Here is a 55,853-nt window from a genome sequence, read left to right as displayed (position 1 = left end):
GGCACCGCGGGTCTGCCCGGCCTCCTGGTAGGCGCGTACGGTCTCGCGGTTGAAGTAGTAGTAGTGCAGGTACTCGTTGGGGATCGCGCCGAGGGAGCGCAGCCACTCGGGGCCGAACAGCCGCCCCTCCTCGAAGGAGCCGAGCCGGTCCGGGTCCGCCAGCAGGCGCGGCAGTTCGTCGCGCCCGGCGATACGCAGGCCGCGTACCCAGCCGAGATGGTTGAGGCCGACGTAGTCGACGAACGCCTCGCCGGGGTCGGCGCCGAGGGCACGGGCGACACGGCGGCCGAGGCCGACCGGGGAGTCGCAGATGCCGATGACCCGGTCGCCGAGGTACCGGGCCATGGCCTCGGTGACCAGTCCGGCCGGGTTGGTGAAGTTGATGACCCAGGCGTCGGGCGCGAGCCGGGCCACCCGCCGGGCGATGTCGACGGCGACGGGCACGGTCCGCAGCCCGTACGCGATACCCCCCGCGCCCACCGTCTCCTGCCCGAGCACCCCCTCGGCCAGCGCCACCCGCTCGTCCTCGGCCCGCCCGCGCAGCCCGCCGACCCGGATCGCGGAGAACACGAAGCCGGCCCCGCGCAGCGCGTCGTCGAGATCGGTGGTCGCCCGCACGGCGGGCGCGTCCGGCACCCCGTCCGCCTGCTCGGCCAGCACCCGCGTCACCGCGTCCAGCCGCCCGGCGTCGACGTCGTGCAGGACGACCTCGGTCACCCGCCCCTCGCCCCGGTCGCCCAGCAGCGCGCCGTACACGAGCGGCACCCGGAACCCGCCGCCCCCCAGAATCGTCAGCCTCATGTCCCACCCTTTCGGCACGCCTGCTCCGATCATGGCACGCGGGGCCGGGGGCCGGCCGGTTGCCGTGATCCAGCCTCCCGCTGATGACGGTCGGACGACATGCGCTGTTCCTCGGCGTGGGTGAGACGCCGGAAGGCCGGCGCAGGTCGGCCTCCCTCACCGACGTGGTGACGAAGGACCTCGACGCCCCGACCGAGCAGTTGCACGCCTTCAGACCATGAACTCCCGTACCCAGTAAGGAGTTTCCCTGCTTCAACCCTTGACGCCCGCAGCAGCGGGGAGCACATTGTGCGCACCCTGAGAGCGCTCTCAAGAGGCTCGCGGGGTCCCCGCACCCCTCATCCCGTACCCCGGAAGGCACCCCCATGAGTGAAACCTCCGGCACCTCCCCGGCCGGCGGCAGACGCCGGCGTTCTGTACGGCGGGCGCTGGTCGCCGCCCTCGGCACGCTGGGGCTCGCGGCCGCGGCCGCGGTGGCCGGCGTCGCGCCCGCCGACGCCTCGGCCCCGGCGCCGCCGTCCGGCTGGACCCAGGTGTTCCTGGACGACTTCAACGGCTCGGCGGGCTCCGGTGTCAACACCGCCAACTGGCAGTACGACACCGGGACCTCTTATCCGGGCGGCGCCGCCAACTGGGGCACCGGCGAGGTCGAGACGATGACCAGCAGCACCAGCAACGTCGCGCTCGACGGCAACGGCAACCTGCAGATCACCCCGCGCCGCGACTCCTCCGGCCGCTGGACCTCGGGCCGTATCGAGACCAACCGCACCGACTTCCAGCCTCCGGCGGGCGGCAAACTGAGGGTGCAGGCGCGCATCCAGATGCCGAACGTCACGGGCGCGGCGGCCAAGGGCTACTGGCCGGCGTTCTGGGCCCTGGGGGCGCCTTACCGGGGCAACTACCAGAACTGGCCGGGCGTCGGCGAGCTGGACATCATGGAGAACGTCCAGGGCCTGAACACCGTCTGGTCGACCTTCCACTGCGGCACCAACCCCGGCGGCCCGTGCAACGAGACCACGGGCGTCGGCAACTCCACGGCCTGCCCCGGCAGCACCTGCCAGTCCGCGTTCCACACCTACGCGATGGAGTGGGACCGCTCGGCCTCCGTCGAGGAGATCCGCTTCTATGTCGACGGGGTCAACCTGCACACCGTGCGGGCCAACCAATTCGACGCCACGACCTGGAACAACGCGACGAAGCACGGCTACTTCCTCATCCTCAACGTGGCGATGGGCGGCGGCTTCCCGGGTGCCTTCGGCGGCGGCCCCTACGCCGACACCGAACCGGGCCACCCGATGACCGTCGACTACGTCCAGGTGCTCCAGTCCGGCAGCGGCGGCGGCACCACTCCCCCGCCCACCGGCAACCGCGACGCCTACGGCACCATCCAGGCCGAGTCCTTCGACAGCCAGTCCGGCGTGAACACCGAGACCACCACGGACACCGGCGGCGGCCAGAACCTCAGCTACGTCTCGAACGGTGACTGGGCGCAGTACAAGGGCGTCGACTTCGGCTCGACGCCCGCCACCCAGTTCAAGGCCCGCGTCGCCAGCGGGGCCGCGTCCGGCGTGGGCGGGCTGGTCGAGGTACGGCTCGACAGCCGCTCCAACGCCCCCATCGGCAGCTTCGCCCTGTCCGGCACCGGCGGCTGGCAGAACTGGCAGACCGTCCCGGCCAACATCAGCGGGGTCACCGGCACCCACGACGTCTATCTCACCTTCACCAGCGGCCAGCCGGCCGACTTCGTGAACGTGAACTGGTTCACCTTCACCCACTGACGAAAGCGGGCGGCGCCGGGCACGAGGTCCGGCGCCGCCGGCCGTCAGTAGTTCCAGCGGTTTCGGCTGCCGTCGCTGCGGCAGTGGATCAGCCGGCCGTTCCCCGCGTGGGTGGAGCGGCCTACGTCCGCGTTGCGGCAGAACTGGCCCGCGTTGTAGCAATTGCCGGCGTTCGACGTGATCTCGCAGGTGGTGCCGACGCTGCCGCCGCCGCTGGAGGAGCCGGCCGAGGAGGACCCGCCGGAGGAACCGGAAGACCCACCGCTACCGCTGCCGGCCGCGACCGGCGGCGTGTAATTCGGGTCGTTGGTCTTGTCCTTGTACGTCCCCGTCGCCGACGGGCACCCACTCTTCGTCAGCCACAGCGTGACATCGCGGTCCCCCACGACCTTCGTTCCGGCGTCCGGCGACTGGAAGCACACCTTCCAGCCGTCGTGTTCCCCGGCGACCCGCTCGTCCTTGTAGGACGCCTTGACGGTGATCTCGCCCCTCGTCACCCCGTCGACGGCCGTGGCGGCGGCCGAGTAGGTACGGCCGATCACACCCGGCATCGTCGGCCACGGGATCGGGCGGCCGTCCGCCTTGGGACACGGCGCCCCGGACGCGACCGCACCGAAGTCGACGCTGTCCCGCCCGAACTTCTCGAAGCACACCGTCCAGTCGTCCGCCGGAGACGCGTCCTTCTCGCTCGCGTCGTGCGCGGCGACGCGGTAGCCGCGCTCCTCGGCTGCCCCGGTCGCGTCGGCGACCGTGCTGTCCACCTGGCTCTCCAGCAGGGCCGGGGTCGCCGTGACGGTCGCGGTGACCGTCACCGTGGGCCGCGGCTTGACGGTCGCGGCCGCCTTCTCATCGTTCCCGCCGCCACATCCGGTGACGAGGGCGCATATCAGCGCCCCGGCCCCGACGCCCTTGAGCCATGCCTTACGCGCGCCCCGAACCGGCGCCTGCGATCGTCCCGGACGATTCATGAGTCCCCCCTTGAGCATCTCTCACACTGTGCGTGTGCGAGACCTGTGAAGAACTGGAGAAGTTGCCCTCACAACCAAAGCGAGACCGGAGCGTGACACAGGGGGTGAAGACGAGGCGTCAGCTCAGCTCCGCCCGGAATCCGACCGGTGTGACTCCCGTGTGCAGATGGAAGAACTTCGAGAAGTTGGCCGCGTCCGGGAAACCGATCGCGGCGCCGACCCGGCCGATGGGCATGTCGGTGTGGGCGAGGAGGCGCTTGGCCTCCAGGATGACGCGTTTGTCGATGAAGCCCTTGGGGGTCTGGCCGGTGGCGGCGCGGACCGCGCGGACGAGGGTGCGGCGGGAGTAACCGAGCGCGTCGGCATAGGCGTTGACGCTGTGGTTGGAGTGGAAACCGCGCTCCACCGCGTCCCGGAACAGCGTGAAGGTGGTGTCCGCCTGGCTCCGGTTGGCCTCGGCGGAGCTGGCCGCGAGGTGGGCGAGGCGGAGCAGGAACGCGGTGAGGCTGTGCCGCAGGACGGCCGTGTGCAGGCTGAGCGGCAGGGTCTCGGTGTCCTCGTACTCGCGGCCGAGCTGGGCGAGGGAGTCCCGCAGCGCGGTGCGCTGCGCCGGGTCGGGGTGCAGCAGCGGAGGCAGGTCGTACCGGTAGAGGCCGGTCGCCTCGACGGTGGAGCGGGGCAGGAAGCCGGGCTGCATGGTCAGCACGGTGCCCCGGTACCGGCTGGTGCGGGAGAAGCGGTGCACCTGGCCGGGACGAATCCACAGCACGTCGCCCGCGCCGGCCTCGTACTCGGCGAAGTCGATCATGTGCCGGACCGGCCCCTCGGTGAACAGCATCACCACGTGGAAGTCGATGCGATGGACCCGGTCCAGCGGGGCATCCGCATGCCAGGTGCGGTCCTCACCCATCGGGCCGACCTGCATGCCGACACCGCCCACGGCCAGCTCGGTCGGGAAGGGAAAGGTCCTGATCCCGTCACCGTCCGTGCCGCGACCCACACCCTGAGGCGATCTGTCCGCCATGTTCGATTTGCCGTTCCTGTCAAGCGATCGGTGTCCCAGATTCACCACAGGCTGACACACCCCGACCTATCCGCGAAAAAGTCAGACTTTTAAGTTTGAACGCGTTTGATCAGCATCCCTGCTTCTGAAGAGGACTTCTTGAAGATGAGCACCCAGACACCCGAGAACTTCGAGTGGACCGATCTCGACCGCCGCGCCGTCGACACGGCCCGGCTTCTCGCGGCCGATGCGGTGCAGAAGGTCGGCAACGGCCACCCCGGCACCGCGATGAGCCTCGCGCCTGCCGCGTACACGATCTTTCAGAAGGTGATGAAGCACGACCCGGCCGACCCCGAGTGGACCGGCCGTGACCGCTTCGTACTCTCTCCCGGTCACACCTCGCTGACCCTCTACACCCAGCTCTTCCTCGCCGGGTACGAGCTGGAGCTGGACGACCTCAAGGCGTTCCGCACCCAGGGCTCCAAGACGCCCGGCCACCCCGAGTACGGGCACACCGCCGGTGTGGAGACCACCACCGGCCCGCTCGGCCAGGGTGCCGCCAACGCGGTGGGCATGGCGATGGCCGCCCGCTACGAGCGCGGTCTCTTCGACCCGGAGGCCCCCGAGGGCACCTCCCCCTTCGACCACATGATCTGGGCGATCGTCTCCGACGGCGACCTGGAGGAGGGCGTCTCCGCCGAGGCGTCCTCGCTCGCCGGCCACCAGAAGCTCGGCAACCTCGTCTTCCTCTACGACGACAACCACATCTCCATCGAGGGCGACACCGAGACCGCCTTCTCCGAGGACGTCCTGAAGCGGTACGAGGCGTACGGCTGGCACACCCAGCGCATCGAGCCCACCGCCGACGGCGACGTGGACGTCCCGGCGCTGCACGCCGCGCTGGAGGCCGCCAGGGCCGAGACCGGCCGCCCCTCCATCATCGCCATGCGCACGATCATCGCCTGGCCCGCGCCCACCGCGCAGAACACCGAGGCGTCCCACGGCTCCGCCCTGGGCGACGAGGAGATCGCGGCCACCAAGCGCGTCCTCGGCTTCGACCCGGAGCAGAGCTTCGAGGTCTCCGACGAGGTGCTGCGCCACGCCCGCCGCGCCCTGGACCGGGGTGCCGAGGCGCACGCCGCCTGGGACAAGCAGATCGCCGAGTGGCGCACCGCCCAGCCCGAGCGCGCGGAGCTGTTCGACCGCGTCTCCAAGGGCGAGCTGCCCGAGGGCTGGCAGGACGCGCTCCCGGTGTTCGAGGAGGGCAAGTCCGTCGCCACCCGTGCCGCCTCCGGCAAGATCCTCCAGGCGCTCGGCCCGGTGCTGCCCGAGCTGTGGGGCGGCTCGGCCGACCTCGCCGGCTCCAACAACACCACGATCGACAAGACCAGCTCCTTCCTGCCGAAGGGCAACCCGCTGCCCGAGGCGAACCCGTACGGCCGTACCGTCCACTTCGGTATCCGCGAGTTCTCCATGGCCGCGGAGATGAACGGCATCGCCCTGCACGGCAACACCCGCATCTACGGCGGCACCTTCCTGGTGTTCTCCGACTACATGCGCAACGCCGTCCGTATGTCGGCCCTGATGCAGCTCCCGGTCACCTATGTGTGGACCCACGACTCCATCGGCCTCGGCGAGGACGGCCCGACCCACCAGCCGGTGGAGCACCTGGCCTCGCTGCGCGCGATCCCGGGCCTGAACGTGGTCCGCCCGGCGGACGCCAACGAGACCGCCATCGCCTGGGCCGAGATCCTGAAGCGGCACGCCACCGACCCGGCCCCGCACGGTCTCGCCCTCACCCGTCAGGGCGTACCGACGTACGCTCCGAACAAGGACGCCGCCAAGGGCGGCTACGTCCTCGCCGACTCCTCGACCGAGGTCCCGGAGGTGATCATCATGGCGACCGGCTCCGAGGTCCAGCTCGCCATGGCCGCCCGTGACGCCCTGGAGGCCGAGGGCACCGGCACGCGCGTGGTGTCCATGCCCTGCGTGGAGTGGTTCGACCAGCAGCCGGCCGCCTACCGCGAGAGTGTCCTGCCGGCCGCCGTGAAGGCGCGTGTCGCCGTCGAGGCGGGCATCGGCCTGACCTGGTACCGCTATGTGGGTGACGCCGGCCGCATCGTCTCCCTGGAGCACTTCGGCGCCTCCGCCGACGCGAACGCCCTGTTCGCCGAGTACGGCTTCACCCCTGAGAACGTCGCCGCCGCCGCCCGCGCCTCGCTGGCCGCCGCGCGCGCCTGATCCCCCGCGACACAGAATTACGCGACGAAGAAAGATGAGCACTGTGACCGAAGCAATCAGCACCCCCGGAGCCCTCAAGCGTCTCGCCGACGAGGGCGTGTCGGTGTGGCTGGACGACCTGTCGCGCAAGCGGATCACCTCGGGCGACCTGGCCGCCCTCGTGACGGACGGCGGCGTCGTCGGCGTCACCACCAACCCGTCGATCTTCCAGGCCGCCATCGGCTCCGGCGAGGGGTACGAGGAGCAGCTCACCGACCTGGCGGAGCGCGGTGTCACGGTCGACGAGGCCGTGCGCATGATGACGACCGCCGACGTGCGCGACGCGGCCGACGTGCTGCGCGGTGTGTACGACGCCACCGAGGGCCGGGACGGCCGGGTCTCCATCGAGGTCGACCCCCGTCTGGCCCACAACACCCTCGCCACGGTCGCCGAGGCCAAGCAGCTCTTCTGGCTGGTCGACCGCCCCAACGTGATGATCAAGATCCCGGCCACCGAGGCGGGCCTCCCGGCGATCACCGAGGTCATCGGCCTGGGCATCAGCGTCAATGTGACCCTGATCTTCTCCCTGGAGCGCTACCGCGCCGTCATGGACGCCTACCTGGCGGGCCTGGAGAAGGCCCGGGAGCGCGGCCTGGACCTCTCGCGGATCCACTCGGTGGCGTCCTTCTTCGTGTCCCGCGTGGACTCCGAGATCGACAAGCGCCTGACCGCCCTCGGCACCGACGAGGCCCTCGGCCTGAAGGGCCGTGCGGCCCTCGCCAACGCCCGTCTGGCCTACGAGGCGTACGAGGATGTCTTCGCCTCCGCCCGCTGGCAGGCGCTGACCGGCACCGGTGCCAACAAGCAGCGCCCGCTGTGGGCCTCCACCGGTGTGAAGGACCCGGCGTACAAGGACACCCTGTACGTGGACGAGCTGGTCGCCCCCGGCACCGTCAACACCATGCCCGAGGGCACGCTCAAGGCCACCGCCGACCACGGTGACATCACCGGCGACACGGTGACCGGCCGCTACGAGCAGGCCCGTGCCGACCTCGCCGCCGTGGAGAAGCTGGGCATCTCCTACGACGAGGTCGTCCAGCAGCTCGAGGACGAGGCCGTCGCCAAGTTCGAGGCGGCCTGGCTGGAGCTGCTGGACGCCGTGACCGAGTCCCTGAAGAGCAAGGGAGTGGACGCGTAATGACGAGCAAGTCAGGCGAGCCGAAGGCGGCGGCCCCCAAGGCCGAGCCCGAGGCCGAGCCGAAGGCGGAGCCGAAGCCGGCCGCCGCCGAGGCGGAGCCCAAGGCGCGCAGGACGCGGACCAAGGCGAAGCCCGCCGCGGTCCGCGAGGCCGAGGACATCCGGGTCCCGGTCACGCCGGCCGCCGAGTGGGACAACCCGCTGCGCGACCCCCAGGACCGCCGGCTGCCTCGCATCGCGGGGCCGTCGGGCCTGGTGATCTTCGGTGTCACGGGCGACCTGTCCCGCAAGAAGCTGATGCCGGCCGTCTACGACCTGGCCAACCGCGGTCTGCTGCCGCCGGGCTTCTCCCTGGTGGGCTTCGCCCGCCGCGACTGGGAGGACCAGGACTTCGCGCAGGTCGTGCACGACGCGGTCAAGGAGCACGCGCGTACGCCGTTCCGCGAGGAGGTCTGGCAGCAGCTCGCCGAGGGCATGCGCTTCATCCCCGGCGACTTCGACGACGACGCCGCCTTCGACCAGCTCAGGGAGGCCGTCGAGGAGCTGGACGCCTCCCGCGGCACCGGCGGCAACTTCGCGTACTACCTCTCGGTGCCGCCGAAGTTCTTCCCCAAGGTCGTCCGGCAGCTCAAGAAGCACGGGCTGGCGGACGCCCCCGAGGGCTCCTGGCGCCGTGCGGTCATCGAGAAGCCGTTCGGCCACGACCTGGAGAGCGCGCACGAGCTGAACAAGGTCGTGCACGAGGTGTTCGAGCCGGACCAGGTGTTCCGGATCGACCACTACCTGGGCAAGGAGACCGTCCAGAACATCATGGCGCTGCGGTTCGCCAACCAGATGTACGAGCCCATCTGGAACCGCTCCTACGTGGACCACGTGCAGATCACGATGGCCGAGGACATCGGCATCGGCGGCCGCGCGGGCTACTACGACGGCATCGGCGCCGCCCGTGACGTGATCCAGAACCACCTGCTCCAGCTCATGGCGCTCACCGCCATGGAGGAGCCGATCGCCTTCGACGCGGACGCGCTGCTCACCGAGAAGCTGAAGGTCCTGAAGTCGGTCCGTCTCCCGGACGACCTGGGCGAGCACACCGTGCGCGGCCAGTACGCGGCCGGCTGGCAGGGCGGCGAGAAGGTCGTCGGCTACCTCGACGAGGAGGGCATCGACCCCAAGTCGAAGACCGACACGTACGCGGCGATCAAGCTGGAGATCGACAACCGCCGCTGGGCGGGCGTGCCGTTCTACCTGCGCACCGGCAAGCGGCTGGCGCGTCGCGTCACCGAGATCGCGGTCGTGTTCACGCGCGCCCCGCACTCGCCGTTCGACTCCACCGCCACGGAGGAGCTGGGCCAGAACGCGATCGTCATCCGCGTCCAGCCGGACGAGGGCATGACCGTCCGCTTCGGCTCCAAGGTGCCCGGCACCTCCATGGAGATCCGGGACGTGTCGATGGACTTCGCCTACGGCGAGTCCTTCACCGAGTCCAGCCCCGAGGCGTACGAGCGGCTGATCCTCGATGTGCTGCTCGGCGACGCCAACCTGTTCCCGCGCACCCAGGAAGTGGAAGAGTCCTGGAAGATCCTCGACCCGATCGAGCGCTACTGGAGCGAGCACGGCACGCCGGCGCAGTACGCGTCCGGAAGCTGGGGACCCGAGGAAGCGAACGAGATGCTCGCACGAGACGGACGGAGCTGGCGCAGGCCATGAAGATCGACCTGACCGACACCACGGCAAGCAAGATCAACAAGGCGTTGGTGGAGGGCCGCCGCGCCATCGGCACCCCGGCTGTGGGCATGGTCCTGACGATGGTCATCGTCACGGACGAGGAGAACGCCTACGACGCCCTCAAGGCGGCCGGGGAAGCCTCGCACGAGCACCCCTCCCGCACCCTGGTCGTCATCAAGCGCCACCGGCGCAACCTGCGCGAACGGACCACCTCCCGGCTCGACGCCGAGGTCCGGGTCGGCTCCGACGCCGGCGCCGGTGAGACGGTCGTGCTGCGCACCTACGGCGAGGTGTCCGACCACGCCGACTCGGTGGTCCTGCCGCTGCTGCTCCCGGACGCGCCGGTGGTGGTCTGGTGGCCGGTGGAGGCCCCCGAGGCTCCCGCGAAGGACGCCCTCGGCGTGCTCGCCCAGCGCCGGATCACCGACCTGTACGCGGTGGACAACCCGCTGGAGGTGCTGGACACCCGTGCCCGCACCTACGCGCCGGGCGACACCGACCTGGCCTGGACCCGGCTCACCCCGTGGCGCTCGATGCTCGCGGCCGCGCTGGACCAGGCGCGGGTCAAGGTGACCGCGGCCGCCGTGGAGGCGGAGGCGGACAACCCCAGCGCCGAGCTCCTCGCGCGCTGGCTGGAGGCCCGTCTGCACGTCAAGGTGGACCGCGTCGTCTCCGATGGCCCGGTGGTCACCGCCGTGCGTCTCGGCACCGACGAGGGCGACATCGTCATCGACCGCCCCGAAGGCCCCCTCGCCACGCTGACCCTGCCGGGCCAGCCGCCGCGCACCCTGGCACTGAAGGTCCGCCCGACCTCGGAGCTGATCGCCGAGGAGCTGCGCCGCCTCGACGCGGACGAGATGTACGCCATCGCCCTGACCGGCGAGGCACCCAAGGAGAACGCCTGATGTCCGACGCATCGTCAGACACCCCCAAGCTCACCCGGCGCCCCGAGTGGACGGCCCTGGCCGACCACCGCGCCGGCGGTCAGCCGCACCTGCGCGAGCTGTTCACCGCCGACCCCGGACGGGCCGAGCGCTACGTCGTCCGGGTGGGCGACCTGCACATCGACTACAGCAAGCATCAGGTCACCGACGAGACCCTGGCCCTGCTCCAGGAACTAGCCGTCGCCACGGATGTGTTCGGGCAGCGGGACGCGATGTTCCGTGGCGAGCGGATCAACACGACCGAGAACCGTGCGGTGCTGCACACCGCGCTGCGCACCCCTCGGGACGCGGTGATCGAGGTCGACGGGGAGAACGTGGTCCCGGCCGTGCACGCGGTGCTGGACAAGATGAGCGGCTTCGCCGACCGGGTCCGCTCGGGTGAGTGGACCGGTCACACCGGCAAGCGGATCAAGAACATCGTCAACATCGGCATCGGCGGTTCCGACCTCGGTCCGGCGATGGCGTTCGAGGCCCTGCGCCCCTTCACCGCCCGCGACCTCACCGTCCGGTTCGTGTCGAACGTGGACGGCGCGGATCTGCATGAGGCGTTGCGGGACCTGGACCCGGCGGAGACGCTGTTCATCGTGGCGTCGAAGACGTTCACGACGATCGAGACGATCACCAACGCGACCTCGGCCCGTACCTGGCTGCTGGACGCGCTCGGTGACGACAAGGCCGTGGCGAAGCACTTCGTGGCGCTCTCCACGAACGCGGAGAAGGTCACCGCGTTCGGTATCGACGTCGACAACATGTTCGAGTTCTGGGACTGGGTCGGCGGCCGGTACTCCTTCGACTCCGCGATCGGCCTGTCGCTGATGATCGCGATCGGTCCGGAGCGTTTCCGGGAGATGCTGGACGGTTTCCACACCGTGGACGAGCACTTCCGTACCGCTCCGGCCGAGGAGAACGCGCCGCTGCTGCTGGGCCTGCTGGGGATCTGGTACAACAACTTCTTCGACGCCCAGTCGCACGCGGTCCTGCCGTACAGCCACTACCTGTCGAAGTTCACCGCCTACCTCCAGCAGTTGGACATGGAGTCCAACGGCAAGTCCGTCCAGAAGGACGGCACCCCGGTGGAGTGGCAGACCGGACCCGTGGTGTGGGGCACGCCCGGTACCAACGGGCAGCACGCGTACTACCAGTTGATCCACCAGGGCACGAAGCTGATCCCGGCGGACTTCATCGGCTTCGCACGCCCCGTGGACGAGCTGAGCGACGAACTCAAGGCCCAGCACGACCTGTTGATGGCCAACTTCTTCGCCCAGACCCAGGCCCTCGCCTTCGGCAAGACCGAGGAAGAGGTCCGCCAGGAGGGCGTCGCCGAGGCACAGGTGGCCCACCGCACCTTCCGCGGCAACCACCCCACCACCACGATCCTGGCCCCCGAGCTGACCCCCTCCGTGCTCGGCCAGCTCGTCGCCCTCTACGAGCACAAGGTGTTCGTGCAGGGCGCGGTCTGGAACATCGACTCCTTCGACCAGTGGGGCGTCGAGCTGGGCAAGGTCCTCGCCAAGCGCATCGAACCCGCCCTCACCGAAGGCGCGGACGTGCCCGGCCTCGACCCCTCCACCACGGCCCTCGTCGCCGCCTACCGCTCCCTCAAGGAAGTGAACTGACATGCAGCTCGGACTCATAGGCCTCGGCAAGATGGGCGGCAACATGCGCGAGCGCATCCGCCGCGCGGGCCACCAGGTCATCGGCTACGACCGCAACCCGGAACTGACCGACGTCAAGGACCTCGCCGAACTGGTCGAGAAGCTCGACGCGCCGCGCACCATCTGGGTCATGGTCCCGGCCGGCACCGCCACCCAGGTCGTCATCGACGAGCTGAAGGACCTGCTCTCCCCCGGCGACGTCGTCGTGGACGGCGGCAACTCCCGCTGGACGGACGACGAGAAGCACGCCGCCGAGCTGGCCATCAAGGGCATCGGCTTCGTGGACGCGGGCGTCTCCGGCGGCGTCTGGGGCCTGGAGAACGGCTACGCCCTGATGGTCGGCGGCGACAAGGAGAACGTCGACCGCCTCCAGCCCATCTTCGACGCCCTCAAGCCCGACGGGCCGTACGGCTACGTCCACGCGGGCCGCGTCGGCGCCGGGCACTTCTCGAAGATGGTCCACAACGGCATCGAGTACGCCATGATGCAGGCGTACGCCGAGGGCTGGGAGCTGCTGGAGAAGGCGAACTCGGTGGACAACGTCCGCGAGATCTTCCGTTCCTGGCAGGAGGGCACGGTCATCCGTTCCTGGCTGCTCGACCTCGCCGTCAACGCCCTGGACGACGACGAGCACCTGGACGAGCTGCGCGGCTACGCCGAGGACTCCGGCGAGGGCCGGTGGACCGTCGAGGCCGCCATCGACAACGCGGTGCCGCTTCCGGCCATCACCGCGTCGCTGTTCGCGCGCTTCGCCTCCCGTCAGGACGACTCGCCGCAGATGAAGATGATCGCCGCGCTGCGCAACCAGTTCGGCGGCCACGCCGTCGAGAAGAAGGGCTGACCCGCCGTGGGGGACCTCCTGCTGGTCCGCCACGGCGAGACGGAGTGGAGCAGGTCGGGCCAGCACACGAGCTGGACCGATCTGCCCCTCACCGAGCACGGTGAGGAGCAGGCGCGTTCGCTGACCCCGCTCCTCGCCGGCCGGAGCTTCGCACTCACCCTGACCAGCCCGCTCGGCCGGGCCCGGCGCACCGCCGAGCTGGCGGGCGTGACCGGCGCCGAGCCGGAGCCCGACCTGCGCGAGTGGGACTACGGCGGCTACGAGGGCATCACCACCGTCGACATCCACCGCACCCGGCCCGACTGGGACCTGTGGACCGACGGGGCGGTGCCCGGCCCCGAGGGGCACCCCGGCGAGTCGCCCGAGCAGATCGGGGCGCGCGTCGACCGGGTGCTGGCCCGCGTGGAGAAGGTGCTGGACGCGGACAACGGTGACGTACTGCTCGTCGCGCACGGCCATGTGCTGCGGGTACTGACGGCCCGCAGGCTGGGCCTGCCGCCCAGGGAGGGACGGCTGTTCCAGCTGGCCACCGGCACGGTGAGCCGCCTCTCCACCGAGCACGGCCACCCCGTGATCGCGGAGTGGAACCGGCTGCCCTGAGGCGCGAGACGGCCCGGAGCGACCGACAGGTCGCTCCGGGCCGTCTCCACGTCCGGCGGGCCGGGCTCCTACAATCACCGGCAGACCGGTACCAGCCCCGCCCCACGGCCGGAAGGAACGCGATGAGCAGCGTTGACGAACCGGTGGACCCCGCGCGGCGGTTACCGGACGCCGCCCGCACCCGGTCGGACATCCTCGACGCGGCGACCCGCGAGTTCGCCCGTACGGGGTACGACGGCGCCCGTGTGGAGGAGATAGCGGCCCGCACCCGCACCACCAAGCGGATGATCTACTACTACTTCGGCGGCAAGGAGCAGCTCTTCGAGGCCGTGCTGGCGCGGGCCTACGGCGCGCTGCACGAGGTCGAGGAGCTGCTGGACCTGGAGCACCTGGACCCGGCCGCCGCCGTCCGCCGCCTGGCCGAGGTCACCTTCGACCACCACGAACGCCACCCGGACCTGGTCCGCCTGGTCGGCATCGAGAACATCCACGGCGGCCGGCATCTCGCCGCCGCCCGCCGCTTCGGCCGCATCGACTCCCCCGGCCTGGACACGCTCCGCCGCGTGCTGGACGCCGGGCGGGAGCAGGGGGCGTTCAAGGCCGACGTGGACGCGGTCGACCTGCACGCGATGATCAGCGCCTTCTGCTTCTACCGGGTCGCCGGCCGCCACACCTTCGGCGCCCTCTTCGACCGCGACCTGGCCGCCCCCGCCCGCCGCGAGCACTACCGCACGATGCTCGCCGACATGGTGCTGGCCTACCTCACCCGCTAGCGCTTCGGCACGCCGTAAGCCCGGTCCACGTGCAGCCGGACCACCAGGCGCTTGTCGCGGACCATGGACGCGCGGTAGTCGTCCCAGTCGTCGTGCTCGCCCAGCACCTCGCGGTAGAGCCGCACCAGCTCCTCCACCGTCTCGTCGTGCGGGTCGGCGGCGACCGGGCTCAGCTCGGCCGTGCCCTCGGCGACGGTGTACGCCCAGCGGTCGGCACTGGTGACGTAGTAGGAGGCGCGGGCGTCCCGGCGCAGGTTGCGGGTCTTGGCGCGGTCGTCGGTGACCGAGATCCGGACGATCCGCTCATCCGGGTCGTAGGCGTGGACGACGTTGGACATCTGGGGCCGCCCGTCCCGCTTCTGCGTGACGAGTACCCCACCATGCCCCTCGGAGAGCAGCGCCAGCAGTGCGTCCTGCGTGGTGTCCTGAGTCATATCCACGTCAACGGGAGCGGACTCGGCCGGCATTCCCGGACCAGCCGTGGACAGGGTCCACGCGCGGCCACGCGGGGCTTCCATTCGCTTACGCTGCGCGAGATCGCGGCGTCAGCGCGGGCGCCGAGGCGTGTCGCGTCGTTCACAAGATCGGCTGAGGACGGGGTACTTGGCGGTGATCATGCGTCACGATGAGCGTGCAGACCGGCTCGGCAGCACAGGGGCCGGCAGGACCGGAGGAGAGCCATGGCACAGCTTCGACAGGAAGTCGCCCCGCAGGACGTGGGGCTGGACGCGAAGGCGCTGGACCGCCTCGACCAGCACGCGGCCGGTCTCGTGGACGAGGGCCGGCTGCCCGGCTTCCTGGTGTCGGTGGCCCGTGGCGGCCGGGTCGCCCATCTGACCACCTACGGCCACCGCGACCTCGCGGCCGGGCTCCCGGTGGAGGCCGACACCCTGTGGCGGATCTACTCCATGACCAAGCCGGTGACGGCGGTCGCGGTGCTGATGCTGGTCGAGGAGGGCCTGCTCACCCTGGACGACCCGATCGACCGGTACCTCCCCGAGTTCGCCGATCCCCGTGTGTACGTGAGCGGTTCGGGGGACGACGTACGCACCCGTCCGGCCGCCGGCCCCATCCGCGTGCGGCATCTGCTCACCCACACCGCGGGCCTGACCTTCGCCTTCTACCACGACCACCCGGTGGACGCCCTCTACCGCGCCGCCGGGCTGGAGTCCTCCGTGCCCTCCGGCGCGGACCTCGCCGAGACCATCGCGGTGTACGCGTCCCTGCCCCTCCAGTTCGAGCCGGGCACCCAGTGGAACTACTCGGTCGCCACCAATGTGCTGGGCCGCCTCATCGAGGTCGTCTCGGGCCGCCCCCTGGACGTGTTCTTCGCCGAGCGCGTCCTCGGCCCGCTCGGCATGACCGACACCGGATTCCACCTCACCCCCGAACAGGAGCCCCGCCTCGCCGAGTTGTACGGCGAGACGGAGGACGGCGGCATCACCCCGGTACCGGGGCTGCCGGTGCGCGGACGGCCCCGGTTCCTGTCGGGAAGCGGCGGGCTGCTCTCCAGCGCGGGCGACTACCACCGCTTCATGGAGCTGTTGCGCCGGGGCGGCGAACTCGACGGCGTCCGGCTGCTCTCCCCCGCCACGCTCGCCCTGATGACCCGCAACCAGCTCCCCGGCGACGCCGTCCTGCGCGAGTTCGGCGCCCCCGCCCACCAGGAGCGCGCCAACGACGGCCTTGGCTTCGGCTTCAACGTCTCCGTCGTCACCGACCCCGCCCGCACCCTGGCCCCCTCCGCGCCGGGCACCTTCGGCTGGACCGGGGTGGCGACCACCGCCTTCTGGGTCGCCCCGGCGCTGGACCTGACCGTGCAGTTCATGACCCAGGTACGGCCCCGCACCCTGAAGATCTTCCCCGACCTGCGCCGCCTGGTCCACGAGGCGGTCGTTGCGCCGCTGGGGTGAGCGGGCGCCGGCGGGATGCTCGGGGGCGGCCCGGAGGGGGTGCGGCACCTGTGCTGGAGCCGCTGGGCCGGCCGGTACCGCCGGCGGCCAAAGGCCGCTGAACCGCGCCGCGCGCTTGTGAAGTCCGGCGGAAACGAGACGTCCGGCCGGGAAGTCCGGCCGGACGTCTCGCATGGGGGAAGGTGGGGCTCAGGAGCCGTGGGCCACCGCGTCCAGGTGGGGCAGGTGATGGTCCAGGCGTTCCCGCTTGGTGCGCAGATACGTGATGTTGTTCTCGCTCGGCTCGATCAGCAGCGGCACCTGCTCGGCGACCTCGATGCCGTGCTTGGTCAACGCCTCCCGCTTGCGCGGGTTGTTGGACATCAGCCGGACCGAGCGCACCTTCAGGTCGTGCAGCATCTCCGCCGCCACCCGGTAGTCACGGGCGTCCACCGGCAGACCGAGCGCGAGGTTCGCCTCGACCGTGTCCAGGCCCTCCGCCTGGAGCGCCATCGCCCGCAGCTTGGCCAGCAGACCGATGCCCCGGCCTTCGTGACCCCTCAAGTACAGGACGACACCGGCGCCCTCGGCGACCACCGCGCGCAGCGCGGCCGCCAACTGCTCGCCGCACTCGCAGTGCTGGGAGCCGAAGGCGTCGCCGGTCAGGCACTCCGAGTGCAGCCGCACCAGCACGTTCTCGGCCCCGATGTCCCCGTGCACCAGGGCGACCTGCTCGTCACCCCGGTCGTGGTCCAGGTAGCCGATCGCCTGGAACTGCCCGTACGCGGTGGGCAGCGGGGTGTTCACGACGCGTTCCGTGCCCGAACGACGCGGGGTCTTCCCGCCGAAGGCGCCGATGTTTTCTGTCATGATCTGATTCCTAAGCAGAGACGAGAGGCCGTGGGAAACATGAGTGGTTCGGGCGCGCGACCGGCGGCCTACGGGGTGATGCCCGCGGACACCACCGAGGACGTACGGGCGCGGGGGGAGGGTGTGTCACGTCAGGTCGCCGTCCTTCCCGTGGGGAGCTTCGAACAGCACGGTCCTTACCTCCCGTTGGCGACCGACACGCTGGTGGCCTGCGCCGTGGCGCGGGAGATCGCCGCCGCGTACCCGGTGCACCTCCTTCCCCCGGTGACCCTCGCGTGCTCGCACGAGCACGCGGCCTGGCCGGGGACGGTCAGTATCTCCTCCGTTACCCTCCATGCGGTCGTACGTGACATCGCCGACTCCCTGCGCCGCTCGGGCGTGGAGTCGCTCGTGGTGGTCAACGGGCACGGCGGGAACTATGTGCTGGGCAATGTCGTGCAGGAGGCTTCGGCGCGGGGCGAGCGGATGGCGCTGTACCCGGCGGCCGAGGACTGGGAGGAGGCGCGGCAGCGGGCGGGGGTGGAGACCTCGCTGCTGACCGACATGCACGCCGGGGAGATCGAGGCGTCCATCCTGCTGCACGCTCATCCCGAATTCCTCCGCCCTGGCTACGAGTCGGCCGATTTCACCGCCGACGACCGTCGTCATCTGCTCACCACGGGAATGTCCGCCTATACCGAATCGGGCGTCATCGGCCGCCCGTCCCTGGCCTCGGTGGAGAAGGGGAAGGGCCTGCTGGCCGGCCTGGTGGAGAACTTCGAGCCGTACTTCCGGCTGCTGACCTCGCCCGAGGCACCCACCGCGCCGCGCGGGTAGCCGCGCAGGGCGCCGGCCCAGCGGGCGACGAGGACGGCGGCGCCGGGCAGCGCGGCGACGAAGCTGAGCACGCCGTACACCACGGCGACGGCGACGCCGCTGCCGGCGCCGAGTCCTGCGGCGGCGAACGCCCAGGCGGTGACGCCCTCGCGGGGGCCGAAGCCGCCCACGTTCAGCGGCAGCCCCATGGCGAGCAGGGCGAGCACCGCGAGCGGCAGCAGCATCGGCACGGACGCCCCGCTGCCCGCGATCCGGGCCGCGACGACGAACATGCCGAGGTGCCCGGCGAGGACGACCACCGAGGACAGCGCGATGCCCGGCCCGCTCTCCCGCGACAGCAGGCCCTGCCGCGCCTCCCGCAGCAGCCCGCTCCCCGGCAGCGAGCCGGTGCGCCGGCCGGGCGCCTGGTTCATGCGGACGGCGAGGACGACCGCGAGCGCGCCCGCCCCGGCGAGCGCCACCGGCACCGCTACGGTCCGCAGGTCGTCGCGGACCGGGGACGGCAGGGTGAGCAGCAGCGCGGCACCGCAGACGGCGAGCGCCAGTTGCCCGGCGACCCGCTCCAGCACGACGGCCTTGACGGCGCGCCGGATGTCCCCGGCGCTCTGCCCGTGCCGTACCGCCCGGTGCACGTCGCCGAGGACGCCGCCGGGGAGCGCCGCGTTGAGGAACAGCGCACGGTAGTAGTCGGCGACGGCGGCCCCGAGCGGCAGCCGGATGCCGAGGCCGCGCGCGGTCAACTGCCAGCGCCAGGCGCTGAATACGGTGGTGACGGCGCCGATCCCGAGGGCCGCGAGCACGGTGGCCGTGTCGATCCTGCGCAGCCCGTCCACCAGCGGCCCGGTGCCCAGCCGCCACAGCAGCGCACCGAGGATGGCGACGCCGACGACCGTGCCGAAATGCGTGCGCAGCGTGCGCCGGGCAGTGACGTTTCCGTCGGGTGTGCCGGGCGGCCGGGCGGGCTCCGACGGCTCCGGAAGGCCGGTGTCGCGGGTCTCCGCGACCGCCTCGCCCGTCCGCCCGTTCATCACGCCTCCACCGGCCGGGGCAGCGCCAGCAGGTCGCTGTGGTGCACCACGACCTCCAGCTCGCCCGCCTCGCACGCGGCCAGCCGGTCGCGCAGGTAGTCCTCGGCGCGGGTCCGCAGGGCGGGCCGCTCCTCGACTGCCGCGCCGACCCAGCCGCGCAGCCACTGCGCGGTGAGCGCCGCGTGCTCCGCGCCTAGCCGCCAGGGGCTCGGGTGCACCCGTACCGACGCGCCGTGTCCGGCGAACGCCTCGCCGGCCGCGGTGACCGCGTCCGGACCGAGCAGGCCGCCCCGGCGCTGGTGGGCGTTGAACGCCTCGGCCAGGTCGGCGTCCAGTGGGTCCGGCGTCGCGAACTCGACGCGTCCGGCGACGGACAGGGTGAGCAGGGCCGGGCTGCCCGCGCCCGCGCAGGCGGCGGCCAGCGTCTCGATCTCGGGGCGGGTGAGCACGTCCAGCAGCGCGGACGCCGTCACCAGCGAGGCGCCGGACAGCGCGTCCGGCGTGAGCCGGGCGACGTCGCCGCGCCGGGTCTCGACGGTGACCCGGCCGCCATCGGCGGCGACGCGCGGGGAGGCGACGGCCGCGAAGTGCAGCAGGTACGGGTCCCGGTCGTGCAGCACCCAGTGCTGGGCGCCGTCCAGCCGGGCGGCCAGCCAGCGGCCCATCGAGCCGGTACCGCAGCCCAGGTCGTGGATGACCAGCCCGCCCTCACGCGGCGGGAGTTCGGCCAGCCGCTTGCCGAGCGGCTCCAGCAGACCCAGGGCCCGCGCGTCGGCGTCGGCGGGCTCCCGGAGCTGGAGCCACTCGGGCGCGTACCGGGGCGCCTCGTCGGCGTCGCCCTCGCGCAGCCGTACGGTGGCCCGCTCGCCGGGGCGGCCGACGGGGCCGGCGCCGGCGATGACGTCGGAGGTGCCGGTGGGCTCGGTGCCGTCGTTCACCCGGTGTTCCTCCTCGGTGGTGGCGTCGGTCATGCGGCCCTCCTGGGGGCGCCGGGGAGCCTGCCGAGGACCCCGGCGAGGCTGCGGGCGGTGGCGGCCCAGCCGCCGAGCGCGCTGCGCCGGCCGCGCGCGGCGGCCTTGAGGCGGCGGCGCACATCGGGCTCGCCGAACCAGCCGCGCAGTTCGGCGGCGATGGCGGCGGGGTCCTCCGGCGGGACGAGGATGCCGGGCACGCCGCCGTCGGGGGCGCGGCCGACCGCCTCGGGCAGCCCGCCCACGTCGGTGGCAATGACCGGGATGCCGCGCGCGAGGGCCTCGGTGACCGCCATGCCGTAGGTCTCGGCGTAGGAGGTGAGCACCATGAGGTCGGCGGCGGCGTAGCTGGCGTCGAGGTCGGCGCCGGTGCGGGGACCGGTCAGGTGCAGCCGGTCGGCGAGGCCGTACCGCTCGATCTGGGCGCGCAGCGTGGCCACGTACTCGGGGTCGGTGCCGAGGCCGCCGACCAGCGAGCAGGTCCAGGGCAGGTCCCGTACGGCCGCGAGGGCCTCGACCAGGCGGTGCTGGCCCTTGCGCGGGGTGACGGCGGCGACGCACACCAGGTGGGAGATGCCGTCGGTGCCGGGCGCCAGCGGCGCGATGTCGGCGCCGGGGGCGGCGAGGTGGACGCGGTCGGGGGCGAGGCCGTGGTGGGCGACCAGACGGCGTACGGCCCAGTCGCTGGTGGCGATGGTGGCGGGCACCGCGCGCAGCACGGCTCGTTCGCGGGCGTCGAGGTCGGCGGCCACGGCCGGGTCCAGGCCGGTCTCGTCGCCGAGCGGCAGGTGGACGAGGACGGCGATCCGGAGCCGTCCGGCCTCGGGGACGACGATCTCGGGCACTCCGCAGGCGACCAGGCCGTCCAGCAGGACCACGGTGTCGTCGGGCATCTGGGCGAGGGTGCGGGCGAGCGACTCGCGGGCGTCGGCGTCCGGGTCCGGCCAGGCGCCGGGGGCGGCGTGCCGGACGACCTGCCAGCCGAAGCCGGGCAGGTCGAGGCAGACCCGGCGGTCGTAGGCGTTGCCGCCGCTGGGCGCGGCGGGGTCGTCGACGCCGCCCGGCATGACGAAGTGCACGGTGCGCAGCGACATGGGGATGATCCCGAAGTTCTCGGTGTGCTCGGTCTTCTTGGTGGCGCGGGGCTGTGCGGGCACGTAGGCGAGACGGGCCCGGTCCACGGTCAGGTCGCTCACAGGCCACGCTCGTAACTCGCCCAGGCGATGTGGGACTCGTGCAGGGTCACCGAGAGCGCGGACAGGCCCTTCGCCCCCTCGCCCAGCGCGCCCTTGGCGATGCGCTCGGCGAGCCGGTCGGCGACGACCTTGGCCAGGAACTCGGTGGAGGTGTTGACCCCGGCGAACTCGGGGTCGTCGTCCAGGTTGCGGTAGTTCAACTCGGCCGTGATGGAGCCGAGTTCACGCGTGGCGAGGCCGATGTCGACCACGATGTTGTCCTCGTCCAACTGCTCACGGCGGAAGGTCGCGTCCACCAGGAACGTGGCGCCGTGCAGGCGCTGCGCGGGTCCGAACACGTCGCCGCGGAAGCTGTGGGCGATCATGATGTGATCGCGGACGGTGATGCTGAACAACGGACGACCCTCCAGGTGCGGCGCGTCTGGTCCCCCGGAGGTTCCCGTCCGGGGGTTGCCGGGTAATACGGTTCTTCGGTTCCCCGTGTTCAGCCCTCTCTCACTCTTTTCTCAGGTCAGGCCGGGTCGGGATAGCGGATGCGGTGGCACAGGGCGGGGATCTCGCCGCTCGCCAGGCGGGGCATCAGCTCGGGGAGTTCACCGAAATCGCTCTCTCCGGTGATGAGCGCGTCCAGCGCCGGGTCGGCGAGCAGGTCCAGGGCGAGGGCCATCCGCTCGGCGTAACCCCGGCCGGGGCGGGCGGCCGGGGAGACGGTGCCGACCTGGCTGGCGCGGAGGGTGAGCCGGCGGGAGTGGAAGGCTTCCCCCAGCGGCAGGGTGACGCGCCGGTCGCCGTACCAGCTCAGCTCCACGACGGTGCCCTCGGGGGCGAGGAGTTCCAGGGCGCGGGTGAGGCCCTGCTCGGTGGCGCTGGCGTGGATGACGAGGTCGCGCTCGCCGGTGGCCTCGTCGGGAGTGGCGAAGTCGACGCCGAGGGCCTTGGCGGTCTCGGCGCGGGCGGGGTCGGCGTCGACGAGCTGGAGGCGGATGCCGGGGAAGCGGGCGAGCAGGGCGGCGACCGAGCAGCCGATCATGCCGCCGCCGACCACGCTGATCCGGTCCCCGATCTGCGGGGCCGCGTCCCACAGGGCGTTCACGGCGGTCTCCACGGTCCCGGCGAGCACGGCCCGCGCGGCGGGCACCCGGTCGGGCACGACGGTCACGGCGCTCACCGGAACGACGTAACGGCTCTGGTGTGGATGGAGGCAGAAGACCGTACGGCCGGTCAGCTCATCGGGGCCGCGCTCGACCACGCCGACGCTCAGATAGCCGTACTTCACCGGGGCCGGGAAGTCGCCCTCCTGGAAAGGCGCCCGCATCACGTCGTGTTGGCTCTCCGGGACACCGCCGCGGAACACCAGGGTCTCGGTGCCGCGGCTGACCCCTGAGTACAGGGCGCGCACCAGGACCTCGTCCTCACCGGGCTCCGGGAGGGTGACGTCGCGAAGCTCACCGTGGCCGGGCGAGCTGAGCCAGAACGCGCGGGCGGCGGGGTTCATCGGCATCCTCCTGAACGATCGGGAACTTGCTCACGTACCGAGAAGGGCACAGGCCGCGCACAGTACGCGGCCTTGATCGACTCTGTCACTCGGCCGGAGGATGCGCGGTGGCCCTGAACAACACGTATGACGCGAGGCTTCAGCAGGAGACGGCCGTGGGAGCGGGCGTACAGATCCTGCTGCTCGCCCTGCTCGGCCCAGCCATCGGCATGGGGGTGGCCGGCTGGCTGTCGGGGCTCGCCTTCGCGTTCGCCACCTGGGCGGTGCTCTCGCGCGCCCTGCACCGCTCCGCGCTGCGCTCCTTCGGCCCGGCGAACCGGGTCACCCTCGGCCGGGCCACCCTCGTCGGCGGGGTCACCGCGCTGGTCGCGGACTCCTTCCAGAGCACCCCGCCGGTCACCCTCCTGGTCGGCCTCACGGCCGTGGCCCTCCTCCTGGACGGCGTCGACGGCAAGGTCGCCCGCCGCACCGGCACCTGCAGCACGCTGGGCGCCCGCTTCGACATGGAGGTGGACGCCTTCCTCATCCTGGTCCTCAGCGTCTACGTCTCCACTCTTCTGGGCCCGTGGGTCCTCCTCATCGGCGCGATGCGCTACGCCTTCGTGGCCGCCGCCCACTTCGCTCCCTGGCTCAACGCCCCCCTCCCCCCGTCCTTCGCCCGCAAAACAGTCGCCGCCGTCCAGGGCATTGCCCTCCTGATAGCCGGCTCCTCCCTCCTCCCCCACCCGGCCGAACTCACTGTGGTCCTGGCGGCCCTGGGCTCCCTGGTGTGGTCCTTCGGCCGGGACGTGGCGTGGCTGTGGCGGCACGGGCGGATCAGCGCCGCGGAGATGGCGGTGGAACCGGATTCGGCCCCTGCCGGGACGGTTCAGGCCAAGGTGCTGGAGTTGGCAGCTCGCTGAGGGGGCTGAGTGCCGAGAGCCTCCGTTCCCGAGCACTGGCGAACTCGTTCCTCGGCCTCACAGTCCAGGACTCGGGTCGATCCGCTCAGAACAGTAGACGCGCTGGCTCGGCCAGGACGGTACGAGCGCCCTGAAAGTCCGCCAGCCTGGCTGCCACCGTCGCGATTGCCAGGCGCGCGGGGAGAGCGGCCGAAAACTTCAGTCCCCGTACTGCCCGGCCGTCCACGTCGGGAAGTACCAGGTTTTCACCTACGCTCTCGCGAGCCGCGTGCCAGGCGGCCGGAGTGAGGTCTTCGCGTAGGCGCACCCAACAGTCCGTCGGACGTTGCACAGGATCAGCGACCGACTGGAGAGTTGCACCAAGGGTGGCGTTGGCGCGGTAGCCGGCCCAGGTCCACCAGCGGACATCGCTGCCCACGCGAGTGATCAAAGTACCGCCCGGATGCACCGCTCCGGGGGCGTCGCTCTCGCGCTGTTCGGCAAGGGACGCCTCGGCGCGGCGGGTCAGTGACACGGGCGGGTCCGCACCGAGCAGCACCCTCATCGAGGCATACCGTCCGCCGCACTGCCCGCCGGCCTGGCACTGGGCGCCCTCCTTGGCCCGTACCGTGCCGGTGACCGAGGAGATCGCCGAGGAGACGACCAGCCTTCTCAAGGAGACGGGCCTGCACGGGCACAAGTACGCCATCGACGAGGCCCCCGCCGCCGTCGCCCTGCGGCAGCCCGGCCCGGTCACCGTGTTCACGTCGGACGAGGCCGGCATGCGCAAGCTGTGCGCCGACGGCGTGGTCGTGCCCTGGTCACCGCCTCCGGACGGCGACGACAGACCGCTCACCCTGCCTGGACCGTCCGGCCGCCGGACGGGCGCTCGCTGCCCCTTCCGCTGTATACCCCCTCGGTAAGGACTGATCAACCGACACCGTCCGCACCCTGAACGGCCGGAGCCCCGATCAGGACCGTCGGACCAGTGCCGGGGACGGTAGCGCGGTCGACGGTTCACGCGCGGTGGAACACGTCGAGTGGGCCGTAAGCAGTCGGCTTGCTGCCGGCCAGCTCGGGATGGTTGCCCACGCGGTCCCGGAGGATGCCGACGGTGTCGGGCCACACGGTGAAGTGCCCTCCGTCGCCGACGAGGATGCGGTCCCAGTCCTGGGAAGCCGAAACGCCGGCTCGGTCGATGACGAACCCGCGGCAGTCGGCCGCATCCTGATCGAGCGTGCGCACCAGTGCCGCGACCGCCTCCTCGCGGTCGGACACGGGGACGTCGGTGAGGCGCAGCGTGATGCTCTGTGTCGTCTCGTCCGTCCGTCGCACGATGCCGGTCAGGGACTGGTCGTAGCCCTTCCAGCAGGTGAACTCGGCCTTCGAGTAGCGATCGTCGGCCAAGGCGGCGGCTAGGGCTGCGCCATCACCCATCAGCGGCTCACGGTTTCCGACCGGCGTCTCGCGGAATCCGAAGAGGGCATTGGTCAGCGGGTGCACGGCGGAAAGCCCGGCGGTCTCCAGATGCGTGAGGAGCTGATGGGCGCGCGCGCTGTCCAGTTTCGGCACGTACCAGGTGAAGAAGCCCGCAGCCTTGGACGGGGCCGCGGCGGGGGCGTGGTCCGGGAACTCCTCCTGGAAAATGCGCCTGGCCCGTTCGTCGGGCACGTCAGGGACCGAGTAGTGGTTGGCCCGGATGTGGTCCAGGAATTCCTGCGGCAGTGCAGCGTGGTGACGCCGTACGTAGTACGTGAGATCGACGGGCCAGAGCCAGATGCCATCCGTCATCAGGGATCCGGAGCCGACGATCCACTCTTCGCCAGTGAGGACGTCGCGCTCGGCGCCCATCGTGGAGTAGATCTCCAGGGCCGATTCCAGGTAGGCGAGGATACGGTCCTCGTCCCAGGGCCCACTGTCCTGTACGGCATCTCGCAGCGACGGCGCATCGTCTGCCGTGGTGGCCTGACCGCCGATCTCCCGGTAGAAGCCCGCTCGCTTGATCATTTTCACTCCTGTGAGCCTGCCCTAGTGGGCCATGGGCAGGTAGGTGCGCCAGTAGCCATTGTTGCCGATGGTGGGGGTCTGGTTGAGGCCGAGCTGGGGGGACGTTCCCACCTTGCTCGTGGGCGCCGTCACGGGCACGCCGAGCTCGTTGGCCACGGACTGCGCGAGGGGCAGCTCGGGCGGTCTCGCGTCCGCGCCGGAGTAGCAGGAGATGAGGCGCACCGGTTCACCGTGGTAGTTGGGATTGCTGCGGATCGCGTCCGCGATGTGGTTGGGATGCACTTCGAAGTCTGTGAGGGTCTTTCCCGCGGCGTTGATGCGGCCGGGGACGAAAACCCCCTCGTCCGTTCCGTGAACGACCACGTCGTGTACGCCGGGAACACGGGCGACCCGTTGCAGATTGTTCAGGGTGCGCTCGTCGTAACCCACGGTGGTGGTGTTCTTCCCGAAGTAGACCGGGTCGCCCGAGACCAACTCGTGGTCGCCGGCCCGCGCCGGAGGAGCCGGAATCTTCGAGTCGGGGGACTGGATCAGCTTCCACGTACGGGACTTGCCCATCTCGTCGAGGGCCGCGTGTTCAGCCGGAAGCCGTTGAACAGGCCCTCCATTCCGCCGTTCTCGGCGACGATGCGGGCTGTGCTCCCACCTGCTCCGAACGCGCCGCCGAACTCCATGCCGTAGCGGGCGGAGTCGCTCACCTCGTCGAGGCTGAAGCCCTTGCTCTCGCCGGTGGCGATGGCGACGGGCTGGGTGACGGCGAGGTCGACGGTGATCGACTCGAGTCCACCGATGGCGGCCGTGGCCAGGGTGGTGCCGGCGATGGCGGCGATCTCGGTGGACACGGTGACGCCGAGCGTGGCGGACAGCTCCAGGATCGAGGCGGTGGCGGCAATCGCGGCGCCTTCTGAGATGCCGAGCGTGAAGACCGCGAGGGCTGTGCCGGCCACGATGGTGGCGCCGACGATCTCCAGCTCGTGTTCCAGATGCTTCACGGCCTTGTGGACGACGTCGGCGTACTGGTCGAGGGCCTTGGCCATGTCGCGGGCGCCATCGATCATGTCCTGCAGCCAGCCGTGGCCGTCGTGGTAGTAGCGACGCCAGAACGGGTCGTCGAAGGCGGATATCGCCTCGCCCTTGTTGTGCTCGATGATGCCGCGCGCCGACTTGTTCGCGGCGGCCGTCACGTCTTCCAGGTCGTCGGCGAAGTCCCGCCATGCTTTGGCCGCGTCCCGCAGCCCCCCTTCGTCCGCATCCGGCCACCACATGCCGGTCAGGTCCTGGACGATCTCTTTGGCCTTGTCGGCCGCGCTCACCGCGCGCTCCCGTGGCCGTCGTGCGGGGCGGCCTGGACCTTGCTGAACATCGAGCGGATCATCAGTTCGTTGTCGATGTGACCGTCGGCCATGTCTGTCATGGCCGCTTCGATGCTGGCCAGGCCGAGCGCGAGAATCCCGGCGGCGGTCTCCATCCTCTTGACGTGCGGGCCGGAGTGCTCGTGGAACTTCTTCCCCTGCTCGTCGTCACCCACGGCGAACCGGCCGCCGCCAAAGCGGTCTTGAGCTTGGTCAGCGCCTTGGCCAGGTCGGAGCTGTGCGTGTGGAAATGCGGGGCCGTCGCCTTCAGATCGGCCATCCTGATATCGAGTATCTTGCCGTCGCTGTGGTCGCCCATGGCGTCTTCTGCTCCCCCTGAGTCGGCTGACCGGCCCGAAGACGGTAGTCCACCGAGCCGGGCTGCTTTCGCGGCCCTGACAAAGGGGCGGCAAAGTTCCGATCAAGGTGGGCAAAGGATGCACACTCTCGCAGCCCGGCCTACTTCCGGGCTGCGGCCTCGTACCGGTCGACCTGGTCGCGCAGGAGCTTGGTGGCCGTGTCGGCTTCCGCGTTCGTGAGGCCGCCGGTGCCGACGTTGATCAGGGTGGGCCCGTCGAGGGTGAACTGCTGGAGCAGCGTGGTGCCGTCGCTGTCGATGCGTACGCCCAAGGACTGATCGCCGAGCTTGTCCACGCTCATCGGCGAGTACTTCAGCACCGACCCCTGATAGGTCTCCTGGTGGCAGGTCTCGAGTGCCTTCTCCATCGCGGTGAACGACTCGGCGGCATCGCTCGCGCTCGCGTACTGCCGAATGCCCACGGTCGCAACCGTGGCGGTCAGCCCTCCGCCCTTCGGGGTGGACTGCAAGTCGTCCAGCTCAAGTCCAGTCTCCGAGCCGGTCGTGGGGAAGAGCCGCGTGCCCCGGCCGACGACCACGGGACAGGTGAGCAGATGTCGCTTCCTCCGCCCGACACGTGCCGTGCCGAAGGGCAGCGGCGGCCGCCGCTGCCCTTCGGTATGGACGCCGCTCAGTGCGCCGGGCCAGGGCTGCTGCGTGCCGCCGACGCCCACGACGCCGTGGCGACCTACTCGGCCTCCCCTCGAAGTGTCCGCACTCGCCCTGCTGTGCCCCCGTGAGCGCCGCGGACGGAGCGGGGAGCCGTGGCGGTCGTAGCGCGAGCCCACCGCTCTGAGGCATGGACAAGGAGCTACTGCTGTCCTGGGACCGCCATCTCCCCAAGGAACGACCAGTCATCCTGCGGAACGCTCACGTTCACGATGCGCGGCGTCTCGACCAGATGCGGCGGCAGCGTCTGCTGCGCAGCCTTGAAGTGCGCGGACTGCACATGCCTGGCCCCTGCCTCGTCGTCGCGGAAGGCCTCGACCAGGACGTACTCCGTCGGATCGTCCACGCTGCGCGACCAGTCGAACCACAGACAGCCGGGCTCGGCGCGCGTCTCCCGGGTGAAGTCAGCGGCGATCTCGGGCCAACGGTCGGCGTCTTCAGGACGCACTCGGAACTTCGCGGTGATGAAGATCATGGGATTCCTTCGCTGATGTCTGTGCACCCTGCATGGGAACAGACGTTGTGTATACGGCACCGGCCGGACGGCGAGCCGATCCACGGGCAGGCGGGCTTCGCTTGCGTTCCGTCCGCGCCATCAGGACTCATGGCGACGCGATCGTACGATCTCAGCTCGCGGGTGCCGGCCAGCGGACTCCACGACACCGAATGCGTCGCCATAGTGGCGGACGGATCGTTACGACCGGAGTACCAGTTTCCCGTTCCCGTACGGAGGGACCTTGGTCCGCGGCAGGTGCAGTCGGATGTCCGCTGCCTGGCCGGCGGTCAGGATGAACGCCAGCGGGCGGCACCTGCGGTCGGCGGCGAGGTGGACCCTGCTGGTCCGCCCGCCCCTGGAGCGTCCGAGGAGGGCGGCCTTCAGGCGGAGTTTCCGCCGACGCCGGACCCGTCGTCGTTCTTCCCGCGCGGGATCGCTTTGGTGCAGGTTCGGCTCGGTGGGGATGCCGGTGCCGATGTCGAGGAACTGGTCGATGCCCCGCGCCGCCAGCCATGCGGCGGCGCGGTGCATGAACTCCCGGTTGCGGGCGGCGCTGCGCCGGGACTGCTCGGGCAGCGTCTCGCCCACCTGCTGGTCGACCGGGTAGTTGTCCTTCCCGCCCAGCAGCCAGTCGTAGACGCGGGCGGGATGGGGCTTGCTGGTGTCGATCCGCACGGGACACTCCTCCATGCGCGGGGTCACGGAACCGGCCTGCGCCGGAAGAGTATCCGCCGCACGGCTACCGCTTCTGTTCCACGCGCACCCAGTCCACCTCCGCCTGCACTCCCCCGCCGGCGATTCGGTCCACGCTGGACTGCGGCAGCCCCCAGTACGGCGAGGTGACCTGGTTCCAGCCGGCCGGGTAGGCGCCGCCCAGGGCGAGGTTCAGAATGACGTACTGGTTGTGGTCGAACACCCACTGCCCGCGCGTCGATTCCAGCTTGTTGCGGGTCGTCTCCTGGACGAGTCGGTCGTCGACGTAGAACCGCATCGCGGTCGGCGTCCACTCCACGGCGTAGGTGTGCCACTGGTCCGCGCGGCCGCCGTTCGGGTAGGTCTGGCGGGCGCCGATGTTACCGTCCGCCGAGTAACCGGGCCCGTGCAGCGCGGAGCTGGTCCAGTCGCCGTAGCCGATGTTCTCCATGATGTCCGTCTCACCGGACGCGGGCCAGGAGACGGACGGGTCGTCCACGTTGCTGCCCAGCAGCCAGAAGGCGGGCCAGAACCCGTCGCCGACCGGCAGCTTCATCCGGGCGCTCACCTTGCCGTAGCTGAAGTCGAACTTGGTGTGGGTGTCGATGCGGCCGGAGGTGAAGTCGTAGGTGCCGCCGCCCGCCTTGGTGCAGCCCTTGCAGTACTTCGCCCGGAGGATCAGCTCGCCGTTGTCGGTACGGATGTTGTCGGCCGAGTCGACGTACGCCTGGGACTCGCCGTTGACGGACCCCATCTCGGAACCGGTGCGCACCACACGCCACTTGGAGCGGTCGAGGGCCGCACCGGTGAAGTCGTCGAAGAACGTGGTCTGGTAGCTGCCGGACTGCTCGCCGGGCAGCGCCGGGTAGGACGCCGAGGCGCTGCCGCCGGTGCCCCAGACCTGGAACTCGTAGAGCGAGTAGCCGAATTGCGCGGTGGAGGGCGCCGGGTTGTAGAAGGAGCGGCGCTCCTTGCCGAGCATGCGGACATAGCGCCCGGTGGCCGGAGTCGGGAGGGTGACCGCGTCGTGCAGTCCGGCCGCGTCGCCGGGCGCCTGCACGTTGGCGCGGCGGGCCGAGACCTCGGCGGCGGACGGCTGGTACACGGTGCGCCAGGTGCGGTTGTCGTCGGAGACCTGGAGCAGGTAGTCGACGGCGTAGGCCGACTCCCAGTACAGGTCGACGGAGGAGATGGTGGAGGTCGCGCCGAGGTCGACCGACACCCACCGGTCGGCGTTCCAGTCGCTGGACCAACGGGTGCTGTCGCCCTTGAGGCTGGCGGGCCAGCCGCCGTCGGTGACGAACGCCGGTGAGTTCCCGGCGTGCTGGTAGAGGTTGGAGTACGCGGGGTGGTTGAGCGCGAGGTTGGTGCGGGTGGTGGAGGCGGCCGCGGGCTCACCCCCGTAGACCTTGAAGGAGTACAGCGAGTACCCGTACGGCGTGGCGCGTTCGAGGCCGCGCAGGCGGACGTAGCGGCCGGTCACCTCCTGCGGGTAGGTGTGCGCGGTGACGGAGCCGCCGGTGCCCGCGGTCTCGGTGTAGAACGGCGTCCAGTCGGTGCCGTTGCGGGAGACCTCCAGGACGTATCTCTTGCCGTACGCGGCCTCCCAGTCGAGGACCACGCGGTCGACGCGGATCGTGCTGCCGAGGTCGACGCGGATCCAGGCGTCGTCGGCGAAGTTGCTGGACCAGCGGGTGGCGCCGTTGCCGTCGAAGGCGAGCGCGGCGGCGGTGCCGGCCTTCTCGCTGCCGGAGGCGGTGACGGCGGCGGGGTTGGCGGCGTAGGCGGTGGCGGCGCGGTCGGTGTCCCAGGTGGCGGCCGCGGCGGCCGGCGCCGCGGTGGCGGGGGCGGTGAGGGCCGTGGTCCCGGCGAGCAGGGCGACGGCGGCGAGTGCGGTGAGCAGGGTGCGGGGGGTGCGTGACGGCATGCGGCTCTCCTCGGAAGGATCTGTCGGCGGTGCGGGGGCCTGGACAGTGCGGTGCCTGGTGCGTGTCACATGGAAGGCGGGGGGCGGGCACGGGGTGAGCGCGCCCGCCCCGGGGGGGGCTCAGGCCGCGCGGCGCCCGAGCCTGCGGTGGGTGTCGATGATCTCCGCGTACCGGCGCCCGCTGGCCTTGATCGTGCGGGCCTGGGTCGCGTAGTCGACGTGGAAGAGGCCGAACCGCTTGTCGTAGCCGTACGCCCACTCGAAGTTGTCCATCAGGGACCAGGCGAAGTAGCCGGCGAGCGGGGCGCCCTTGGCGACGGCGGAGGCGCAGGCGGCCAGGTGGCTCTCCAGGTAGGCCCGGCGCTCGGGGTCGTCGACGGTGCCGTCCGGGCCGACCCGGTCGGGGAAGGACGAGCCGTTCTCGGTGACGTAGATCCTGCGGGCGCCGTACTCCTCGGTGAGGCGCAGCAGCAGGGTCTCGAGGCCGCTCGCGTCGATCTCCCAGTCCATACCGGTGCGCGGTACACCCTCCCGGCGCACGGAACGGGTGTACGGAGCGGGCCCGTGGGGGTCGTCGGCGACATGGGCGGGCATGTAGTAGTTCAGGCCCAGCCAGTCCAGCGGGGCGGCGATGGTCTCCAGGTCGCCCGGCTTCTGGGGCAGTTCCACGCCGTACAACTCGACCATGTCGGCGGGGAAGCCGCGGCCGTGCACCGGGTCGAGCCACCAGCGGTTGACGTGACCGTCCTGGCGGTGTGCGGCGGCCACGTCCTCGGGGCGGTCGGTGGCGGCGTGCACGGTGGAGAGGTTGGTGACGATGCCGATCTCCGCGTCGGGCGCGGTGGCGCGGATCGCCTGCGTGGCGAGGCCGTGGCCGAGGAGCAGGTGGTAGGAGGCGCGGACGGCAGCGGTGAGGTCGGTCCAGCCGGGGGCCATCTTGCCTTCGAGGTGGCCGATCCAGGCCGAGCAGAGGGGCTCGTTCAGGGTGGCCCAGTGGGTGACACGGTCACCGAGCCGTTCGGCGACGGCCGAGGCGTACGCGGCGAAGTGCTCGGCGGTGTCCCGCTCCGGCCAGCCGCCCCGGTCCTGGAGCACCTGCGGCAGGTCCCAGTGGTAGAGGGTGACGGAGGGGGTGATGCCCGCCTCCAGCAGGGCGTCGGTCAACTCGTCGTAGAAGGCCAGCCCCTTGGGGTTGACGGGGCCGTCGCCGCCGGGCATCACACGCGGCCAGGCGACGGAGAGCCGGTACATGTCCACGCCCAGTTGGCGCATCAGGCCGAGGTCGTCGCGCCAGCGGTGGTAGTGGTCGCAGGCGATGTCGCCGTTGTCGTCGCCGTCGATCTTGCCGGGGGTGTGCGAGAAGGTGTCCCAGATCGACGGTGAGCGGCCGTCCTCGGCGACGGCGCCCTCGATCTGGTACGCCGACGTGGCCGTGCCCCAGCGGAAGTTGTCCGGGAAGGCGGCGAGGTCGATGGGCTCGGACATGGAAGTCCCTTCGAGGTGCGGGGAGTCGGTCACTTGACGGCGCCCGCCGTCAGTCCGGTGACGAGATAGCGCTGGAGCAGCAGGAACCCGGCGACCACGGGGACGCTCACCACGAGCGAGGCGGCCATGATCTGGTTCCAGTAGACGTTGTAGAGGGTGGAGTAGCCCTGGAGTCCGACGGCGAGGGTGCGGGTGGTGTCGTTGGTCATCACGGACGCGAAGAGGACTTCTCCCCACGCGGTCATGAAGGCGTAGACGGCGACGGCGACGATGCCCGGCACCGCGGCCGGCACGACCACCCGGAACAGGGCGCCGAGCGGGCCGCAGCCGTCCACCAGCGCCGCCTCGTCGAGGTCGCGCGGCACCGAGTCGAAGTACCCGATCAGCATCCAGATGGAGAACGGCAGCGAGAAGGTCAGATACGTCAGGATCAGCCCGCCGCGCGAGCCGAACAGGGCGATCCCGGTGGCGTTGCCGATGTTGATGTAGATCAGGAACAGCGGGAGCAGGAAGAGGATGCCGGGGAACATCTGCGTGGACAGCACGGTGACCGTGAAGACACGCTTGCCCCGGAAGTCGTACCGGCTGACCGCGTAGGCGGCGAAGACCGCGATGACGACCGAGCAGATCGTGGCCGATCCGGCGACGATCAGCGAGTTCACGAAGTACCGGGCGAGCGGCACGGTGGACCAGATGTCGATGTACGGCCGGATCGTCAACTCGCTCGGCAGCCAGCGGAACTTGCCGGTGACGTCGGCGAGCGGCTTGAGCGAGCTGGAGACCATGACGTAGACGGGCAGCAGCACGAAGCCGGTGAGCAGGGTGAGGAAGATCCGGCGGGACCACAGGAACGTACGGGGCGGCGCCATGGGCGACGAGTCAGCCATTTCCGGCCCTCCTTCCGCGCGAGGTGAACAGCAGGTATCCGCCGGTCACGGCCAGCAGGAAGAGCAGCAGCAGGACGGACATGGCGGAGCCGGTGCCGAAGTCCCAGGTGAGGAAGGTGGTTTGGTAGATGTGCACGGAGATCAGGTCGGCGGCCTCGGGCGCCGCCCGGCCGAACAGGACGTAGGGCGTGTTGAAGTCGTTGAACGTCCACAGGAACAGCACCAGGACCAGTACCTGGTTGACCGGGCGCAGGGACGGCAGGGTGATGCGGCGGATCTGCTGCCACATCCCGGCGCCGTCCAGGGCGGCGGCTTCGTAGAGTTCGCGCGGGATGTTCTGCAGGCCGGCCATCACGATGAGGAAGGCGAACGGCCAGCCCTTCCACACCGAGACGGTGAGCAGGGCGTAGAAGCTGTTGTCGCCGATGAGCCAGAAGGACGGCTTGTCGGTGAGGTGGAGCTGGTCGTGCAGGACGTGGTTCACCAGGCCGTTGTCGTGCTGGAACATGAACACCCAGGTGATCACGGCCGCGTAGACGGGCAGCGCGTACGGCACCAGGAACAGGGCGCGCAGGATGCCGCGGCCCCGGAAGGTGTCCTGCATGAAGATGGCGGCGGCGGTGCCGAGCGCCCAGCACAGGGCGACGGAGAGCAGGGTGAAGCCGACGGTGACGGCGAAGGAGCGCAGCAGCGCCTCGCCGGCCGGGGCGTCGAAGTCCACGGCCACGCGGTAGTTGCGCAGGCCGGTCCAGGGGGCGTTGCTCCAGTCGCGCAGGGTGAAGCGGGTGATGGACCGGAAGCTCATCAGGGTGCCGATGACCATCGGCACCAGATGCACGAGGAGTTCGAAGACCAGGGCGGGCAGCAGGAGCAGGTACGGGAGCGCGGTGCGGCGGGACCGCCCGGTGCGGCGCGGGCCGCGCGCCGCACCGGGGGTGTCCTCGCGCACCGGTTCCTTCAGAACGGTGGAGGTCATGGACGTCAGGCCGCCGGCATCTGCTGCTGGGCCTTCTCCAGCTTGGCCTTGACGGAGGCGGTGGTGACCGCGCGCCCGGCGGCGGTGTCGGCGAACAGGTCCTTCACCGCGGTGCCGACGGCGGTCTCGAACTGCGACTCGGTGGCGACCTGCGGCAGCGCGGCGGCGCTCTTGGCGAGGGTGTCCTTCAGCACGGCGGTGGACGGCCCGTCGAACGCGGGGTCCGCTTGCGCGGCCTTGACCGGCGGGATGGAGCTGTACGCCTTGTTGAGGATCTTCTGCTCGGCGTCGCTGGTCATGAACTTCACGAACTCGGTGGCGCCGTCGAGGTTGTGGCTGTCCTTGAAGACGGCGATGTTGATGCCCGCGGCCATCGAGTTGACCTGGGCGCCGGGTCCGGGGGTGCCCTTCTGGACGGGTACCGGGGCGACACCGTAGGCGTCGTCCTTCATGCCCTGGGACTTGAGGTTGGCGGCGGCGGACTGCCAGAGCAGCATGGCCAGCTTGCCCTTGGCGAAGTCGCTGACGGACTGGTTCTGCGCGTACTCGGCGTTGCCCGCCGGGATGGCCTTGTCCTTGGCCATGAGGTCGACGTACTGCTTGACGGCGTCGACCACCTTGGGGTTGGTGAAGTCGGGCTTGCCGTCGGCGGAGAAGAAGTCGGCGTCGTGCTGCTTGGCGAAGACGAAGACGTGGTGGACGTTCTCGGAGAGGTTCGACCCCTCGGCGCCGAGCACGGACTTGCCCTTGGCCCTGATCTTGGCGCCGTCCGCGACGAGTTCGTCCCAGGTGGCCGGGGGCCCGTCGATGCCGGCGTCGGCGAAGATCTGCTTGTTGTAGTAGAGGGCGTACGCCATCGAGTACAGCGGTACGGCGGCGGGGTCCTTGCCCTCGGCGCCGGTGGAGCCGAGCGCGGGGTCGACGAAGCGGTCACGTCCGCCGATCTTGGCGAAGTTCTTGGCGTCCCAGGGCAGCAGCGCGCCGGTCGCCTGCAGGGAGGCGCTCCAGGTGTTGCCGATGTTCAGCACGTCCGGGCCCTGGCCGGAGGTGGTGGCGGTGAGGATGCGGTTGAGCAGGTCGGACCACGGCACGACCTCGACCTTGACCTTGATGCCGGTCTGCTTCTCGAACTTGTCCAGCTCCGGCTGGAGCACCTGCTTGTCCACGGCGATGCTGGCGCCCTGGTTGGAGGCCCAGTAGGTCAGCGTCTTGGACGAGCCACCGGCTCCGTCCCCGCTGTCCGTACCTCCTCCGCACGCCGTTGCCGCGAGGGCGAGAGACATGACGACGGCGCCTGTGGCCGCGGCTCGGATGCTGCGCATGACTCCAGCGGTCCCTTTCCGGGAGAGGGGAACCCCGAAAACCGCGTCGGCTCCTCAGGGCTTAATTTAGGACGTGAGTTAATCCTCCGGCGGGGGGTGCGTCAAGGGATGCGGCACGGGTAAGTGAGCGGGTCTCGCCTTCTGAGAAGATCACCCGTCAACTGTCCTGTACTGGAACGGGTTTCCGGGGCCGGACGAAGCAGGGGGAGAGTCGATGAACACGTCCAGTGAGGCGTTCCGGCCGCTTCAGGCGGACGATCCGGTCATGGTGGGGGGATACCGGCTGGCCGCGCGGCTCGGCGCGGGCGGGATGGGGCGGGTCTACCTGGCGCACACGCGGGGCGGGCGACCGGTCGCGATCAAGGTCGTACGGTCGGAGCTGGCCGACGACCCCGCCTTCCGGCGCCGGTTCCGCCGGGAGATCGCGGCGGCCCGCCGGGTCCGGGGCGCGTACACCGCGGAGTTGATCGACGCCGGTCCGGAGGCCGAACCGCCGTGGCTCGCCACGCTGTACGTTCCGGGGCCCTCCCTGGCGGACGTCGTGGCCGAGCGCGGACCGCTGCCGGTCCCGGCCGTGCTGCGGCTGATGGCGGGCGTGGCCGAGGCGCTCCAGGCGATCCACGGGGCCGGCATCGTGCACCGGGACCTGAAGCCGTCGAACGTGCTGCTGGCCACCGACGGCCCCCGCGTCATCGACTTCGGCATCTCCCTGGCCGCCGACGCCACCTCGTTCACCGCCACGGACGCCGCCATGGGCACGCCCGTGTTCATGGCTCCCGAGCAGGCGTCCGGCGGCGAGATCACCCCGGCGACGGACGTCTTCGCACTCGGACAGACGGCGGCCTTCGCAGCCCTGGGTGAACCGCTCTACGGCGACGGCTCGCTGCCCGCCGTGCTGTACCGGATCGTCCACTCCGCGCCCGATCTGTCGTTGCTGCCCGAGGAGTTGCGCCCCCTGTTCGCCCGCTGCCTGGCCGCCGATCCGAAGGAACGGGCCACTTTGGCGGACATCGTCCAGTGGTGCGGGGAGCGCGTCGCCCAGGGCCCCGACGGCGGTACGGGGTCGTCCGTCTGGCGGGAGATCAGGGGGTCGGAGCTGACGGTTCCGGCACCCCTCGCCCCGTCGACCCGGATGCTCCCTCCCACCTCCGTGCACTGGCCCTACGCGCCCCCGCCGGCCGAGCCGATGTCCCGCAGGACGCGTGTGGCGCTGATCGCGGGCGCCCTCGCGGCCGTCATGTCCCTGGCGCTGCTGGGGGGCCTGGCGTGGGCGGGGCTCGGCTCGGCGGGGTCGCACGGTTCCACGGCGAGGGGTTCGCAGGGGCCGGATACCGATGCCTCGGGAACGGGAACGGGAACGGCGGCGGGCGCCGGCGGCTCCGGCTCCCTGGGCGGCGCGGTCGAAGCCACGTCCCGTCCTTCCCCCACCGCCCCCGCGACACCGCTGCCCATCGCCGAGCCCCTCCAGCACCTGGACGCGACGAACTCCCTCGACCTCGGCGACCAGGACGTCCGGAAAGACCGCAAGGGCGACATCCGCTTCACCTGCGGCGCACAGAAGTGCTGGCTGGAGAGCCGCAGCAGTGTGCTCCTCCCGCGCTTCGCCGAACCGGGCGCCACCTACGACTCGTGCGAGTTCGAGCTCCGTCATGCCACCAGCCATCACCTGCCCCTGGCGGTCGTGGCGACGGGGAGCGAGATCTGCGCCAGGGACCGCGCGGGCAACATCGCCCTCCTGGTGGTCCAGGTCAAGTCGACCGCGTCACCCGACGTGGGTTTCCTGATGGTGGACGTGACGGTCTGGCCGAAATCCTGAGCGGGCGCACCGGTCAGCCCAGAGGGCCCGCCAGGTGCCAGCCGTCGGCGAGCAGGCGGTCCGCCGCCTGGAGGGCCGCGGTCAGGCGGGTCCGGCGGTCGCCGTGGAGCTGCTGCCAGGGGACGCCGGAGGTGGTGAGGGTTTCGCGGAAGCGGTCGGTCATCCAGCCGCGCAGGTGCTCACCGTCGCGCAGACCGTCGTCGTCGAAGGGGACGTCCTTACCGGGAGCCCGCCATCGGCTGCCGCTTGTAGAAGGACTCCTCCAGGTAGGCGGCCTCGTGCGGCTGGTAGGGCTCCTCCAGGTAGGCGGCCTCGGCATCGTCGAGTTCGACGTCCACCGCAGCGACCGCGTCGGCTAGTTGGACCGGCTTGGTGACCCCGACGATGGGCGAGGTCACCGCCGGGTTGCGCATGACCCAGGCCAGGGCGACCTGGGCCGGGGACAGACCCCGCTTGCCCGCGATCTCGTGGACGCGCTCGGCCACTGCCTGGTCCCCGTCGCGGTAGAGAATCTTGCCGCCCGGGTCTGTTGCGGCACGCGCCGTGGCAGTGTCCCGGACCCGCGTCAGCCTGCCCCGGGCCAGCGGGCTCCACGGGATCACGCCGATGCCCTGGTCGGCGCAGAGCGGGAGCATCTCCCGCTCTGCTTCTCGGTGGATGAGGTTGTAGTGGTCCTGCATCGACACGAACCGGGTCCAGCCGTTCAGGTCAGCCAGGTACAAGGCCTTGGCGAACTGCCAGGCGTACATGGAAGAGGCGCCGATGTAGCGGACCTTCCCCGACCTGACCGCGTCGTGCAGCGCCTCGAGGGTTTCCTCGATCGGAGTGTCATAGTCCCAGCGGTGGATCTGGTACAGGTCGATGTAGTCGGTCCCCAGTCGCTTCAGGGAGGCGTCGAGCTCGGCGAAGATCGCCTTACGGGACAGCCCGGCGCCGTTCGGGCCGGGGCGCATCCGCATCCAGACCTTGGTGGAGAGAACGACCTCCTCACGCCGGGTGAAGTCCTTGACCGCCTGACCGACGATCTCCTCGCTGCTTCCGGCGCTGTACCCATTGGCCGTGTCGAGGAAGTTGACGCCGGCCTCAAGGGCCTGCTTGATGATGTCCCGGCTGGCGTCCACGTCCAGCGACCAGGGCTCACCGCCCCGGTTCGGCTCGCCGAAGCTCATGCAGCCGAGGGTGATGGCGGAGACTGCCAGCCCGGTCTTTCCGAGTCTGATGTATCGCATGCTTCGGAATCTAGGAGTTGGAGTGCGCTCTCACGCAAATGCGAAAGGCCCGGGGCATGCGGGATGCCTGGTTGCGCCGTCCGCCCCGCCGCCGGCGCAGGTAACCGGCCTGCTCTAGGTCGGTGACGACGGCCAGGATCGTTCGTCCGGTGATCTCGAAGGCAGCGATCGCGCGCAACCGCGCTTGCGGGTCCTGCGCGACGGCCCGCAGCACCTTCCAGGACTGCCGCTTTTTTAGTTGCCGTTGCGCTGCCACCGCCGAAAGGTCGTGAACCCGGCCCCAAGGGCGGCCCGCCGCGCCCATCATTCGTACGACTCCACCGGAGTCGGTCAGCGCGGGAAGCACTCCTTGCGCCCGGTGCCCGCCGGTTCGAAGCACACGCGAAGGCCGGTGAGATAGCCCGCGCGGATCATGGGGGTGAACAGGTAGCCCTCGTCGTCGTTTTTGTCGGCGGCCCGGACCCGTTGCGGCGAGCTGTTGGGGACCGACACCTCCACCGCGTCACCGGTATGTGAGCGCCACATCCGCGCCCATGCGGCGCCGCACTGCTCGCTGTACCTGATCTCGAAGTGGGCACCGGTGGAGGCGGTGCGCTGAGGGCCCAGTGTGTGGGCCCGCCCGGGCATGCCGCAGCCCATCAGCTGGGGGCTCTTGCCCGTGCACGTCTGTGCGTGACATCCAGGGCCGGGTGCTGCGGGGGGTGAGGCCCGCCCCGCGGACGTGCCGGCCCCGGTGGAGAGCACGACCATCCCCACCCCTGACGCCAGGCCGGCCACACACACGGCAGCGACGACCGCCCGCACGCGCAGCGTGGTGCGCGCGGCACCGTCCCTGGTCCCTCCGGCACGGCCGTCGGGCGGACCGCCCTGGCCGAGCCGGTCGCTGTCCGGCCGCGCTGCTGATCTTCCGGCTGCCGGGCGCGCTGCCTTCCGGGCCCGCCCGCTCCACTCCTGATCAGCCAGTTCCCACAGGGCCAGCAGCCGCTCGGGCGGCTCCTGCGCCCTTGCGCAGAGCGCCTCGACGGCCTGGCGCGCAGGCAGTTGCTTGCCATTGAGGTAGCGCTCCCAGGAGGATTTGCTGTACGCGGTTTCCTTGGCCAATGCAGCCATGCTCAGGCCGGTACGCATCCTCAGCCGGCTCAACTCCTGAGCAAGCCGTGCACACGCGGACGCCGCGGTGCCCGGTGCGGCGTCCTTCACCTCCGAAGCACCTTCCAGGTCTGCGGGCCCACCAGGCCGTCCGTCGCCAGTCCGGCTTTCTCCTGCAGCCGCTTGACGGCCCGCCTCGTCATCTCCCCGTACACGCCGTCCACGCCACCTGGATCGAAACCCGAGTAGCGCAGCAGGCACTGGGCCTCCACGACGTCCCACCCTGGCTGGCCGAGCACGGCGGTGCGGGTGGTGCTGTAGCCCGCGTACAGCTGTCCGTTCTTCCGTTCGACCGCGCAGGGGTACGTCTTTCCCGGCTTGTAGGCGTAAACGCCATGGGCCGTGGCGGCCGTGTCCTTTCCACTGTCCCCGTGGCCGCTCCAGGGCGCTGCCACCAGCAGGCCGACGACCAGTGCACCGAGCAGCACAGCGGTGAGGACACCGATCGGCGCCGCCCGGCGTGCGCCGGCCCCGCGCGTCGGCGCGGCAGCCGCTTCGGCCGTCACCTCCTCCCTGCGCCACGCCTCTTGCGCAAGCTCATGGAGCACCAGGAGCCTCGTCGGCTCCGCGCCGCTCACCCGCGCCAGTTCTTCCACGGCCTCTCGCGGCGCCAGCGCCTTTCCGTTGAGGTAGCGCTCCCAGGAAGAGCGGCTGTAGCCGGTCTTGGACGCCATCGACGACAGGCTCAGTCCGCTGCGGTCCTTCAGCCGCCGCAATTGGACGACCAGCTGCTGCACACGGTCGTCAAGGGAATCCGGTAACGCCTTCCAACGCGACACGTTCCACCCCATCCGCGCTCAGGAACCGAAGACTTCGTGCGTGCCTCCTGGGTGGTGTTATACGCCATGGCCAGGTCCTCGGTTCTCGGTCCGCGCGCCGCCGTGCACCCCTTTCGGACAGCCGGCTCACGTCGGCGGCGCGGGAACCGAGCCGGTGTCCCTGGCCCGGTGGCCGAGTAAGGCGCCGGCTGCCGGACCAGGCGATGGGCGGCGCCGCGTTGACGCCCCGCCGCGGGCCGCAGCGGCGTAGCGCCTGGCCGTTTCGTCGACATCAGCGTGCCAGCACGGGCTTCTCGCCGCCCACCCGGCCTGCGGATGTCCCGGCGCCGCGTCCTGCCGGGCGACGTCCCAGCAGGTCAGAGCATGGGACGTCCCATCAATGCCTCAGTCGGCCGCGATCGCTGTCCGGGGATCGGGAAGGTCCAGCAATCTCGGTGATGCACATCGGGCGGCGCGGTCCACCCCGCGCCGCCTCCATCACTCACGAAAGGAACACGAGATGCGGATCAAGACCGTCAGTGCGCGGGCCGGCCTCCTCGCGGCAACCGCTGCCCTCGGTGTGGGCTCCCTGCTCGCCCCGGCCGCCGCGGCGGCGACGCCCCCCAGCACCATCGCCAAGGGGGACACCGGGCACGGTGTCTGGTGCGTCCAGCACGCCGTGAACAACTACTACAAGACGTATTACAACAAGAAGAGCGGCCCGCTCGCCGAGGACGCGGCCTTCGGCACGAGCACCGCCGACTGGGTGGCCTGGTACCAGGGCAAGCACGGCGTCCACGCCGACAGCATCGTCGGCAAGAACACCGGCCACTACGTGATCATCGACGACGGCTACTACGGCAATTACTGCAAGTCCTACGTGCCGCACAACTGACGCCCAGGGCACAGGACAGACCAGGCACATCGACCCAGCAAGGGCGGCGCGGAACTCGTGGACGACCACCGGTCCGCGCCGCCCCCAGCACTCACGAAAGGAACGCGAAATGCGGATCAGGACCGTCAGCGCGCGGGCCGGCCTCCTCGCGGCAACCGCTGCCCTCGGTGTGGGCTCCCTGCTCGCCCCGGCCGCCGCGGCGGCGACGCCGCCCAGCACCATCGCCAAGGGGGACACCGGGCACGGTGTCTGGTGCGTCCAGCACGCCGTGAACCTCTACTACGAGAGCACCTACGGCAAGAAGAGCGGCCCGCTCGCCGAGGACGCCGTGTTCGGCACGAGCACCGCCGACTGGGTGGCCTGGTACCAGGGCAAGCACGGCCTGCACGCCGACAGCGTGGTGGGCAAGAGCACCGGCTTCTGGGTGGTCATGGAAGACGGCTACTACAGCAACTACTGCAAGGCCTACGTGCCCCACGGATCACATCCCTGAGGCCGACCCTGCGCAAGCGGGACGGCGGTGCCGGGCGGGGACGCCGGGCACCGCGGACCCGCGGCACGCGTGGGCCCCGGTGGGCCGGCCGGGTGCGTCGTCCTCGCGCCTGCGGGGATGGTCCTGCGGTCTCCCATGTCGCATTCCGCCTGCACCGCTGCTCCCCGCTCGCGCTGGAACGGCCCCAAGCCGTTGCAGGGCGAGCGGTGGTTGGTCACGGGCCCTCCGTGAACGCGCTGGCGTGGTCGGCGGTCCACTGGCGCGCGGCTTGGGTGAGCGATTCGGGGCGCGTGAGGACGGGAAAACCGCCACACGCCCCCGACGCCGTACCGCGCAGCGGGCTCCGCGCTGCCCGCTCTTAACACGGCTCAGTTCATCGGGTCCGCAGCGACGCGCCGTGATTACGGGAGTGAAGAGGCGTCAGAATGTCACCCGGAAAGCCTAATAGTAAGTCAATCCACCCCCTGGCTAACTGATGTGATGTTCCGTCAGTCTAGAGAAAAGATCTCAGAATACCCTGTTCGGAGCTAAATCCCCCATCTTTCGATATGCCGGTCATGTCGACTGTAGGTAAGTTCATCCACGAGCCGGTCCGACGGGCCGGCGCCCCTCTGTGCGACAGGAGATCGTGAGATGAAGCTTCGTTTGACCCTGGCCACCGCCGCTGTGTCGGCTGCCGCCGCTTTGGCCGCGACCGGTATCACGTACGCCTCGGCCGCCTCCGCTTCGGCGCCCCAGGAGGCCCCGGCCGCCGTTGCCGCCGTTGCCGCCACAACCGGCGGCAGCGGGCAGAGCGGACCCAGCAAGGGCAACGCGGGCAGCACCAGCAAGGGCAATGAGGGCAACTACAGCAAGGGCAACGAGGGCAACGACCGGGACGACGACGACGACGACAACGACAACGGGGGCAAGGGCGACTACAAGGGCCGCATCCAGATCAACGAGCGCTCGTACTCCACGCACCCCGGTGACTGCATCACCGTGGTCAGCGGCCTGGGCGCGAAGTCCCTGAACATCCGCAACGAAAGCCGTAAGGCTGTCGAGGTCTTCCGCGGGGCCGTCTGCGACAACGGCGCTCCCATCGCCACCGTCGGCCCGCACAGCTCCAGCTACGGGGTGCACCCGGGCTGGATCAAGGGTATCGACATCGACGAGGGTGTGGTGGCCAGCTTCCGGGTGGTCAAGCGTCACCACGACGACTACTAGGCCGTAGCCGAACCCATACTGTGAAGCCCCGGCCCGCTGGAATCGGGCCGGGGTCCCAGTTTGACCCAGGTGAGTGGCGGTCACCTCCACCCCGCCCCGCCGGTGCCGGATGCCGGGTGCACGGCATCCGGTGCCCGCGCGGCCGTCCCGCGCCTTCACAACCAGCCCCACCTGCGGCTTTACGCCGGTCGGTGTGGGTTCTCAGTGCGCCGCCCCCGGATGTGTGCCCGGCGCTTTCCCGGTCCGCAAACGGGTGAAGTGTGACATGAGCATCCGCCTGGTGGAGAAGGCTGCCGCGTGACGGGAGGCGGCGCGCACGAGCCGTACTGGGCCGCGGGCTATCTCCTGCCGCACCGCCCGACGTTGTCCGGCGGAGCCTAAGGCTTCCCACGGCCGGGCGCCGCGGGAAAGGGCGGCGGGTCGACGAAAAGCGGGTCGCCCGGGCGAGGGCTTGGCGCATCAGGCCGACGTGCCCTTCCCAGGCCGCCTCACCAGGTGGGGACGGAGAGGTGGCCACGTCGGCGGTCGCGTCCGCCTCACCGGCTGAGTCCCTTTCGTCGTCGCCTCCGGCTCCCCATGGCGGAGTAGTTGCCCGCGGGCTTCCCGGGGAACCCCGGTCCTCGAGCCTTTCGCTCCCGGCGCGAGTCTCAGGTTCCGTCCTCGGACAAGCACCGCATCACTCCCGGTGCGGTAGCCCCAGCTCGGCTGAGTCAGCAGGGCCAGCCAGGGCTGGGTCGACGGCCGTTCCCCCCAACTCGCCGCTCACAGACCATGGATGGGTCGTGCGAGTCCGGCGGCGCCGGTCAGCTGCGACGGCGCGCCGACTCCTCGAGCCGTTCGACCAGTTCCGCAGCCATGGCCTTGATGGTTTCCAGCCCCTTACGCCCCCAGGGTTGCGGGTCCTGGTCGACTACGCAGATGGTGCCGAGCACCACGCCGGTGCTGTCTATCAGCGGTGCGCCCAGGTAGGAGTGGATGCCGATCGCGTCGACGACGTGGTTTCCGGCGAACCGCGGGAAATCCCGGATGTCCTCCAGCACCAGCGCCCGGCGACGCTTGACCACGTGCGGGCAGATGCCCATGTCGATGTCGCGGGGCATGACGCGGCCGGGCACCGGGTCCTGAAGCAACGGCTGTCCCACCTGCACCGGGGTGTCCTGTGCGGTGCTGTACAACCCTGCGAAGTACTGGCGGTCGGCGTCGAGGAAGAAGTTGACCCCGGCATAGCAGCCGCCGGTGCGCTGTGCCAGCTCCCGTGCGAAGGCGTCGAGTTCCGCATCCGGCCGGGCTTCGATGCCCAGCGCGCGCAGCCGCTCGGATCGGGTACGCACCTGTGGGTCCTCCGGGGGGAGGAGCAGATGGCGCACGGCGATCCCGGACTCAGGCCCGGAGGAGGGGTGGGGCGGTGTCGCTGCCATGGGAACTCCTTGTCGTGATCAGGTGCTGGATCAGTTCGAGCAGCACACGGATGCCCGAGCTCTGGACGCGGGCGTCGCACAGCGCCACCGGCACCTCCTGCCTGAGGTCGAGCGCGGCCCGCACCTCCTCCGCGTGGTAGCGGTGCGCGCCGTCGAACTCGTTGACGGCGACGACGAAGGGGATGCCGCGCCGCTCGAAGAAGTCCACCGCCGCGAAGGAGTGATCCAGCCTGCGGGTGTCGGCGAGGACCACCGCCCCGAGGGCCCCCTCGGAGAGTTCGTCCCACATGAACCAGAAGCGCTCCTGTCCGGGGGTGCCGAACAGATAAAGGACGTGGGAGGAACCGAGGGTGATCCGGCCGAAGTCCAGGGCCACGGTGGTGGTGGCCTTGTTCTCCACTCCGTCCAGTCGGTCCGTGGCCGCGCTGACGGCGGTCAGCATCTCCTCGGTGCTCAGCGGCTCGATCTCGCTGAGAGCGTTGACGAAGGTGGTCTTTCCCACGCCGAACCCGCCGGCGACGAGCACCTTGATTCCCACCGGCAGGGCTTCGGCGCGCAGCGGGTCACAGTCGTTTGAGGAGGGCATCGCGTACCGTTTCCAGGAGGTCTCGATCAGGTAGTGCGTAGTGGTCCGCGGAGGGCGGGGGCGCGTGGCCTGCGACCACCGCGCCACCCTCGGCCAGATCGGACAGCAGCACCTTGACCACGGCGGCCGGCACCTGCATCCGGGCCGCGACCTCGGCGACGCTCACAGGGCTCTCGCACAGCGACAGCACCTGCGCGTGCTCCAGGCCGAAGGTGCCCTGCGTCTGGGCACCCGTGGCCCGCACCACGGTCACGAGCGTGAAGTGGGACGTGGCCCTGGTCCGGCCGTCGCTCACGGTGTAGGGACGGACCAGTCGCCCGACGGCTTCGCTGGTCAACGGTCCGTCGGGGAGGACCGGCGTCATCGGTTACCCCGCCACGTGCCGAGGCGGCGTGGCCAGGTGCGGGCGCACGCTCTTCACCATCATGCCCATCTCGTAGCCCAGCACCGCCGCGTCCGCCTCGCGTCCGGCCAGCACCGCCAGCACCGCGCCGGGCCCGGCGGTCGAGACGAACAGCAACGAGTTGCTGAGCTCCGTCACTATCTGTCGCACGTCGCCGCCGTCGTCGAAGTGCCGGCCCGCGCTGCGCGCCAACGAGTACAGCCCACTGGCCAGCGCGGCCAACTGGTCGGCGGCGTCCGTGTCGAGCCCCTCCGCTGCCTTCACCAGTCCGTCCGAGGACAGCAACAAGGCGCTTCGGGTGTGCGGCACTCGGTTCACCAGACCTGTCAACAGCCAGGAAAGGTCTTCGCTCCCCACGATCTGTACTCCTCTTTCGGCAGAAGGAAATGGCTCGTTGGACGGGGCCCCGGGGCCCTCAGGGCGGCCCTCGGGTGTCAGGGCGTCTCCGCTTCCTCGGCCCTGCGCAGTCCGGTCTGGAACGCGGCCATCAGGCCCGGGTCGTGTGCGACGTCCTCGGAACTGCCGGCGCTGGGCACCGGGCGCGGCTGTTCGGCGGCGTGGTCCCGACGTCTCTGAGGCAGCCGCGGACGGTCGTCCTCGCCCTCGGAGGGCACCGGGGCGGGCTGCGGTTCGGAGCCTGACACGAGCGGATCCGCGACGGCGGTCATCACTGTCGCCGGGGGGTCCGTCGCCTCGGTCTCCACCGGGTCGTCCGGCACCGCGTCAGGGGTCGCGACAGCGGGGTGCTCGGGCGCTGCCGGCTGCGGGCCGAGCAGGGCCGTGGGCAACACCATGACGGCCTGAGTGCCGCCGTATACGTTGCTCTGCAACTGCACGGCGATGTCATGCCGCTGGGCCAGGAGCGAGACCACGTACAGGCCGATCCGGCCGTCCTGCAGCAGCTCGCCGAGGGCGACCTCGCCGGGTGCGCCCAACACCGTGTTCATCTGGCTGCGCTCGGCCGCTGACATGCCCAGGCCTCGGTCTTCGACCTCGATCGCCACCCCGGCAGCGACGGGCTCGACCCGCACGTGCACGGTCGTCTGGGGTGGTGAGAAGACCGTCGCGTTCTCCAGCAGCTCGGCCAGCAGATGGACGACGTCGACCACGGCGTGGCCGCTGACCGTTCCGTCGATGGGCGGGACCAGCTTGACCCGGGCATACTGGTCGATCTCGGCGACGGCGGAACGCAGCACGTCGGTCAGGCCGACGGGACGGGTCCACTGGCGGTGGGTGTTCGCACCGCCGAGCACGGCCAGGTTCTCGGCGTAGCGGCGGATCCGGGTGGACAGATGGTCCACCCGGAACAGACCCTTGAGCAGGTCGGGATCCTCGACCTCGTTCTCCAGGCTGTCCAGCAGCCCTATCTCGCGGTGCACCAGTGACTCGAGTCGACGCGCCAGGTTGGCGAACACCTCGAACTGCTCCAGCCGGGCACTGTGTTCCGCACCGAGCGCACCGGCGGCGGTCTCCAGCACGGCTGCCTCCGCCTCGTGCCGGGCCGCAGCGATCTCGAATCCCAGTCGGGCGAGCTGGTCCGGGCCGGTCTGCGGGGGCAGTTCCGGCTGTCGCCGCACAGGGGGCTCCCCGGCCCTCAGCCGACGGAGCAGCGACTGCAGTTCGGCTCTGCCCTCGGCCGTGGTACGGATCAGCTCGGCCAGCTCGGCACGGTCCCGGTCGGCCGCACGGGACAGCTCCGTCCAGTGCTTGGTGACTGCTCGTGCCTCGGCCGAAGCCCTTACACCCGCGATTCCTGCCGCGATGGCGCCGATCAGGACGACGCTGCCGGACATCGCCACCTGGTCCGTCCGGTCCAGGTGGCCGTCACTGACCAGCGCGGTGGCCACCGCACCGGCCACGGCGACCACGCCCGGTGGCAGCACGGACCACAACATCTGACGCCGCCTCAGGGACCCGGCTCGCGACTCGGCCGTCACACGGGCGGTCACGGGCGCTGGCGGCCGGTCGTCCGGCGGCGTGAATGGATCGGGCATAACAGTCCCTGGACGGTGTGATGATCAGGCCGGGCGCGCACGTTACCGCGCACCGAGACTCCGGTGTCACCCTCTGGCACCGACAGAGATCGAACCGTTGTCCTTTTCTTCACACCCTGAGCACGGAACCCGGCCCGGCCACCATCGGCCAGGACTTGCCCACAGACGTGGTCGAGGGTCCGGGACGCCTTCGCCGAGGCGGGTCGGGCGGCGCGGCACGCGGCGCTCGCCCCAGTCGGGTGCCGCGGCGAGGGCCTCCTCGATCGTCGTGCCCAGCAGGCTCGGCGAACATGTTCCCCACCGCCGGTGATCTCCCAGCGGGTGTCGCGCTGAACCACAGCTCAGCATGTGTTGTCAGTGCTCCTCCATAAGGTGGAGCCATCATCTGGACGGACCAGAGTCCTGCCGGGGTTCACCCTCGGCAGGAGACGTCTGCCTGCCGAAAAGGGCGTTGGGGGCCTCCCCTGACAGCTTTTCGCGGCCGGGTCCCCGTGACGCTCGGGGACATTGACGGGCCGAACGGCGACGGACAGGTCCGCGCCTGGAGGCCGTGTCTCCGCAAGGCGCCGTTGTGGTCCGGGGGGCACCATGGGAAGGGGATGGACACGATGAGCGCTACGGTGAAGGACCGGCTCAAGAAACACTTCGTGAACCACGTCGCTCTCGTCATCGACAAGTCCGGCTCGATGCGAGACCACTCGGAGCAACTCGTCCGCGTGGTGGACGAGTTCGTGAAGGGGCTGAAGGAGGAGTCCGACCGGCTGGGCCACGAGACCCGGATCAGCCTCTACGCCTTCGACCACCTGGTCGAGAACCTGGTGTGGGACATGGACGTCAAGCACCTGCCGTCCATGCGGGGCCTGTACACCGTCGAGAACGGCGCGACGGCACTGATCCAGGCGTCGGTGAAGGCGCTCGACGACCTCGGCCACATATGGGAGGAGTACGGCGAGCACAGCTTCCTCCAGGTCGTCGTCACCGACGGCGAGGAGAACGCCTCCGGCGCCGACACGACGGGCGCGCGCCACGACCACCTTCCCGACGGCCGTACCGTCCTGGACAAGTGGCGGAGCAGGATCGCGGACAAGATGGACAACCTGCCGGACCACTGGACCTCGGCCATCATGGTGCCGAACTCCCTGGCCAAGCGCACCGCCCAGCAGTACGGCTTCCCGACAGGCAACATCTCGATCTGGGACGCGGACTCGGACCAGGGCGTCGAGGAGGCGATCGGCGTCGTCAAGACGGCCGCCACGAAGTTCCTGCGGGACCGCGAGCAGGGCGTGCGCGGCACCAGGGACCTCTTCGCGATGGGCCAGGACCTCAGCGCGGCGGACGTGAAGTCCAGCCTCCGGGCCCTGGACGCCGGCAAGTACGTCCTGATCCCGGTGGACGGGCGGACGTCCATCCGCGACTTCGTCACCAGCGCCGGACATCCGTACAAGACCGGCTGCGCCTTCTACGAGCTGTCCAAGCGCGAGAAGATCCAGGCCAACAAGCAGATCGCCGTGGCGGAGAAGGACCCGGCCACCGGCCGGACGACCGGGAAGGTGTTCACAGGTCCCGCCGCCCGGCAGCTCCTTGGCCTGCCGTCGACGGAGGTCACCGTGACGCCGGGGAGCAACGAGGCCTACACCGTGTTCGTCCAGTCCACCTCCGTCAACCGGAAGCTGGTGCCGGGGACCAGGCTGCTCGTCCTGCTGTAGCCGGTCCGACGGCCGAGCCGCGTTCCGGCCCGGCGCCGACACCCCGACCGCCGCGTACCGCTTCCGCCCGGTGGACACCCCGTGTTGCCGGCGCCCGACCCATGATCCAAAATCGGCGAGCACACCTTCAGGAGGTCTTCTCGTGCCCTCGCTCCATGACTTCACCACCTGGCAACCTTTGCTGCGTCTCCTGCACGCCGCCCACGCGGAGACGCTCTCCGCGCCCGGCGGGCATGTGGCGGGACAGATCAGTCCCGGGGCATGGAGTGTTCCGCTGCCGTACCGGCCGCCGCAGCCGGGGCGCGCCTCACAAGTCTCCGACAACCAGGATCAGTTCGACGCCGTGGGCCGGATCGTCGACGCGCTCCAGGAGAGCGGGAGCAAGGGTGTCTCCTTCGTCGTGGAGGCGTCTTCCGCTCCTGGCGGTGTGCGGCTGCATCTGATCAGTTCGGGCTCTTCCGCGGAGCCGGGTGTCGCGACCGCGCACCCGGGCACGCTGCTCCTCGCGGACGGGGCACTGCCCGAGCCGGTGCGCCGCCGGCCCGATCCGGTGCCGGGTGCGGTACCGGCTCCATCCGCGGATGTGGGACTGCTGCAGCGCACTCTTCGGGAACGGCTCCCGGACGCGGTGGGCGCCTCCGAGGAGGAGATCGCGGCGGCCGAGGCGCGCCTGGGCGTGCCGCTGCCTGCCGAGCTGAGGGCCCTGTACCGGATTGTCCGGGGCCGGTACCAGGACTGGGACGACTACCGGGAGCCGTACGACACCATCGGCTGCGAGTTTTTCCCCCTCGACGAGGTGTACGTCGCCGACGCGGCTTCCCGGCACGTGCTGTGGCGGTTCGGCGCCATGGAGGCGGTCGAGACGGGGCCGGAGGACGCCGTGCAGGGGCTCGTCGGATCGCCGGGCTGGATCGTCTTCGGTGACAACGGCGGCGGGGACCGTATCGCCGTCGACCTCACGCCGGGTCCGCAGGGGCACGTCGGGCAAGTGGTCATCATCGGCCACGAGGAGAACGTCGGCGCCGGGCTGGTCGCCGATTCCCTCACCGACATGGTCGTCCACCGTCACTTCGACGGGCGGCCCGTCCGAAGGGCCGAACGGCCGCCACTTGTCGCCCACGTCAATCGCGCCTCCCTCCCCAGCGTCGAGGCCGCCGCCCATGCCGGCCTGGAGGTCCTCAGCATCGGGGTGTGGGAGAAGGAGCCCCTCAGCCTCGCCCCCGTCTTCGGCCTGCCGCGCCTGCGGACCCTCTGCGCCTATCCCGGTACGCTCGCCGATCCCTGTGAGATCTCCCGGCTCACCCACCTCGAGTATCTTCAGCTCCCGCCCGCGGAGTGGCGCGTCCTCCTCGATGCGGAGGCTGTGCCCACCGGGCTCCTCGCAGCAGGCATCGAGGCCCACCGGCAACGGGACAACCCGTTGCAGACCATCGCCCTCGCCAACGAGATCCTCGCCCTGTACGGTCGGCCGCTCATCACAGGCATCACCGTGCTGGAGGGAACGGCCTCATGAGTCACCTCGCCGACGGGGGAGGCCGCCGTGCGACGGTCCTCCCGGTCGCGTCGAGCCAGTGGGGCCCCACCCCGGGTTGACCGGGGGCCTGTACCGGCTCCGGGTTCCCGGCCGCTGGGTGGACGGCCCCGAAACGCCCCGAGGGCCGCGACCGTCAGGTCGAGGCCCTCGAAAACGTATTGTCCAGCTTCGTGGTGTCCGAGGGGGGACTTGAACCCCCACGCCCGATAAAGGGCACTAGCACCTCAAGCTAGCGCGTCTGCCATTCCGCCACCCGGACAAGGTGTCTGTCACCCGGCCGGGGGTGTTCCCCGCGGCGACATGGACAACAATACCAAGGTTTCGGAGCGCCTTTCACCTGCGTATCCGTGCCTTCGGCCACCCCTGGGTCACGGACAGCGGATCACCTGGCCGGCGTAGGAGAGGTTGCCGCCGAAGCCGAAGAGGAGGGCCGGGTCGCCGGTGCGGACGCTGCCCTGTTCGATCAGCTTGGAGAGGGCGAGCGGGATGCTCGCGGCGGAGGTGTTGCCGGACTCGGTGACGTCGCGGGCGACGACCGCGTTCACCGCGCCGATCTTCTGCGCCAGCGGCTCGATGATCCGCAGGTTGGCCTGGTGCAGGACGACCGCCGCGAGGTCGGCCGGCTCGACGCCCGCCTTCTCGCAGGCCCGCCGGGCGATCTGCGGAAGCTGGGTGGTGGCCCAGCGGTACACGCTCTGCCCCTCCTGCGCGAACCTCGGCGGCGTGCCCTCGATCCGTACCGCGTTGCCCATCTCCGGCACCGAACCCCACAGCACCGGCCCGATCCCCGCCTGTTCCCTGGGCGCACACGCCTCGACCACCGCCGCGCCCGCGCCGTCGCCGACCAGCACGCAGGTGGAGCGGTCGGTCCAGTCGGTGACCTCGGACATCTTGTCCGCACCGATCACCAGCGCCCGCGTCGCGGCGCCCGCCCGTACCGTGTGGTCGGCGGTGGCCAGCGCGTGGGTGAAGCCGGCGCACACCACGTTGACGTCCATCGCGGCGGGCTCGGGGATGCCCAGGCGGGCCGCGACCCGCGCGGCGGTGTTCGGGGAGCGGTCGATCGCCGTGGAGGTGGCGACCAGCACCAGGTCGATGTCGCCGGGGGTGAGCCCGGCCGCGGCCAGGGCCTTGGCGGCGGCGTGCGCGGCCAGCTCGTCCACCGGCTCGTCGGGGCCCGCGATGTGCCGGGTGCGGATGCCGACCCGGCTGGTGATCCACTCGTCGCTGGTGTCGACCATGCGCGCCAGGTCCTCGTTGGTGAGCACCTTGGCGGGCTGGTAGTGGCCGATCGCGGCGATACGCGAGCCGTGCATGTCGGGGGTCCCCTCGTTGCTGCCGTGGGTGGCGGGACTCTCCAGTCTGCGCAGTGACTCACGGGTACGGGGGTACGTGAAGCCACAGGAATCGGGCACCCCTGTTGTCGGCTTCACGCAGCCCCCCGTACGTCCGTCTTCCGCTCACGCGCTCGGCGTCCCGCCCGCACGGACGGGCGCCCGGCGCATCACCCCGTGAAGAGCTGCGTCGCCTTCCGCACCAGTTCGTACAGGCCGTAGGCGAGCGGCGCGCCCACCCAGAGCCAGGAGAGGGCGATCAGGGCGCGCCGGTCAGGCGGGCTGCTCTCGCTGGGCATCGGGGGCCTCCTTCGGGGCGGGGACGTGGTGACGGGTGTGGACGGGGCGGATGAGTTCGTTGGCGACGAAACCGACGAGGAGCAGGCCGATCATGATCGAGAAGGAGAGCCCGTACAGCGCGGGCCCGTCCTTCCCCGCGGCTTCCTGCCGGTCGGCGATCCAGTTGACGATCAGCGGTCCGAGTACACCCGCGGTGGACCAGGCGGTGAGCAGCCGGCCGTGGATGGCGCCGACCTGGTACGTGCCGAAGAGGTCCTTCAGATAGGCCGGGACCGTGGCGAAGCCGCCGCCGTAGAAGGAGAGGACGACCAGCGCGCACAGCACGAAGAGCGGCTTGGAGGTGTCCCCGAACAGGGCGAGGAGCAGGTACATCAGCGCGCCGACGCCCAGGTAGACCCGGTAGATGTTCTTGCGGCCGATGAGGTCGGAGGTGGAGGACCAGCCGATCCGGCCCGCCATGTTGGCCGCCGACAGCAGCGCGACGAACCCGGCCGCCGCCGAGACGGAGACCGGCGTGGAGCTGTCCGCGAAGAAGTCCGTGATCATCGGCGCGGCCTTCTCCAGGATGCCGATCCCCGCCGTGACGTTGGTGCAGAGCACGACCCACAGGCACCAGAACTGCGGGGTGCGCAGGGCGCTGCGGGCCGATACCTGGACGCCGCCGGCCGCACCCGTGGCGCTCTCCGTACGTCCGTCCGGCCGTGGCACCCGGACCAGCAGTACCCCCAGGGTCATGAACACGGCGTACGCCAGGCCGTGCACCAGGAACGCCAGCGCGATGCCGGAGTGGTCCGTGCCGAAGGACTCCAGCATCTGGGCCGACCACGGCGAGGCGATCAACGCGCCGCCGCCGAAGCCCATGATGGCGATGCCGGTGGCCATGCCGGGCCGGTCCGGGAACCACTTCATCAGGGTGGAGACGGGCGAGATGTAGCCGATGCCGAGGCCGATGCCGCCGACGAACCCGTACCCGAGGACGATCAGCCAGTACTGCTGGGTCTGGGCGCCGAGCGCGGAGATCAGGAACCCGGAGGAGAAACAGACCAGGGCCACGGTCATCGCCCAGCGCGGGCCGTTGCGCTCGACGAGGGTGCCGCCGAACGCGGCCGACAGCCCGAGCATCACGATCGCCAGCTGGAACGGCAGCGCACTCTGGGTGCCGTCGAGGTGCAGCGCGGATTCCAGGGGTGGCTTGAACACGCTCCAGGCGTACGCCTGGCCGATGGAGAGGTGGACGGAGAGCGCGGCGGGCGGTACGAGCCAGCGGCTCCAGCCCGGGGGCGCGACAGGGGGGCTGCTCATGTGGCCGGACGGTAGGTCGGGGCGGGTGGGTTGAGAAGACGGGGCGCGGGGCGTTTGCGGTGAACGGTCGGCTCCGTGCGTCGGGCGGTCGGTGGCAGGTGCTGGTGGCCGGAAAGCCCTCAGTGCAGTACGGCCTCGAAGCCCAGCCGTCCGACGGTGGTGACGGTGCCGAGGCGGGGGAAGTCCAGCCGTACCGACGCCTCGTGCTCCGCAGCCGTGAACGCGGCCATCGCGTCCTCCACGAAGACCAGTTCGTAGCCCAGGTCGGCGGCGGCGCGGGCGGTGGACTCCACGCCCAGGTTGGTGGCGATGCCGCCGAGGACCAGGGTGTCGATGCCACGGGCGCGCAGCCGCTCGTCCAGCCCGGTGCCCTGGAACGCGCCGATGGTCCGCTTGACCACCTCCAGGTCGCCCTCGTGGCGCAGTCCGGCGACGAGACCGCTGCCGGGCGGCTGTTCGGCGACGGCGGGCCGTTCGACCCGGACGAGTACGACGAGTGCGCCCCCGGCGCGGCAGCGCTTCGCCAACTCCTCGGAGGCGGCGAGCACTTCGGCGCCCTTGCGGGGTTCCAGCGGCAACGCGACCAGGCGGTCCATGAGGTCGACGAGGACGAGGGCGGTGCGGCGGGGGTCGAGTACGGGTGCTGCGGTCATGACGGAACGTTAACCCTTGCGAGCTGTCCGTGCCGGAAATCCGGGCCAACGGGTCCGTGAACGAGACGCGTTCGGCCGTGTAGGGCCTGTTACGGAGTCCGTACGGATGTTTATTTGTCGGCATTGGTCGATCTCGACGACACGCGGCACTCGGGTGCCGGAACGCGTCCTGGCAGAGCTGGGCGGCACCGCGCCGTCAGTGCCGTCGACTAGGTTCTCTCCGTTCGGCCCGACAGGCGGGCCGCCGAACTGGGAGGACTCGTCGCCGTGAGCATCCACATGCACATGCGTGCCGTCGCGGAATCCGAGATCCGGGACGACCACACGTGGCTTGCAGCGTTCATGTGGGGGGCCTGGGAGAACCACCCCGACGAGTACGCAGCGGGCATCGCCGAGTCGATAGACAAGGTCTGGGGCTCCGTCAATGACCTCTATGCCGCTGCCGGTGCCCTTGATGCGGATGCCGACGACTCCTGGGAGCTGCCGATTTACGGCGGGCGGCCGGTGGCACACAGCGCCGGTGCCGACCCCTCCGGCCCGCCCCTGGGGATTCTGGAGCCGCCTGGGGTGTCACAGGCCGCAGGCTTCCTCGCACGTGTCTCGTTCGACGAGCTGTGGAACGTCGCCGGCGCCAAGCTCGTCTGGGCCGGCTGGGACGAGGCGCAGGTCAGGCAGGAGTTCCTTGACTATCACCGAGGTCTCCAAGGGTTCTACGGGCGGGCGGCTGCAGCAGGCCATGCGGTGGTCAGGGCGGTGTGGGCTTGAGACGCGGTCGCGTGCCGGTCACAGCCACTCGTTCGTGGCGGCGACCAGCACTGTCGCTTCGTAGCGGACAGCGAGTTTGTCGTATCGGGTGGCGACGGCTCGGTGCCCTTTCAGCCGGTTGAAGCCGCACTCGACGGCGTGCCGGGCCTTGTAGTCCTCCGGGTCGAAGTTCGCTGGACGGCCGCCGCGGGAGCCGAGCTTCCTTCGGTTGCGGGCCTGGTCGGCAGGCCAGACGGGCGGCCGCCCCGCCCTGGCACCCTTCGGCAACGGCTCCAGCACCGCCCACTGCTCGTCCGTGAGATCTCCCCGGCCCATGAGGAGTGATCATTTGCAGCCCAAGATCCACTTTCGGTACACGGCCTAGGTGTATTGACTCGCAGCGTTGTTGACGCGGCTGATGGGCGGGTGTCCGCCCAGTGCGGTGTGGCAGCGATGGTGGTTGTAGGTGTGGAGGAAGTCTGCCAGGGCTTGGGTCCGCTCGGTGTT

At 70.6% G+C, this 55,853-nt stretch carries 55 protein-coding genes, 1 tRNA gene and 5 pseudogenes (1 of these 61 running past the window's edge); 21 read left to right on the top strand and 40 right to left on the bottom strand.

Translation table 11 applies throughout. The annotated features are described in order from the left end of the window. Positions 1-801, bottom strand: the 5' portion of a protein-coding gene (locus tag E5082_RS26850) for a 6-phospho-beta-glucosidase (protein ID WP_135793837.1). The gene continues 537 nt to the left of window position 1, outside the view; the window shows 801 of its 1,338 coding nt (coding positions 1-801); the start codon lies at positions 799-801; the stop codon falls past the left edge of the window. A gap of 83 nt (positions 802-884) precedes the next feature. On the opposite strand from E5082_RS26850, the gene E5082_RS32490 reads away from it, so the two are divergent. Further along, positions 885-1,022, top strand: coding sequence for a hypothetical protein (locus E5082_RS32490; RefSeq protein ID WP_167514151.1), 138 nt, complete (start codon positions 885-887; stop codon positions 1,020-1,022). 144 nt (positions 1,023-1,166) lie between these two features. Beyond that, positions 1,167-2,579 (top strand): glycoside hydrolase family 16 protein, encoded by a 1,413-nt coding sequence (locus E5082_RS26845; RefSeq protein WP_135793836.1) that lies wholly within the window; start codon positions 1,167-1,169, stop codon positions 2,577-2,579. A gap of 44 nt (positions 2,580-2,623) precedes the next feature. Here E5082_RS26845 and E5082_RS26840 read toward each other — a convergent pair whose 3' ends face one another. Together E5082_RS26840 and E5082_RS26835 are read right to left on the bottom strand one after the other, a co-directional pair. Continuing rightward, a complete protein-coding gene (locus E5082_RS26840) occupies positions 2,624-3,547 on the bottom strand; it encodes a PASTA domain-containing protein (protein ID WP_167514150.1) in 924 nt (307 codons plus the stop codon). Positions 3,548-3,665: 118 nt separating this feature from the next. Beyond that, entirely contained in the window at positions 3,666-4,571 is a 906-nt protein-coding gene (locus E5082_RS26835) for a helix-turn-helix domain-containing protein (RefSeq protein ID WP_135793834.1), read from the bottom strand. A gap of 144 nt (positions 4,572-4,715) precedes the next feature. On the opposite strand from E5082_RS26835, the gene tkt reads away from it, so the two are divergent. The 8 genes from tkt (at position 4,716) to E5082_RS26795 (ending at position 14,505) form a co-directional block, all read left to right on the top strand. Next, positions 4,716-6,791: a transketolase gene (gene tkt, locus E5082_RS26830; protein ID WP_135793833.1), complete on the top strand. Its 2,076-nt coding sequence runs from the start codon at positions 4,716-4,718 to the stop codon at positions 6,789-6,791. A 34-nt stretch (positions 6,792-6,825) separates the two neighbouring features. Further along, complete coding sequence (gene tal, locus E5082_RS26825) at positions 6,826-7,968, top strand: transaldolase (protein WP_086692074.1); 1,143 nt, start codon at positions 6,826-6,828, stop codon at positions 7,966-7,968. Further along, on the top strand, positions 7,968-9,674 hold the full coding sequence (gene zwf / locus E5082_RS26820) for a glucose-6-phosphate dehydrogenase (protein ID WP_190045400.1): 1,707 nt from the start codon (positions 7,968-7,970) through the stop codon (positions 9,672-9,674). Before tal ends, zwf begins: the two co-directional genes overlap by 1 nt. Further along, positions 9,671-10,597 (top strand): glucose-6-phosphate dehydrogenase assembly protein OpcA, encoded by a 927-nt coding sequence (opcA, locus tag E5082_RS26815; RefSeq protein WP_135793832.1) that lies wholly within the window; start codon positions 9,671-9,673, stop codon positions 10,595-10,597. Before zwf ends, opcA begins: the two co-directional genes overlap by 4 nt. Next, positions 10,597-12,252 (top strand): glucose-6-phosphate isomerase, encoded by a 1,656-nt coding sequence (gene pgi / locus E5082_RS26810; RefSeq protein WP_135793831.1) that lies wholly within the window; start codon positions 10,597-10,599, stop codon positions 12,250-12,252. The genes opcA and pgi overlap by 1 nt, the downstream gene beginning before the upstream one ends. A 1-nt stretch (position 12,253) precedes the next feature. Then, positions 12,254-13,132 (top strand): phosphogluconate dehydrogenase (NAD(+)-dependent, decarboxylating), encoded by an 879-nt coding sequence (gnd, locus tag E5082_RS26805; RefSeq protein WP_135793830.1) that lies wholly within the window; start codon positions 12,254-12,256, stop codon positions 13,130-13,132. Positions 13,133-13,138: 6 nt separating this feature from the next. Next, complete coding sequence (locus tag E5082_RS26800) at positions 13,139-13,732, top strand: histidine phosphatase family protein (protein WP_135793829.1); 594 nt, start codon at positions 13,139-13,141, stop codon at positions 13,730-13,732. A gap of 122 nt (positions 13,733-13,854) precedes the next feature. Further along, the gene (locus E5082_RS26795; protein ID WP_135793828.1) at positions 13,855-14,505 is read left to right on the top strand and encodes a TetR/AcrR family transcriptional regulator; all 651 of its coding nucleotides are present in this window, start codon (positions 13,855-13,857) and stop codon (positions 14,503-14,505) included. On the opposite strand, the gene E5082_RS26790 is transcribed toward E5082_RS26795, so the two are convergent. Beyond that, entirely contained in the window at positions 14,502-14,939 is a 438-nt protein-coding gene (locus tag E5082_RS26790; RefSeq protein WP_135793827.1) for a PPOX class F420-dependent oxidoreductase, read from the bottom strand. The genes E5082_RS26795 and E5082_RS26790 overlap by 4 nt on opposite strands. A gap of 246 nt (positions 14,940-15,185) precedes the next feature. Between E5082_RS26790 and E5082_RS26785 the strand changes: the two genes are divergently transcribed. Next, positions 15,186-16,418, top strand: coding sequence for a serine hydrolase domain-containing protein (locus E5082_RS26785; RefSeq protein WP_135793826.1), 1,233 nt, complete (start codon positions 15,186-15,188; stop codon positions 16,416-16,418). Between the two features lie 189 nt (positions 16,419-16,607). On the opposite strand, the gene ribA is transcribed toward E5082_RS26785, so the two are convergent. Then, a complete protein-coding gene (gene ribA / locus E5082_RS26780) occupies positions 16,608-17,267 on the bottom strand; it encodes a GTP cyclohydrolase II (RefSeq protein WP_135793825.1) in 660 nt (219 codons plus the stop codon). A gap of 39 nt (positions 17,268-17,306) precedes the next feature. Here ribA and E5082_RS26775 point away from each other — a divergent pair, with 39 nt between their 5' ends. Then, the gene (locus tag E5082_RS26775) at positions 17,307-18,083 is read left to right on the top strand and encodes a creatininase family protein (RefSeq protein WP_135793824.1); all 777 of its coding nucleotides are present in this window, start codon (positions 17,307-17,309) and stop codon (positions 18,081-18,083) included. A gap of 56 nt (positions 18,084-18,139) precedes the next feature. On the opposite strand, the pseudogene E5082_RS33095 reads toward E5082_RS26775, so the two are convergent. The 5 genes and pseudogenes from E5082_RS33095 to E5082_RS26750 all read right to left on the bottom strand — a co-directional run. Beyond that, positions 18,140-19,111, bottom strand: a pseudogene (locus E5082_RS33095) (lysylphosphatidylglycerol synthase transmembrane domain-containing protein); the annotation flags it as partial. Then, positions 19,111-20,082, bottom strand: coding sequence for a class I SAM-dependent methyltransferase (locus E5082_RS26765; protein WP_135793822.1), 972 nt, complete (start codon positions 20,080-20,082; stop codon positions 19,111-19,113). The pseudogene E5082_RS33095 and the gene E5082_RS26765, both read right to left, overlap by 1 nt. Then, positions 20,079-21,278: a glycosyltransferase family 4 protein gene (locus E5082_RS26760; RefSeq protein ID WP_135793821.1), complete on the bottom strand. Its 1,200-nt coding sequence runs from the start codon at positions 21,276-21,278 to the stop codon at positions 20,079-20,081. The genes E5082_RS26765 and E5082_RS26760 overlap by 4 nt, the downstream gene beginning before the upstream one ends. After that, the gene (locus E5082_RS26755; RefSeq protein ID WP_086689971.1) at positions 21,275-21,673 is read right to left on the bottom strand and encodes a 6-pyruvoyl trahydropterin synthase family protein; all 399 of its coding nucleotides are present in this window, start codon (positions 21,671-21,673) and stop codon (positions 21,275-21,277) included. Before E5082_RS26755 ends, E5082_RS26760 begins: the two co-directional genes overlap by 4 nt. 116 nt (positions 21,674-21,789) lie before the next feature. Next, the gene (locus E5082_RS26750; protein WP_135793820.1) at positions 21,790-22,773 is read right to left on the bottom strand and encodes a zinc-dependent alcohol dehydrogenase; all 984 of its coding nucleotides are present in this window, start codon (positions 22,771-22,773) and stop codon (positions 21,790-21,792) included. Between the two features lie 107 nt (positions 22,774-22,880). Here E5082_RS26750 and E5082_RS26745 point away from each other — a divergent pair, with 107 nt between their 5' ends. Further along, on the top strand, positions 22,881-23,675 hold the full coding sequence (locus E5082_RS26745) for a CDP-alcohol phosphatidyltransferase family protein (RefSeq protein ID WP_135793819.1): 795 nt from the start codon (positions 22,881-22,883) through the stop codon (positions 23,673-23,675). 85 nt (positions 23,676-23,760) lie between these two features. On the opposite strand, the pseudogene E5082_RS33090 reads toward E5082_RS26745, so the two are convergent. After that, a pseudogene (locus E5082_RS33090) lies at positions 23,761-24,249 on the bottom strand (DEAD/DEAH box helicase); the annotation flags it as partial. Positions 24,250-24,271: 22 nt separating this feature from the next. On the opposite strand from E5082_RS33090, the gene E5082_RS26735 reads away from it, so the two are divergent. Next, on the top strand, positions 24,272-24,577 hold the full coding sequence (locus E5082_RS26735; protein ID WP_208766260.1) for a hypothetical protein: 306 nt from the start codon (positions 24,272-24,274) through the stop codon (positions 24,575-24,577). 94 nt (positions 24,578-24,671) lie between these two features. Here E5082_RS26735 and E5082_RS26730 read toward each other — a convergent pair whose 3' ends face one another. From E5082_RS26730 to E5082_RS26670, 12 genes and pseudogenes are all read right to left on the bottom strand, one after another. Next, on the bottom strand, positions 24,672-25,661 hold the full coding sequence (locus E5082_RS26730; RefSeq protein ID WP_135793817.1) for a hypothetical protein: 990 nt from the start codon (positions 25,659-25,661) through the stop codon (positions 24,672-24,674). Between the two features lie 21 nt (positions 25,662-25,682). Continuing rightward, positions 25,683-26,219 (bottom strand): hypothetical protein, encoded by a 537-nt coding sequence (locus E5082_RS26725; RefSeq protein WP_229918983.1) that lies wholly within the window; start codon positions 26,217-26,219, stop codon positions 25,683-25,685. Next, positions 26,192-26,974, bottom strand: a complete 783-nt coding sequence (locus tag E5082_RS26720) for a WXG100-like domain-containing protein (protein WP_135793816.1) — start codon at positions 26,972-26,974, stop codon at positions 26,192-26,194. The genes E5082_RS26725 and E5082_RS26720 overlap by 28 nt, the downstream gene beginning before the upstream one ends. Then, on the bottom strand, positions 26,971-27,189 hold the full coding sequence (locus E5082_RS33595; RefSeq protein WP_308437573.1) for a hypothetical protein: 219 nt from the start codon (positions 27,187-27,189) through the stop codon (positions 26,971-26,973). Before E5082_RS33595 ends, E5082_RS26720 begins: the two co-directional genes overlap by 4 nt. A gap of 283 nt (positions 27,190-27,472) precedes the next feature. Further along, positions 27,473-27,793 (bottom strand): hypothetical protein, encoded by a 321-nt coding sequence (locus E5082_RS26710; RefSeq protein WP_135793815.1) that lies wholly within the window; start codon positions 27,791-27,793, stop codon positions 27,473-27,475. A 389-nt stretch (positions 27,794-28,182) separates the two neighbouring features. Next, positions 28,183-28,515 (bottom strand): putative quinol monooxygenase, encoded by a 333-nt coding sequence (locus tag E5082_RS26705; protein WP_135793814.1) that lies wholly within the window; start codon positions 28,513-28,515, stop codon positions 28,183-28,185. Positions 28,516-28,797: 282 nt separating this feature from the next. Beyond that, positions 28,798-29,226: pseudogene (locus tag E5082_RS33085) on the bottom strand (SAM-dependent methyltransferase); the annotation flags it as partial. A gap of 49 nt (positions 29,227-29,275) precedes the next feature. Further along, positions 29,276-31,156: a discoidin domain-containing protein gene (locus E5082_RS26690; RefSeq protein WP_135793813.1), complete on the bottom strand. Its 1,881-nt coding sequence runs from the start codon at positions 31,154-31,156 to the stop codon at positions 29,276-29,278. Between the two features lie 120 nt (positions 31,157-31,276). Continuing rightward, on the bottom strand, positions 31,277-32,641 hold the full coding sequence (locus E5082_RS26685) for a GH1 family beta-glucosidase (protein WP_135793812.1): 1,365 nt from the start codon (positions 32,639-32,641) through the stop codon (positions 31,277-31,279). Positions 32,642-32,670: 29 nt separating this feature from the next. Then, positions 32,671-33,510 carry a carbohydrate ABC transporter permease gene (locus E5082_RS26680; RefSeq protein WP_135794025.1) on the bottom strand — a complete coding sequence of 280 codons (840 nt, stop codon included), beginning with the start codon at positions 33,508-33,510 and terminating at the stop codon, positions 32,671-32,673. A gap of 10 nt (positions 33,511-33,520) precedes the next feature. Next, a complete protein-coding gene (locus tag E5082_RS26675; RefSeq protein ID WP_135793811.1) occupies positions 33,521-34,504 on the bottom strand; it encodes a carbohydrate ABC transporter permease in 984 nt (327 codons plus the stop codon). 5 nt (positions 34,505-34,509) lie between these two features. Next, on the bottom strand, positions 34,510-35,826 hold the full coding sequence (locus E5082_RS26670) for an ABC transporter substrate-binding protein (RefSeq protein ID WP_135793810.1): 1,317 nt from the start codon (positions 35,824-35,826) through the stop codon (positions 34,510-34,512). A gap of 214 nt (positions 35,827-36,040) precedes the next feature. Between E5082_RS26670 and E5082_RS26665 the strand changes: the two genes are divergently transcribed. Continuing rightward, positions 36,041-37,642: a serine/threonine-protein kinase gene (locus E5082_RS26665; protein ID WP_190045401.1), complete on the top strand. Its 1,602-nt coding sequence runs from the start codon at positions 36,041-36,043 to the stop codon at positions 37,640-37,642. A gap of 13 nt (positions 37,643-37,655) precedes the next feature. On the opposite strand, the gene E5082_RS32485 is transcribed toward E5082_RS26665, so the two are convergent. The 5 genes from E5082_RS32485 to E5082_RS26645 form a co-directional block, all read right to left on the bottom strand. Then, positions 37,656-37,805 carry a nucleoside triphosphate pyrophosphohydrolase family protein gene (locus E5082_RS32485; RefSeq protein ID WP_167514149.1) on the bottom strand — a complete coding sequence of 50 codons (150 nt, stop codon included), beginning with the start codon at positions 37,803-37,805 and terminating at the stop codon, positions 37,656-37,658. A 55-nt stretch (positions 37,806-37,860) separates the two neighbouring features. Continuing rightward, positions 37,861-38,871, bottom strand: a complete 1,011-nt coding sequence (locus E5082_RS26660) for an aldo/keto reductase (protein WP_135793809.1) — start codon at positions 38,869-38,871, stop codon at positions 37,861-37,863. A 10-nt stretch (positions 38,872-38,881) separates the two neighbouring features. Then, positions 38,882-39,127, bottom strand: coding sequence for a hypothetical protein (locus E5082_RS26655; protein WP_135793808.1), 246 nt, complete (start codon positions 39,125-39,127; stop codon positions 38,882-38,884). A 74-nt stretch (positions 39,128-39,201) separates the two neighbouring features. Beyond that, the gene (locus E5082_RS26650; RefSeq protein ID WP_135793807.1) at positions 39,202-40,071 is read right to left on the bottom strand and encodes a helix-turn-helix domain-containing protein; all 870 of its coding nucleotides are present in this window, start codon (positions 40,069-40,071) and stop codon (positions 39,202-39,204) included. Next, entirely contained in the window at positions 40,068-40,757 is a 690-nt protein-coding gene (locus tag E5082_RS26645) for a peptidoglycan-binding protein (RefSeq protein WP_308437575.1), read from the bottom strand. Before E5082_RS26645 ends, E5082_RS26650 begins: the two co-directional genes overlap by 4 nt. A gap of 541 nt (positions 40,758-41,298) precedes the next feature. Here E5082_RS26645 and E5082_RS26640 point away from each other — a divergent pair. The 3 genes from E5082_RS26640 (at position 41,299) to E5082_RS26630 (ending at position 43,372) form a co-directional block, all read left to right on the top strand. Continuing rightward, positions 41,299-41,673, top strand: coding sequence for a peptidoglycan-binding domain-containing protein (locus E5082_RS26640; RefSeq protein WP_135793805.1), 375 nt, complete (start codon positions 41,299-41,301; stop codon positions 41,671-41,673). Positions 41,674-41,782: 109 nt separating this feature from the next. Next, positions 41,783-42,166 carry a peptidoglycan-binding domain-containing protein gene (locus tag E5082_RS26635; RefSeq protein WP_135793804.1) on the top strand — a complete coding sequence of 128 codons (384 nt, stop codon included), beginning with the start codon at positions 41,783-41,785 and terminating at the stop codon, positions 42,164-42,166. 633 nt (positions 42,167-42,799) lie between these two features. Next, the gene (locus E5082_RS26630; protein ID WP_135793803.1) at positions 42,800-43,372 is read left to right on the top strand and encodes a hypothetical protein; all 573 of its coding nucleotides are present in this window, start codon (positions 42,800-42,802) and stop codon (positions 43,370-43,372) included. Positions 43,373-44,175: 803 nt separating this feature from the next. Here E5082_RS26630 and E5082_RS26625 read toward each other — a convergent pair. The 5 genes from E5082_RS26625 to E5082_RS26605 form a co-directional block, all read right to left on the bottom strand. Continuing rightward, positions 44,176-44,790 (bottom strand): GAF domain-containing protein, encoded by a 615-nt coding sequence (locus tag E5082_RS26625; RefSeq protein ID WP_135793802.1) that lies wholly within the window; start codon positions 44,788-44,790, stop codon positions 44,176-44,178. Next, a complete protein-coding gene (locus E5082_RS26620; RefSeq protein WP_135793801.1) occupies positions 44,753-45,376 on the bottom strand; it encodes a GTP-binding protein in 624 nt (207 codons plus the stop codon). Before E5082_RS26620 ends, E5082_RS26625 begins: the two co-directional genes overlap by 38 nt. Next, positions 45,354-45,740, bottom strand: a complete 387-nt coding sequence (locus tag E5082_RS26615; RefSeq protein WP_135793800.1) for a DUF742 domain-containing protein — start codon at positions 45,738-45,740, stop codon at positions 45,354-45,356. The genes E5082_RS26620 and E5082_RS26615 overlap by 23 nt, the downstream gene beginning before the upstream one ends. Positions 45,741-45,743: 3 nt before the next feature. Next, positions 45,744-46,136 (bottom strand): roadblock/LC7 domain-containing protein, encoded by a 393-nt coding sequence (locus E5082_RS26610; protein ID WP_135793799.1) that lies wholly within the window; start codon positions 46,134-46,136, stop codon positions 45,744-45,746. 77 nt (positions 46,137-46,213) lie between these two features. Then, positions 46,214-47,674 (bottom strand): sensor histidine kinase, encoded by a 1,461-nt coding sequence (locus E5082_RS26605; protein ID WP_229918984.1) that lies wholly within the window; start codon positions 47,672-47,674, stop codon positions 46,214-46,216. 698 nt (positions 47,675-48,372) lie between these two features. Between E5082_RS26605 and E5082_RS26600 the strand changes: the two genes are divergently transcribed. Next, the gene (locus tag E5082_RS26600; protein WP_135793797.1) at positions 48,373-49,479 is read left to right on the top strand and encodes a vWA domain-containing protein; all 1,107 of its coding nucleotides are present in this window, start codon (positions 48,373-48,375) and stop codon (positions 49,477-49,479) included. 142 nt (positions 49,480-49,621) lie between these two features. Beyond that, positions 49,622-50,992 carry an SMI1/KNR4 family protein gene (locus E5082_RS26595; protein WP_135793796.1) on the top strand — a complete coding sequence of 457 codons (1,371 nt, stop codon included), beginning with the start codon at positions 49,622-49,624 and terminating at the stop codon, positions 50,990-50,992. Between the two features lie 192 nt (positions 50,993-51,184). On the opposite strand, the gene E5082_RS26590 is transcribed toward E5082_RS26595, so the two are convergent. From E5082_RS26590 to E5082_RS26575, 5 genes are all read right to left on the bottom strand, one after another. Further along, positions 51,185-51,272: transfer RNA gene (locus E5082_RS26590), tRNA-Leu, on the bottom strand. 109 nt (positions 51,273-51,381) lie between these two features. Continuing rightward, on the bottom strand, positions 51,382-52,329 hold the full coding sequence (locus E5082_RS26585; protein WP_135793795.1) for a beta-ketoacyl-ACP synthase III: 948 nt from the start codon (positions 52,327-52,329) through the stop codon (positions 51,382-51,384). 188 nt (positions 52,330-52,517) lie between these two features. Beyond that, positions 52,518-52,646 (bottom strand): MFS transporter small subunit, encoded by a 129-nt coding sequence (locus E5082_RS33500; RefSeq protein ID WP_267881266.1) that lies wholly within the window; start codon positions 52,644-52,646, stop codon positions 52,518-52,520. Then, positions 52,621-53,949: an OFA family MFS transporter gene (locus E5082_RS26580; RefSeq protein ID WP_135793794.1), complete on the bottom strand. Its 1,329-nt coding sequence runs from the start codon at positions 53,947-53,949 to the stop codon at positions 52,621-52,623. Before E5082_RS26580 ends, E5082_RS33500 begins: the two co-directional genes overlap by 26 nt. Before the next feature lie 119 nt (positions 53,950-54,068). Continuing rightward, entirely contained in the window at positions 54,069-54,602 is a 534-nt protein-coding gene (locus tag E5082_RS26575; protein WP_135793793.1) for an isochorismatase family protein, read from the bottom strand. A gap of 267 nt (positions 54,603-54,869) precedes the next feature. Here E5082_RS26575 and E5082_RS26570 point away from each other — a divergent pair, with 267 nt between their 5' ends. Continuing rightward, positions 54,870-55,367 (top strand): DUF1877 family protein, encoded by a 498-nt coding sequence (locus tag E5082_RS26570; RefSeq protein ID WP_135793792.1) that lies wholly within the window; start codon positions 54,870-54,872, stop codon positions 55,365-55,367. Between the two features lie 18 nt (positions 55,368-55,385). Here E5082_RS26570 and E5082_RS26565 read toward each other — a convergent pair. Beyond that, positions 55,386-55,592, bottom strand: a pseudogene (locus E5082_RS26565) (IS5 family transposase); the annotation flags it as partial. 135 nt (positions 55,593-55,727) lie between these two features. Continuing rightward, positions 55,728-55,853, bottom strand: a pseudogene (locus E5082_RS26560) (IS481 family transposase); the annotation flags it as partial.

This window comes from Streptomyces griseoluteus (assembly GCF_004784465.1).
GTDB lineage: Bacteria > Actinomycetota > Actinomycetes > Streptomycetales > Streptomycetaceae > Streptomyces > Streptomyces griseoluteus.
This window is presented reverse-complemented; position numbering and strand designations above follow the sequence as displayed.

Coding starts and splice junctions, on each gene's coding strand:
- E5082_RS26615 (WP_135793800.1), bottom strand. CDS start 45,740: ATGACGCCGGTCCTCCCCGACGGACCGTTGACCAGCGAAGCCGTCGGG.
- ribA (WP_135793825.1), bottom strand. CDS start 17,267: ATGACAGAAAACATCGGCGCCTTCGGCGGGAAGACCCCGCGTCGTTCG.
- E5082_RS26575 (WP_135793793.1), bottom strand. CDS start 54,602: ATGACCGCAGCACCCGTACTCGACCCCCGCCGCACCGCCCTCGTCCTC.
- E5082_RS26725 (WP_229918983.1), bottom strand. CDS start 26,219: ATGGGCAAGTCCCGTACGTGGAAGCTGATCCAGTCCCCCGACTCGAAG.
- tkt (WP_135793833.1), top strand. CDS start 4,716: ATGAGCACCCAGACACCCGAGAACTTCGAGTGGACCGATCTCGACCGC.
- E5082_RS26640 (WP_135793805.1), top strand. CDS start 41,299: ATGCGGATCAAGACCGTCAGTGCGCGGGCCGGCCTCCTCGCGGCAACC.
- gnd (WP_135793830.1), top strand. CDS start 12,254: ATGCAGCTCGGACTCATAGGCCTCGGCAAGATGGGCGGCAACATGCGC.
- opcA (WP_135793832.1), top strand. CDS start 9,671: ATGAAGATCGACCTGACCGACACCACGGCAAGCAAGATCAACAAGGCG.
- E5082_RS26620 (WP_135793801.1), bottom strand. CDS start 45,376: ATGCCCTCCTCAAACGACTGTGACCCGCTGCGCGCCGAAGCCCTGCCG.
- E5082_RS32485 (WP_167514149.1), bottom strand. CDS start 37,805: ATGACCGACCGCTTCCGCGAAACCCTCACCACCTCCGGCGTCCCCTGG.
- E5082_RS26690 (WP_135793813.1), bottom strand. CDS start 31,156: ATGCCGTCACGCACCCCCCGCACCCTGCTCACCGCACTCGCCGCCGTC.
- E5082_RS26680 (WP_135794025.1), bottom strand. CDS start 33,510: ATGGCGCCGCCCCGTACGTTCCTGTGGTCCCGCCGGATCTTCCTCACC.
- E5082_RS26605 (WP_229918984.1), bottom strand. CDS start 47,674: ATGTTGTGGTCCGTGCTGCCACCGGGCGTGGTCGCCGTGGCCGGTGCG.
- E5082_RS33500 (WP_267881266.1), bottom strand. CDS start 52,646: ATGCCCAGCGAGAGCAGCCCGCCTGACCGGCGCGCCCTGATCGCCCTC.
- E5082_RS26670 (WP_135793810.1), bottom strand. CDS start 35,826: ATGCGCAGCATCCGAGCCGCGGCCACAGGCGCCGTCGTCATGTCTCTC.
- E5082_RS26775 (WP_135793824.1), top strand. CDS start 17,307: ATGAGTGGTTCGGGCGCGCGACCGGCGGCCTACGGGGTGATGCCCGCG.
- pgi (WP_135793831.1), top strand. CDS start 10,597: ATGTCCGACGCATCGTCAGACACCCCCAAGCTCACCCGGCGCCCCGAG.
- E5082_RS26845 (WP_135793836.1), top strand. CDS start 1,167: ATGAGTGAAACCTCCGGCACCTCCCCGGCCGGCGGCAGACGCCGGCGT.
- E5082_RS26795 (WP_135793828.1), top strand. CDS start 13,855: ATGAGCAGCGTTGACGAACCGGTGGACCCCGCGCGGCGGTTACCGGAC.
- E5082_RS26600 (WP_135793797.1), top strand. CDS start 48,373: ATGGACACGATGAGCGCTACGGTGAAGGACCGGCTCAAGAAACACTTC.
- E5082_RS26580 (WP_135793794.1), bottom strand. CDS start 53,949: ATGAGCAGCCCCCCTGTCGCGCCCCCGGGCTGGAGCCGCTGGCTCGTA.
- E5082_RS26840 (WP_167514150.1), bottom strand. CDS start 3,547: ATGAATCGTCCGGGACGATCGCAGGCGCCGGTTCGGGGCGCGCGTAAG.
- E5082_RS26625 (WP_135793802.1), bottom strand. CDS start 44,790: ATGGCAGCGACACCGCCCCACCCCTCCTCCGGGCCTGAGTCCGGGATC.
- E5082_RS26630 (WP_135793803.1), top strand. CDS start 42,800: ATGAAGCTTCGTTTGACCCTGGCCACCGCCGCTGTGTCGGCTGCCGCC.
- E5082_RS26635 (WP_135793804.1), top strand. CDS start 41,783: ATGCGGATCAGGACCGTCAGCGCGCGGGCCGGCCTCCTCGCGGCAACC.
- E5082_RS26730 (WP_135793817.1), bottom strand. CDS start 25,661: ATGATCAAGCGAGCGGGCTTCTACCGGGAGATCGGCGGTCAGGCCACC.
- E5082_RS26665 (WP_190045401.1), top strand. CDS start 36,041: ATGAACACGTCCAGTGAGGCGTTCCGGCCGCTTCAGGCGGACGATCCG.
- E5082_RS26660 (WP_135793809.1), bottom strand. CDS start 38,871: ATGCGATACATCAGACTCGGAAAGACCGGGCTGGCAGTCTCCGCCATC.
- zwf (WP_190045400.1), top strand. CDS start 7,968: ATGACGAGCAAGTCAGGCGAGCCGAAGGCGGCGGCCCCCAAGGCCGAG.
- E5082_RS26785 (WP_135793826.1), top strand. CDS start 15,186: ATGGCACAGCTTCGACAGGAAGTCGCCCCGCAGGACGTGGGGCTGGAC.
- tal (WP_086692074.1), top strand. CDS start 6,826: ATGAGCACTGTGACCGAAGCAATCAGCACCCCCGGAGCCCTCAAGCGT.
- E5082_RS26585 (WP_135793795.1), bottom strand. CDS start 52,329: ATGCACGGCTCGCGTATCGCCGCGATCGGCCACTACCAGCCCGCCAAG.
- E5082_RS26685 (WP_135793812.1), bottom strand. CDS start 32,641: ATGTCCGAGCCCATCGACCTCGCCGCCTTCCCGGACAACTTCCGCTGG.
- E5082_RS26835 (WP_135793834.1), bottom strand. CDS start 4,571: ATGGCGGACAGATCGCCTCAGGGTGTGGGTCGCGGCACGGACGGTGAC.
- E5082_RS32490 (WP_167514151.1), top strand. CDS start 885: ATGACGGTCGGACGACATGCGCTGTTCCTCGGCGTGGGTGAGACGCCG.
- E5082_RS26790 (WP_135793827.1), bottom strand. CDS start 14,939: ATGACTCAGGACACCACGCAGGACGCACTGCTGGCGCTGCTCTCCGAG.
- E5082_RS26705 (WP_135793814.1), bottom strand. CDS start 28,515: ATGATCTTCATCACCGCGAAGTTCCGAGTGCGTCCTGAAGACGCCGAC.
- E5082_RS26675 (WP_135793811.1), bottom strand. CDS start 34,504: ATGACCTCCACCGTTCTGAAGGAACCGGTGCGCGAGGACACCCCCGGT.
- E5082_RS26765 (WP_135793822.1), bottom strand. CDS start 20,082: ATGACCGACGCCACCACCGAGGAGGAACACCGGGTGAACGACGGCACC.
- E5082_RS26750 (WP_135793820.1), bottom strand. CDS start 22,773: ATGAACCCCGCCGCCCGCGCGTTCTGGCTCAGCTCGCCCGGCCACGGT.